The following is a 56900-nucleotide window of genomic DNA, read 5'->3' as shown; positions in this document are numbered from 1 at the left end:
CCACCAGGTTTCCCCCGGCTTGGGCGCGGCGGCGAGCCCGACCAGCTGCGAGGCGAGGTCCTGGATCTCGAACTCGCCGGCTTGGAATTCCTTGGTGCGGTAAAGATCGGTCAGGCCGGTGTAGCGCAACGCGTCAGGCGACTGGGAGGCGGGGATGCAATGGCTGAGCTTTTTGGTCAGTGCGATGCCGGTGCCGGCCTTGGCGCGGATCCAGAGCGCGGGTTCGCGCTGGAGTTGCTGTAACCAGGCGGTTTCAGTCGGGTAGGGGCGCTTGCCCTCAAGCGCCCTGATCGGGCCGTTGGGGGCAACGGCCCCTACCGATTCAGGCCAGGCCATTTCATCCTTCAACCAGTCCGGCACGGCGCGGTCGGCGAGCGCCTCGGGCTTGAAGCCGGCGGGGTTGGCGTCGAAGCGCTTTTGCAGCTCCAGGGCGGCGGCGAGCTGCTTTTGCGGCGAGTCCTTGGGCTCCAGCCAGCGCCACCAGCGGAAATAGGCGAATACCGCGCGGCTGATGCCGCGCCGCTCGGCCGGGGCGGTGAAGTGCCGGTCCTGCGTCAGTGATTCACGCAGCGCCTGGTCGGCAGGTGTGCCGGCCGCCACGAGCTTCAGCACCCGGGCGGCGTTGTTGATGATCTTGGATTCGGCCATGTTAGAGACGTGTCATCCTGAACAAAGTGAAGGATCCAGAATGATGTGCGCTGGCGTTCATACTGCTGGATTCTTCGCTGCGCTCAGAATGACAAACCAAGGCATCAGAATTTCTTCCCCCAGCGCTTCACTTCCTTCAATTCGGGCCGGCGGGCCTCGGCGAGAATGCCGGCGACGGCCGGATGCACGCGCAGTTCCTGAAACGCGGCCGGCGCCACGCGCCAGTTGAGGCTGGCCGGGGCCTCCGCGACCGGGGCCACGCGGTTCTCGAACACGAAGGCCAGCTCGACGCGCGTGTCGCCGCCGGAGCCGTTGATGGCCGTGCGGAGTTTTTTGAGGAAATCGGGCAGCTCGGGGTGCTCGGGCGACAGCAGCCAGGTGACCTTGCGGATGTTGTTCCCGAGGTAGCCATCGAGCGGGTAGAGCTCCTTCACGTTGAGCCGGGCGCCGTCGTTGCCTTTCATCACGGTGCCGAGCACGACGACGGGCTGGTTCTCGGCGAGGGTCTTGCCGTAGGCCTCGTAGGCGTCGGCATACATGTTCACCGAGAGGGTGGCCTGTTTGCTCGCGAGGTTGAAGAAGGCCCAGGGACGGTTGTCCTTTTTCGAGAGCTTCTTGGTGATGCCGCTCATGATGCCGCAGAGCCGGAACTCCATGCGGTCGCCCTCCTGCAGCACCGACTCCTCGGTGTGCGTGCAGAGCGCCTCGGCCAGGCCGCTGTAGGCGTTGAGCGGGTGGCCGGAGACGTAGAAGCCGAGCAGCTCCTTCTCGAACTGGAGGCGCTCGGCCGCGGTGAAATCCGTCGCGGACGTGGTGTGCGCGACATGGCCGTTGGTCGCGCGGGCGGGGACGCCCTTGACGATGGTCGGCGGCTCGTTGAGCACGTCGAGGAAGGAGTGCTGGCCGGCGGCCTTGTCGCGGGCATGCGCCGCCGCGCCGGCGATGGCGCCGTCGATGGATTCGAAGAGCGGCTTGCGCTGGGCGCCGCTGAAGTCGAAGGCGCCCGTTTTCACCAGATGCTCGAGCACGCGCTTGTTGAGCGCCCGGGCGTCGACGCGGGCCGTGAAATCGGCGAAGTCCTTGAACGGCCCGTTCGCCTCGCGCTCCTCGATGATCTTCTGCGCGGCCTGCTCGCCCACGCCCTTGATGCCGGCGAGGCCGAAGCGGATGGCGTTGAAGGTGCGCGGCGGGGTCGCCGCGCCTCCAGCACCTGGAGCCGCAGCGACCTCGCTGCGGATTGCCACCGGGGTAAAGTTCACGCGCGATTCGTTCACGTCGGGACCCAGCACCTTGAGGCCCATGGCCTCGCACTCGGCGACGAAATGGGCGACCTTTTCCGAGTTGCCCAGCTCGGAGGTGAGCATGGCCGCCATGAACTGCACCGGGTAGTTGGCCTTGAGGTAGCCGGTCTGGTAGCTGAGGACGGCGTAGGCGGCGGAGTGGGACTTGTTGAAGCCGTAGCCGGCAAACTTGTTGAGGATGTCGAAGATCGAGTTGGCCGTCTTGGCGTCGATCTTGTTCACCTTGGCCGCGCCCTCGACGAACTTGGCGCGCTCCTTGGCCATGGCCTCGGCGTCCTTCTTGCCCATGGCGCGGCGCAGCATGTCGGCGCCGCCGAGCGTGTAGCCGGCGATGATCTTGGCGGCCTCCATGACCTGCTCCTGGTAGACCATGACGCCGTAGGTCTCGCGACAGACCTCCTCGAGGAGCTTGTGCGGAAACGAGACGGTGCTCGGGTCTTTTTTGCCGCGCACATAGTCGGGAATCCACTCCATCGGGCCCGGGCGGTAGAGCGCGATGAGCGCGACGATCTCGTCGATCGACGACAGGCCGATCTGGCGGCAGAGCGCCTGCATGCCGCCGGATTCCAGCTGGAACACGCCGGTGGTGCGGCCGGAGTTGAGCAGGGCGTAGGTCTTGGGGTCCTCAAAGCCGACCACCTCGATGTCGAACTTCGGGTCGGCGGTGCGATGGACGTTGTCGATGGCGTCGGCGATGACGGTGAGCGTCTTGAGGCCGAGGAAGTCCATCTTCAGCAGGCCGAGCTTGCCCACGGCGTTCATGTCATACTGCACCGTGATGTCGCCCTCCTGCAGCGTGAGCGGAACGAACTCCTCCAGCGGCCGGTCGGTGATGATGATGCCGGCGGCGTGCTTGCCGGTGTTGCGCACCATGCCCTCGAGGACAAGGCCCTGCTCCATGATCTTCCGCGCGACCGGGTTCTTCTCGTATTCGTGGCGCAGCTCGGCGGACTTGTCGATGGCGGCCTGGAGCTCGATGTTGAGCTCGTCGGGGATCATCTTGGCCAGGCGGTCGGCCTCGGCATAGGGCAGGTCGTGCACGCGGGAGACGTCGCGGATGACCGCCTTGGCGCCGAGCGTGCCGTAGGTGATGATGTTGGCCACGCACTCGTTGCCGTATTTCTGGCGGACATAGTTGATGACCTCGCCGCGGCGGCGCATGCAGAAGTCGATGTCGAAGTCGGGCGGCGACACGCGCTCGGGATTGAGGAAGCGCTCGAAGAGCAGCTTGAAGCGCAGCGGGTCGAGGTTGGTGATGCCGAGCAGGTAGGCGACGATGCAGCCGGCGCCCGAGCCGCGGCCGGGACCCACCGGGATGCTTTGCTTTTTCGCCCAGTCGATGAAATCCCAGACGACAAGGAAGTAGTCGACGAAGCCCGTCTTCGCGATGATCGAGATCTCGTAGTCGAGGCGCTCGACGAGGATTTTGGCCAGCTCCTGGTCCTTCGCCTTTTCGGGCTTCGCGTAATCGACGCCGTAGCGCGCCTTCAGGCCGGTGAGGCAGAGTTCCTTGAGGTAGCCGGTGCGGTCGGTCTTCACCTCGGGCGGCAGCGGATATTTCGGGTAGCGCTCGGAGCCCTTGGGGAAGGGGATCGAGAGATCGCACATCTCGGCGACGAGCGCGGTGTTGGTGACGGACTCGGGCACCTCGGCGAAGGTGCGCGCCATCTCCTCGCGCGACTTGAGGAAGAACTGCGTGCCGGAGAACTTCATCCGGTTCTCCTCGGCGATCTTCGCGCCGGTCTGGATGCAGAGCAGGGTGTCGTGCGGGCCGGCGTCGGCGGCGTTGACGTAATGGACGTCGTTCGAGCAGATGACCTTCAGGCCGAACTCCTCGCCGAGCTTGAGCAAACCGGGGATGACCTTGCGCTGCTCGGGGATGCCGTGGTCCTGGATCTCGACGAAATAGTTTTCCCGGCCGAAGATCTCGACGAAGCGGCCGCAGGCCTTGCGCGCCTCGGGGTAGTTGTCGTTGAGGAGGTGCTGCGGCACCAGCGAAGCGAGGCAGCCGGTGAAGCCGATGAGGCCTTTCGAATACTGGGCGAGCGTCTCGAGGTCGGTGCGGGGCTTGTAATAGAAACCCTTGAGGTGGGCGTCAGAGACGAGCTTGAGGAGGTTCTGGTAGCCGGTGAGGTCGCGGGCGAGCAGGCCGAGGTGGAAGATGCTCTTGCCCTCGTCGGACCGGCCCTGACGATCGAGGCGCGAGCCGGCGGCGAGGTAGAGTTCGCAGCCGACCAGCGGCTTGATGCCCTTTGCCTTGGCCTGGTTGTAGAATTCGATCGCGCCGTAGAGATTGCCGTGGTCGGTGAGGGCGAGGGCCGACATGCCGAGGGTGGTGGCGCGGTCCATCAGGCGGTCGATGCGGCAGGCGCCGTCAAGGAGGCTGTAGTCGCTATGGACGTGCAGATGGACGAAATTCTGGTCGGCGGAACCCACGGGAGGTGATGGGATGCCGGTGCCAAGGCCCTCGCAAGCCGGAAAGCGTAAGGTTATTCACCTGCGGGGTTTAGGTTTGCAGGGCGGGGTCACCGCACCCCGCCTCTGGCCGAGCGCGATATCACGTTCGAGGCGGGGTGCGGTGACTCCGCCCTACAGGGTAATTTGCTGTTGACGGTGGCCGGAGCGGGTGGCTTCTTGCTCGTTTTCCACAACGCCAACCACTCCCTTTCCCATGTCTATTGAGATCAAGATGCGCAAGAATGAGCCGATCGACCGTGCGCTGCGCCGCATGAAGAAGAAGCTCGAGCGCGAGAACATCATCAAGGATGTCCGCATGAAGCGTTACGCCGAGAAGCCGTCGGAGCGCAAGCGCCGCAAGAACAAGGTCATGGCCTTCACCGCCATGCTGCGCCGCCGTTACGCCGAGTAAGCCCACGGCCTTTTCTTTTATTACCGGCCGGACGTCCTCGGATGTCCGGCCGGTTGCTTTGTGACCCGCGTTCCACGTTGTAGCGGCGGTCTATGACCGCCGACGTTCGGAAACGGCGCTCATAGAGCGCCGCTACAGGATCCGCTCCACCTTGCCCCGGCTTGATTTACCAAGCGCCTCCTGTCCTAGTGATGGCCCCCATATGAAGCCGATTGTCGCCCTTTCCACCTGCTGGTGCTCGCACCGCCACCAAGACGGCTATGCGATGCTGCAGGAAATGGCGGGGATGGGCTTCGAATACGTCGAGCTGAGCCATGGCATCCGGATCACGCTGGTGCCGGGCATCCTGAAGGCGGTGGAGGAGGGTGTCGTCAAGGTGGCCTCCTGCCACAACTTCTGCCCGCTGCCCACCGGCGTCATGCACGCCGCGCCCAACCTCTACACCTGTTCCTCGGCCGACGCCCGCGAGCGCGACCAGTGGATGCGCCACAGCAAGCGCACCATCGACTTCGCGCACCAGGTGAAGGCCCGCAAGGTCGTCCTGCACCTCGGCGCCGTCGAGTTCTTCTGGCTCAACCCGGCGGGCAAGGTGGACGCTTACGTCGACGCGCACCCCGACACCGACCTGTCCGCCGACGCCGACTACCAGAAGCTGCTCGCCAAGTCCCTCGTCAAGCTGAAGGACCGCCTGCCGCGCTACTGGGAGAACACCAAGCAGGGCCTGACCGAGTTGCTGCCCTATGCGGAGCAAAAGGGCATTTTGCTGGGCTTCGAGAACCGCGAGGCCTTCGACGAACTGCCGCTCGACGCCGATCATCCCGACCTGATCACCATCATGGCCAAGCCCGCCGCCTGCGGTTATTGGCACGACACAGGCCACGCCCAGATCAAGCAGACGATGTGCCTGCTCAATCACCGCGAGCACCTGGAGAAGAACGCGCCCAACGCCATCGGCTTCCACCTGCACGATGTCAGCGCCGAGGGCCGCGACCACCAGGCCATCGGTTCCGGCAAGATCGATTTCGAGATGGTCAGCCGCTTCTGGCGGCCCGGGCACACGCTCGTCATCGAGCTCAGCCCGCGGTTGACGCCCGAGGAAGTGCTCTCGTCCAAGCAGCGCGTCGAGCAGCTCGTCGCCGCGCGGTTCGGGTAAAGCCGGCCGCGGCTCCTGCCCCCGGTTTATCCCCATGAGCGGCAACCTCGCGCATCCCTCCGCGTTCCTCGACGACGAAACCGTCGCCGTCCTGCGCACGCACGCCGCCGCGGCGGAAGCCGCCAAAAAACTGCACGATCGGCAGCTGGAGATCATCCGCGAACGCAAATGGTTCAAGCTGTTCGTGCCCGCGCCGTGGGGCGGGCTGGGCCTGACGCTGCCGCAGGCCTTGGAACTTGAGGAGGCGCTGGCGTGGGCGGACGGCAGCACGGCCTGGGTTGTCACGCTTTGCGGTGGGGCTGGCTGGTTTGCCGGCTTTGTGGACCCCGCGATCCGCGACGGGCTGTTTGCGGCCCCGGAAAGCTGCCTGGCCGGCAGCGGAGCCGTGGCCGGCACCGCGGAAGCCATCGGCGATGGCTATCTCGTCAACGGGGTCTGGCCGTATGCCTCCGGCGCGGAGCACGCCACGGCCTTCACCGCCAACTGTCTTTTGACGCGTGGCGGCAAGCCGCTGATCGACGACACCGGGGCGCGGCAGGTCGCCGCCTTCGTCTTTGCGCGCGAGGAAGTGATCCTGCGGCGCACCTGGAACAGCATGGGTCTGGCGGCCACCGGCAGCCATGCATTTGCGGTGCGACAGCTCGCGGTGCCGGCCCGGCACCGCTTCTACCTCGAGGCCCGCCACGCCACGCTGCCGGACATCGTCTACCAATATCCTTTCCTGCAACTCGCCGAGGCCACCCTCGCGGTGAATCTGTCGGGCCTGGCCCTGCGCTTCCTGGAGCTGGCGGCGGACTTCATGCCGGAACAGGCCGGCGCTGCGTTGGTCGCGGCACAAGGACGGCTGGATGCGACCCGACGGGCGCTGTTCGCCGCCGTCAACGAATCCTGGCGAGCCCTGCAGGACGAGGGAACCATTCCCGCGCAAGGTCTGGTGCAGGTCAGCGATGCCAGCCGGCAACTTGCCGTGGTCGCCCGGAAGTCGGTCGACGCCATCTACCCGCTTTGCGGCCTGCGCGCCGCCGACTTGGGCAGTGAGATCAACCGCGTCTGGCGCAATCTCCACACCGCCGGGCAGCACGCGCTGCTGCGGGCGACCACGGGGTGATCGGCTGGGTCGCAATGCGAAAGCGCTAGCCCCGTCCGTCGAGCAGATCGCCGATCCACCGTTTGTGCGGGCCGGAGAGGGTGACTTGGTCGAGCTGCTTCAGCGGCACCCACTCGAGCGCGGCGTCCCGGGCGATTCGTTTCAGGAGTGCGGCGGTCGGTTTCACCACGTAGATGGATTCGGTGATCGCGAAACGGGTGATCGTCCGGCGTTTCACGGCAAGAAGAGACTTCGCGCCGGGCTTAATTCCAAGGTCGGAGGTCTCGGGCAGTTCGTGCAGGCCGGCGAGGCGCTTCGCCTTGGCGTGACCAAGGCGGAGCAGGAGCCGGCCGTGGTGCTCGCACCAGACGCGGGCGACGGCCTTTTGTTCAATGACCTTTGGCTTCAGCCGTGGAAATTTATCCGGCGTGCCGGCGGCACGGGCGGCGCAGAATCCGGCCACGGGACAGACGAGGCACATCGGGTTGGCCCGCAGGCAAACCGTCGCACCGAGCTCCATCATGGCCTGGTTGTGCTCGCCCGGATTGCTGCCGATCACGAGCGCATCGGCCAGCGGGGTGAAATGTTTTACCGCCTCGGTGCCGTCGCGGAAGAGCCGGCCTTCGCCGACCAATCGCGCGAGGATGCGGACGACATTGCCGTCGACGACCGCAGCGGGTTCGCCGAAGGAGATGCTGGTGATGGCTGCGGCGGTGTAGGGGCCGATGCCGGGCAATTCGCGCCACTCGGCCGGCGTGCGCGGCTTGGCCGGGGCTGCGATGTAAGCCTGCGCCAGCTTGTGGAGATTGCGGGCGCGGGAATAGTAGCCGAGGCCTTCCCAGAGTTTCATGACCTTGGTCTCGGGCGCGGCGGCGAGCGCGACGAAGTCCGGCAATTCGCGCAGCCAGCGGTTGAAGTAGGGGAGCACGGTCGCCACCTGTGTCTGCTGCAGCATGAACTCTGACACGACAGTCTTGTAGAGCGACGGGGTGTCGCGCCACGGCAGCTTCCGGTGGTGGGCGCGATACCAGGCGTGCAGGGCGGTCTGGAAGCCGGCGCGGCGGGCGATTAGGTTTTCGGAATTGGCCACGAGATCGGCAGGTTTAGCCACAAAAAGGCGCGAAGAGACACAAAAATGAGCAGCAGGTTGGAAAACAACTAATGGGATTCATCAAGAGATGAATCCTACGCAGTGGGTGGTGACTGATCGTCACCACAATTGACTTGGGGTCGGCTAATCGCCGGCTTTTTTAGGGCGTGTTTGCAAAATACCTTAACCGCCCAATCTGGCGCTCAATCCGTCACTTTCGCCACCGGTCATCCTGAGCCGCGCGAAGGATCCAGCAGGATTCGCGCGTGCCTCTGGATCCTTCGCCCGGCTCAGGATGACAATCAGAGGATTTTGCAAACACGCCCTAGTCTGCGATCAGCAGACCCCGGTAATTACGGCGAAGGCGATAAGCCGAAGCGGTGACTTAAGGTTTCACCCTTGGTGGAACCCATTAGTGGTTTCAAAAGCCTTGGTTCAGAAGTCGGAAACACTTTTTTGTGTGTTTTTGCGCCTTTTTGTGGCCATCTACTCCCATGCCCAAACGGTTCGACGACGCCGACGAGAAGCCCAAGGCGATCACCTCCTACACCATCAAGCTCGACGACGCGCAGATGGAGAAACTGCGTTCGGCCGTCGCCGCCAAGAATTGGGAGGAGGCCGAGGTGCCGTATGCACGTTTCGCCTTCAAGGGCCCGAAAGTCAACGTGACCGCCTACACCAGCGGCAAGGTCGTCGTGGCCGGTAAGGACACCGAGGATTTCGTGCAGAACGTCATCGAGGCCGAGGTCACCGGCGCCCCCAAGCTGGGCTACGACGAGGTGCTTCATCCCGACTGGTATGAGCCCCACGCCGGCCTCGACGAAAGCGGCAAGGGCGACCTCTTCGGCCCGGTCGTCGCCGCGACGGTCATCGCCGACAAGGATGCGGTGCTGGCCTGGCAGGCGGCCGGCGTGCGCGACAGCAAGACCGTCGTCGACACCCAGATCCTCAAGCTCGACGAGCTCATCCGCACCACGCCGGGTGTCGTGGTCGAGACCCGCTACATGACGATGGCGGAATACAACCGCGTCATGGCCCGGCCCTACGCCAGCCTCAACCGGCTGCTCGCGCAGCACCACGCCGACGCGCTCGACGCCGCGCTGAAGCGCAAATGGGTGCCGCGCGGCCTGCTCGACCAGTTTTCCAAGGAACCGCTCGTCCAGCGCGAGCTCAAGAAGCTCGGCCTCGAGCGCTTCAACCTCGCGATGCGCACCAAGGCCGAGGAGGATCCGGTCGTCGCCGCGGCCTCGATCGTGGCGCGCGCCGAGTTTGTCCGCCTCATGCGCGACCTGTCCCGCGAGTTCGGCGACAAGCTCCAGAAGGGTGCCGGCGCGGAGGCCAAGGCCCAGGCGAGGGTGCTGATCGACCGGTTCGGCGCCAAGGCGCTCGGCCGCTTCGCCAAGCTGCACTTCCGCACCTGCTACGAGGTCGTCTCGGAGGCCGGCAAGCTCAACGAGCTGCCGCTGCCCGTGCCGAAGGAAAAGACCGAGTGGAAGCGGTGAGGTCGCGTGACCTTCAACACACCCCGCCCTGTCGGGCACCCCTCTTCATAGAGGGGATCTCCGGTAACCGGGCGTTTGGGTCCCCTCTATCAAGAGGGGTGGTGCGCAGCACCGGGGTGTGTCGGTGCTTTCACAACGCCTTCTGTTCCTCATTGACGAGCCTGGTGATGTAGTCCGTGAACTCCTCGTCCTCGCCTTCGAGATGGATCTTGAGGGCGTCGCGGAAATCCGGGCGCCGCACCCATTCGCGCATGTAGTCCTCCCACGATCGCCACATGCGGCGCGTCTGCTTGTCCATCTTCGGCTCGTAAACCAGCAGGTAGGCGCGCTCGAACAGCGAGACGAGGATGCCGAAGATGGCATGCCGGCGCTCCTTCTGCTCCTCGGTGAAGTCATGGGCGGTGCTGACCTGGCGGAGCAGGTGCAGGTCGGCGTTGTCGAGGACAAGCTTGAGAAACTCGCGGTATTCGTCCGAGAGGCGCTGGTAGATTTCCTCCTCCTCGTTCTGGCGTTCCTTGCGTTGCTCCAGCACGAAGGCGACGACGGCGGCGGGCAGAGCCACGACCGTGACAACGTAACTGAGCAGTTCCCAGGTCTGGAGGAGGTCCATGCCACCAATGAAACCAGCCGGGTGCAAAAGACCAGCCGCGGGCGGCGGGGTTTGGGCCCGGCGGCTGCGCTTGCCTGCCGGCGGTCCGCCCCTACAAACATCGCATGGCTAAACGCCGACAACTCCGCGGGTTCGACCTGAAGCAGATCTACGGCTTCGGCGGGCTGATCGGCGTGGACGAGGCCGGACGCGGGGCGCTCGCCGGACCGGTCGTGGCCGCTGCTGTGCTCGTGTCGCCGGAATTCCTCGAGGGCCGCTGGGCCGTCGGCAAGTCCGGTCGCGTCAACGATTCCAAGCAGCTGACCGCCGCCGAGCGCAGCGAGCTGTATGCGGAGTTCGAGGAACTGGTCGCGCAGGGCCAGATCCACGCCAACTTTGGCGCCGCCACGGTGGTCGAAATCGAGACGGTCAACATCCTTGGCGCCACCAAGCTCGCGATGCGCCGCGCCCTCGAGGGCATCTATCCGCCCGACGCCTTCGCGCGGAAGACCGAGCCGGACCTCTTCGCCAGCGAGGCGGAGAAGGCCGCGTTCCGGCCGACCGTGTCGTGCTCGATCCTGATCGACGGCCTGCCGCTGCGCAGCTTCCCGTATCCGCACCAAGGGATCGTCAGCGGCGACGCCCGTTCGCTGTGCATTGCGATGGCGTCGATCATCGCCAAGGTCACGCGCGACCGGCTGATGGACGAGCTCGACAAGCTGCACCCCGGCTACGGCTTCGCGCAGCACAAGGGCTACGGCACGGAGGAGCACCGCGAGGCCATCCTCCGGCTCGGCCGCAGCGCCGTGCACCGCGACAGCTTCCTGCGCAAGCTCTTCGCCCAGCCGCGCGACCTCGAGGGCCAGATGATCCTGTTTGACTGAACGAGGCAGGCCGCCTTGGTGGCCGCCAGTCTGGCTCGATGAAGGTGAAGATTCCCGGGGCAAGTTTACCCGCCTGCGGCGGTGCCGAAGGCGACCAGGGCCCCGGGGCATTGGCCCAATCCCACGCGGGCGAGGTCGCCCGCGCTCCAGCTCTTCACGTGCTGGAGCCACGGCGACCTCGCCGTGGTCTTTGCTTATTCAACTCGAAGCAAGCTTGCTTCGGTGTATCGGGCCCACAGGGGATGAACATGAGGGGAACATTACCGGCGGCCGGGAGCATCTTTTCATAAAATTGGGTTTAGTAACCCGGCAGAAGCAGTATCGTCACCTGGTTCGCTCCTCCGCACGGCATCACGCTGAGTGATGCTTTTACCGAAACCTATCCCGCCGATCTCCCATGAAAAACCCTACCTCGCGACCCGTCCGTCTGTTCACCTTTGGTCTTCTCTCCTGCCTCGTTGCCGCGCTCGGCCGTGCCGAGGGCTCCTATCATCTGTTGAACGAAATCCCGGTCGGCGGCGACGGCGGCTGGGACTACCTCTCGGTGGATTCCGCCAGCCACCGGCTTTATGTGTCCCACGCAACCAAGGTCGTCGTGATCGACACGGCCACGGACAAGGTTGTCGGCGAGGTGGCCGATACGCCGGGCATCCACGGTATGGTCGTCGCTCCCGAACTAGGGCGCGGCTTTACCAGCAACGGCCGCGAGAACAAGGCCAGCATCGTGGACCTGAAGACCCTGCAGACGCTGAGCAAGGTCGACACCGGGCAGAACCCCGACGCCATCCTCTATGAGCCCGGTCGGAGCGAAGTGTATACCTTCGACGGGCGCGGCAAGACGGCCACCGTGTTCGAGGCGGCCACCGGCAAGGTCGTCGCCACGATCCCGGTCGGCGGCAAGCCCGAGTTCGCGCAGGCCGACCCCGCCGCGGCCCGGGTCTATTGCAACATCGAGGATCTGAACGAGGTCATCGCCATCGACACCAAGACGCACACGATCGTGAACCACTGGCCCATCGCCCCCGGGGAGGAAGCCAGCGGCATGGCCATCGACCTGGACCACCATCGGCTCGTCATCGGTTGCAGCAACGCCAAGATGGTCATCATGGACAGCGCCACCGGCAAGGTGGTCGCGAGCCTCGACGCCGGCAAGGGGATCGACGCCACGTCGTTTGATCCCGGCACGCAGCTGGCGTTCGCCTCCGCCGGCGACGGCACGGTCACCATCGCCCACGAGGACACCTCGGACAAGTTCACCCCGGTGCAGAAACTGGCCACCGAGCGCGGCGCGCGCACCATGACGCTGGATACTGTGACGCACAAAATTTACCTCGCCTCGGCCCAATACGAGGCACCGGCCCCGGCACCCGCCGGGGGCGGCCGCCCGCCGCGGCCGAAGATGATCGCCGGGAGCTTCAAGATCCTGGTCTACGGCCTGGACAAATAGCCCGGGGCCTCGAGGGCCAGATGATCCTGTTCGATTGGGCGGCCCTGTTGTAGGGCGGGATCACCGCATCCCGCCTTCGTTTGAGAACGATATCACGTTCGAGGCGGGATACGGTGATCCCGCCCTACAGAATGAATTGCAGCGGGAGAAATCCTCTGGTCAATTGGGGGCGGACCCATGGCCGGCAAGAAACCCAGTTCGCTCGACAAGGTGCTCGACCGGCTCGACCGGCTCGACGACGCCGGCTTGCGGACGCTCGTGCAGCGGCTCGCCCGCGAGCGCGCGCTGCTCGAGACCGTCTTCAACACCCTGCAGGAGGGCGTGCTCGTCATCACCGCCGACGGGGAGATCGACTACGCCAATGTAGCCGCGCGCGGGCTCATCGGTTTCAAGGACGAAACCGGCGCCGGCACGACGCTGTGGCGGCTGGTCCCCGGCCTGCGCGCCTCGCTCGAGGGCGCCACGGCCGGCGGGCCGAAGGCCGGGCAGCCCGTCGTCACCCGCGAGTTCGAGCTGACTTACCCGGCCCCGCGCGTCGTGCGGCTTTACATGGTGCCGTTCAGCGAGGGCGAAGGCGGGGTGCCGCGCTTCGCCATCATCCTTACGGATATCACCAGCGCGAAGAAATCCACCGAGGAACTGATCGAGAACGAGAAGGTCTCGTCCATCCTGCTGCTCGCCGCCGGCGTGGCCCACGAGCTGGGCAACCCGCTCAACTCCCTCACCATCCACCTCCAGCTCATTGAGCGGAAGCTGAAAAAGCTCAAGGGCTCGAAGGAGGCCGACTCGCTGGGCGACTCGATCCGGATCTGCCAGGACGAGGTGACGCGGCTCGACGGCATCATCCGGAACTTTCTCGAGGCGATCCGCCCGCGTCCGCCCGACCTGGCCGAGGTCAACGTCGTCGAGGTCATCGAGGACGTGCTGCGCTTCCAAGGCAAGGAACTGGCCGATCGCGGCCTCGCGGTGGAGGCCGAGCTGCCCGCCAGCACCCCCGTTATCATGGCGGACCGCAACCAGCTCAAGCAGGTGTTTTTCAACCTCGTGAAGAACGCCATGGAGGCGATGCCGGCCGGCGGCAAGCTGGGGCTGCGCGTCGGGGCGGACGACGACTCGGTATTCGTCCGCCTGGCCGACACCGGTGCGGGCATCAAGACCGAGGACCTCGCCAAGCTTTTCTCGCCCTATCACACGACCAAGACCGGCGGCCACGGGCTCGGACTGATGATCGTGCAGCGCATCATGCGCGACCACGGCGGGCACGTCGGCATCGAGAGCAAGGAGGGCGTCGGCACGGTCGTGACGCTCCAGTTCCCGCAGAAGCACCGCCGCGTGCGGATGTTGCCGGGGACGTGAGGATGGAAGGTGGAACCCGACCTCCGGGCGGGTTTGGCGAGCGGGCAAAAACGGGTAGTGGGTCAGTTTGATGTAGGTTGGGCTTTATGCCCGACATTCCGCGCGATCTGTCGGGGATAAACTCCGACCTACAACAGCGGAGAAACCAAACTGATCCACTACCCAAAAACGCGTCCGGAGGCCGCGTTCCACCTCAATGCCCCGCCATCATCTCCCGGTAGAGCTGCTCGACCTTGGCGCGGGCCCAGGGCGTGCGCCGCAGGAATTTCAGCGACGACGTGATGCTCGGGTCGAACATGAAGCAGCGGATCTCGATCCGGGCCGCGAGCCCGTTCCAGCCGTGGTGCGCGACAAGCGCCTCGAGGATTTTCTCCAGCGTAACGCCGTGCAGGGGATCCTTGGAAACGTGGCCGGTCATGGGGTGGTTTTTCGGAACTGTAGGAGCGGGTTTATCCCGCGATCATCTGGGCATAAAGCCCCTCCTACAGTTAGGCGGTCAGCAATTCATGTATTTCCAGTTCCGCTGCTTGCCCTCGGCGGTCCACTCGATGGTGGTGAGCAGGCGCGCCTCGCGGGTCTCGGGGCGTTTGGCCTCGGTGATCCACTCGGTGTATTCGCGGCGGGCGCTGGGGCTGAAGTCCGCCCAGGCGGCCGCGGCCTTCTTGCTGCGTTTGAGCGCGGCGGCGAGGTCGGCCGGCACGGGCAGGGCGGGCTTGGCCTTCGGTTTCGGGCGGACGGACAGGCCGGCGTCATGAAGTTTCCGGGCTGTGCGGATGTAGCCGAGCAGCACTTTGTCGGAGGGGAGGTCGGCCCGGCTCGTGATACGGCCCAGCAGGCCGAGGCCGTCCTTGGCATGGCCGTCGGCAGCGATGATCTTCTTCATGGCCGGACCCCAGAAGCCGAAGGCCAGGTGCGCCTTGAACGCAGCCATATAGCACAGGATTTTGCCGCGATACATGAAGAAGGGGCTGCTCCACTTCAGGGCCTCCTCGGCTTCAGGGCAGGCTTGATGGACGAGTTTGCGCAAGTGTTGCAGGACCGGCCGGGCAAAGGGCTCGGCCTCCGCGATGTAGCGGTCGACGCGGGGATCCTTCTTGGCGGGCATGACCGGACGCTGACGGCCAGCCTTTGGAACGGCAAGATGGTTTAACCACGGATTGCACGGATTCACACGGATGGATTCCCCAAACCTGTCATGCTGAACGCAGCGAAGAATCCAGCGCGATGTGCACGGGTAGCCACGCCTCTGGATCCTTGTATGTCTTGGGCGATGAAAGTTGAAAAGGGTTTGGCCCGAGCCGGGCTCCGAGAATGGGCCCGATGGCTCGTCGGAGGAGGCCGGCTTGGGCTGGGTTGCCAAGTCAGTCCGGGTGGATTGACTGGAGGCCGCCCACCAGGGCGTTCGCCGTGCAGGCCGCACGGTGGACGGCAAGACCGACAGATCGCTGGATCCTTGGGCCCTCGAGCCCGTAGTGAAGCCGGGTCGCGGTCTTGTGCCTGGTCAAACCTCGAACCGCTGAAAGAGTCATGAACTCGTATTACAAGGTAGAGTCGACCGAACCTGTGCGGTACGTCAGCTTGGATATCTCCAAGGCGCGCCTGGACTACACCATTGCCGGCCAGAAGTGCCGGCAGGTCCCGAACACGGCAGCGGGCATTGCCACGCTGATCACCCTCGTCCAGCCGCTGCCGGGAGTGCGCGTGGTATGCGAAGCGACGGGCGGGTATGAACGCCGGTTGCTGGAGCAGCTGCACCAAGCGAGCGTACCGGTCTGCCGCTTGCAGCCCGGGCGGGTGCGTAACTTCGCCCGGGCGGAGGGCACGCTGGCCAAAACCGACAAGATTGATGTGGGGCTGATCTATCGCTACGCTTGCGCCATGCATCCCCGCGTGGAGAAGCCGCCGCTGCCCGAGGTAACCGCGTTGCGCGAGCTGCTGGATTATCGCCGGCAGCTGGTAGATCAAGGCACGCAAACGGCCAACCGGCTGGAAACAGCAGGCCCGACCTTGCAGGCCTTGCTGCAGGCGCAACGCGAGCAACAAGCCGCCGCCCTGGCCAAGGCCGACGAGTTGGTGGCGCAGCAGGTGCGGGCGCATCCCGCCCTGCGGGCCAAGGCAGAGCGGATGCAGCAGTTGCAAGGGGTCGGTCCGGTGCTGGCGACGACGCTGTTGGCGTACCTGCCGGAACTGGGCGAAGAGGACGACAAGCGCATCGCCGCCTTGGTCGGAGTGGCCCCGCATGCCCACGACAGCGGCGAAACCTCCCGGCCGCGCCATGCCCGCGGTGGCCGCGTGGAGGTCCGCAACGTCCTGTACATGGCCGCAGTCAGTGCCTCCCAGCACAACCCGGTCCTGTCGCTGTTCTATCAGCGACTCCAGGCCGCCGGCAAACCCGCCAACGTCTGCCTGCTCGCCGTCATGCGCAAAATGATTGTCGTGCTCAACCGCATGCTCAAAGACCCACACTTTACCCTTGTCGGCTGACACCGCTGCTTCACTCCGTTCAGGATGACTTGAGACCCGCATCCGTGTTATCCGTGAAATCCGTGGTGGATGCGGAGGAATTGAAGCTTGTTATTTCTGCGCCTCTTGCGCCTTTTTGCGGCCAACTCTCATGCACGAGATCAAGTCCACCACCGGCCTGACCAAGCCCGAGGCCTACCGCGCCCTCCACGCCCAGCTCGCCGCCGTTCTCGCCGGCGAGCGCGATGGTCTCGCCAACACGGCGAACATGGCGGCGCTGCTCTTCCAGGCGCTGCCCGGGCTCAACTGGGCCGGGTTTTACTTTATGCGCGATGGCGGACTCGTGCTCGGGCCGTTCCAAGGCAAGGTTGCCTGCATCCGGATCGCGCTCGGCAAGGGTGTCTGCGGCACGGCCGCGCGGAAACGCGAGACCATCGTGGTGCCCGATGTGGAGAAATTCCCCGGACACATCGCCTGCGACCACGCCTCGCGCTCGGAGATCGTGTTGCCGCTCCTCCACAACGGCCGCCTGCTCGGCGTGCTGGATCTCGACAGCCCGAGCCTCGCCCGCTTCGACGCCGAGGACGCCGCCGGCCTGCAAGCCGCGGTGAAACTGCTCCTCGACGGCTCCGACCTCAGCCGTCTCGCGGACTGAGCGTCCGGGTCATCCTGACACGACTCAGGCTACAGTAGCTACAGTAAGGGTCCTGTAAGGCAGTTCGGGAGATGAGTGACCGAAAATGTTGGGCCGGTCGCGCCGGTTTGTCCCAGTGTTCGCAGTGAGCCGCGTTCGTCGGGAGCGTCGGCAGGTGGCGACGAGTGCGCCAAAGCCGGCTTTTATGCGGTGCCGGCGCCGACAAACTTCAGCGCTTCGCGCGCCAAGGACAACCAATCTTCGTCTGCGGCGGGTTTGACCACCACCCACTCCTTCATCACGCGACCGCGGGCGGGCTCGAAACGGGTCCCGGTGCCGGCGGCGACAAGCGCATCGACCCGCTCCCTTGGAAGCTTCACCACGAATCCGCTTTGGGAGGAGATCATCGCGAAAATTCTCCCGCCCACACACAGGGCCGACGAGCCGAAGCCTTTCTTCGAGGCGCCGACCGTCACCTGCGGACTCCGCTTCAGCGCGGCAACGATCCGGGCAAACCTCTCTTCCGGGCTCATGCTGGTGGCTGTGGAATCTGGTTCGGCTTCTTCAATTTGGCAGACGCTTTTCATCTTCGAAAAATGCTTTGAGGTCATCTGGCGTCCTGAGGGTGGGATCTACACTAAGCCGCTGCATCAAATAAAACACATCGTCCCATGATCTCGGATCCTTCTTCCGATCCTCCAGCATGAACTCCTTCGTCGCCCTGAAATAGCCGGTGAACTCGTAGCCCCACGTGTCGTCGACAAGCTCTTTGTCGAGTCGGCCTGTTCGCACCAAAAACCCGATGGTGTCGAAGAAATTCATCACATTCGAATACTGCTCGGACAATCTTCCCTCGGAGTATGCCTGCGCACACACTCGACGCTCCTGCTTCAATTCATAGTCGAACTCTTTGCGCAGCGAATTCCACAACTGGAGCTCCGATTCGCGACTCTGCCGAAAAAATCCAATGCCAGTGAAAACAAGGCTTGCCAGCGACACAATGAGGGCGGTGAGAGGAAGCCACATCATCCAGGCTGGCGACTTTACTTCCGTAGGCTTCATTTTCTATGGCTAACGATACAGATGTGCCTTGTGTGGGCGAGCGGAGAGTGCGCCCTTCCTGATTGCTGGCGGTGTCGAGCGGAGGAGGCCCATGCAAATCACGACCTATTCCTTGATGATTCGCTCATATTCATCATGCGAGCCGATCCAGAACCAGACCATCGTTTCGCCGTCGCGCACGCCGAGGGCGCGAACGCTCCGGGTGACACGAACCGACCAGAGGCAGCCGACCGGCTTGAAATGCAGCGAAGGGTGGGTGGGATCACGCAGCCAGAGCCGGTATTGTTTCAATGCCTGCGCCTGAACTGGCGGAGGCAGCGCACGGTAGCGCGACCAGAACCTACCGGTGGCGTGGCTTTTCATCCGGCGGGAACGGTTTGGTTCCTCCGGCGCGGTAGTCGGCAATCGCCTCCCCGGCCAGATGGTCCAAGCGGCCCGCTTTGGCATCTGCTTTCATCTGCTGATCCCATTCATCGTCGAAACGGCGCTGCAGCCGGGCATGGAGCTTGAGGAACTCCTCGCGCGGCAGGCGCTTGATAGCGGCTTCGATTTCCTGAACGGTGCTCACGAGGGAAGATTTAGTCGCCTGTTTTTTTGCCGCAAGTGGGGAATGCTCATTGTAGGAGGGGCTTTACGCCCCGAGGCATCGCGGGATAAACCCGCTCCTACAGCTCAGTCGGTCCACGGAGTAAGGTGGAAGTAAAGCTGTGCCACCTCGTCTCATTTCCCGTTGACCGGGGCGGCGGGCGGGGGCTTCATACGCACATGGTGCCCAGTCTCCTGATCGTCGACGACGAGAAGCACACCCGCGAGGGGCTCCAGCAGGCGTTGCAGGAGCACTACGACGTGTCGGTCGCTGCCAGCGCCGACGAGGCCTTCAACCTGATGGATGCGCAGGAGTTCGAGGTGATCATCACCGACCTCCGCATGCCGGGCAAAAGCGGCCTCAAGATCATCGACAAGGCCCTGGCGCTGCCGAACAAGCCCGCTGTCATCATGATGACCGCCTACGGCAGCATCGACTCGGCCGTCGAGGCCATGAAACGCGGCGCCGTGGATTTCCTGACCAAGCCGGTGCAGATCGAGCGCCTCGAGATCCTCATCCAGCGCGCGCTCAAGACCAAGACCCTCGAGGTCGAGGTGAAGCAATTGCACGAGCGGCTCGACGAGAAGTTCAACGTCGAGGGCATCGTCGGCCATTCGCCGAAGCTGGCGGAGGTCATCGAGCGCGTGAAGCTCGTGGCGCCGTCGAAGGCCACCATCCTCATCGAGGGTGAGACCGGCACGGGCAAGGAGCTGATCGCGCAGGCCATCCACCAGGCCAGCCCGAGGGCGCGGGCGCCGTTCGTGCCGGTGCATTGCGCCGCGCTGCCGGCGACGCTGCTGGAGAGCGAGCTGTTCGGCCACGAGCGCGGGTCGTTCACCGGCGCGACGGAGAAGCGCGAGGGACGCTTCGAGGCGGCGGACGGAGGCACGGTGTTTCTCGATGAGATCGGCGAGATCGGCCCGGAGATCCAGGTGAAGCTGCTGCGCTTCATCGAGACCAAGAGCTTCGAGCGCATCGGCAGCAGCAAGACGATCACGGTGGACGTGCGCCTCGTGGCCGCCACCAACCGCAACCTCGAGCAGATGGTAAAGGAGGGGAAGTTCCGCGAGGACCTGTTCTTCCGGCTGAACGTCGTGCGCATCACCACGCCGCCGTTGCGCGAGCGGACCGACGACATCCCGGTGCTGCTGGAGCATTTCATCAAGGTCTACTCGAAGGAGAACGGCTATGAGCCGGTGACGATCGAGCCCGGCGCGATGCGTTACCTGCAAGCCTATCCGTGGCCCGGCAACATCCGCGAGCTGCGCAATTTTGCCGAGAACGCCGTCGTGCTCCGCCGCGGGGGCAAGATCAGCGAGTTCGACCTCGAGCCGAAGTTCCGCGGCGAGGTGGCGCCGCCGCCCCAGATGGTCACGGCGACGCCCGCCAACCCGTATTCCGTCGAGGACAACGAAAAGCGCCTGCTGAAGGAGGCCTTGATGAAGGCGCGCGGCAACCGCACCAAGGCCGCGCAGCTGCTCGGCATCAGCCGGCGCACGCTGCACCGCAAGATCGCGGAGTGGCCCGAGCTCGACGTGGTGGACCGGGGGTAAATGGCCGGGCCATGTGGGAGGGGTTTTATACCCCGACCGATCCATGAAAAGCGCGCGAGTCGGGGCATGAAGCCCCTCCCACACCACTGTCGCGACGCGCGCCGATTGCCGCCATAAAACAGGCGGTCATTCATGGCGCAATGCAGTCGGGGCGCCCGCAGAATCACGCCCAGCATGAAACGCATCGCACGCGCCTTGATTTTGTCCGCACTGGCTGTCGTCGCCACCGCCGCGGAAATCCGGGTCGTCGGATCAGATCTGCTTGGCGACGATTTTGTCCGCGCCGTGGACGGCTTCGCCCGGCAGGACGACACCGCCGTGAAGCTCGACCTGCGCGGCACGCGGCCGGGCAGCGAGGACCTGGCGGCCGGCCGCGCCGACGTGGGGATATTTCTGCTGCCCGCCTCCGAGCCGCCGCCGGTCGGGGCCGTCGTGAGCCGGGTCATGGGTTATCAGGTCGTCGTGGTGGTCGTGCCCGCGACCTCGCCGCTGAGCCAGGTCACGACCGGGCAGCTGCGTGGTATTTTTGGCGAAGCGGCCGCTGGCTTCACTCGCTGGGGCGATCTCAACCTGCCGGGCGAGTGGGCGGCACGGCCCATCGCGCTGAAGGCGGTGGCGCCGGCAGACGACCTGGCCTGGCCGCTCTTCCAGCGCGTCATCCTGCAGGACGCCGTGGCGAAGGCCGGCGTAGAATTTTCGGCCGACGGCGCGATGCTGGCCCAACGGTTGCGGACGGCGGAAAACAGCATCGGCGTGGCCGGTGCGGGGGTGGCCGGGAGCCCGGGCTTGCGCGTGCTGGCGCTGGCAGCCGGTCCGGCCGAGCCGGCCTACGGCCCCACCGCCGAGAATGTCCACCGCGGCAGCTATCCCTTGCGCCTGGTGCTTTATGTGGCCTTCCGGCGGACGGCCGCGCCGGACCTGCAGCGTTTCCTGAAGTTCCTGCTGGCCGACGAAACCGCGGCGACGCTGGCGCCGGCCGGCTTCCTGCCGCTGCCCGTGGGTGTGCGCAACCAGCTGGTGTTTGAGTTGGAAGAGCTGAAGTAGGGTCAGTTTAACCACGAAGACGCGAAGGACACGAAGCAAGACAGGGATTTTACAGGAGAGAACCGAGGGAACAGAGATGAGGAATGGGCCCGGGATCAGGTCTCAGTTTCCTCCGTTACCTCCTGTGAAATTAGTTGGCAGGGCGGGGTGGGGGCCTTTCACTGCCCGGCTACCTACCTGCCATGGCCGCGATCACCAAGAGCTACGAACCGCACGACGTTGAGAAGAAGTGGTATGCTGCGTGGCTGGCCGCGGGCGCGTTTGCCGGCAAGGCGCAGCCGGGCAAGCAGCCCTACACCATCATGATCCCGCCGCCCAACGTCACGGGCGTGCTGACGATGGGCCACGTGCTGAACAACACGCTGCAGGACATTTTGATCCGCCGCGCCCGGCTGGAGGGCCGCGAGGCGCTCTGGCTGCCCGGCACCGACCATGCCGGCATCGCCACGCAATCCGTGGTGGAGCGCGAGCTGCGCAAGGAGAAGAAGACCCGCCACCACCTCGGGCGGGAGAAATTCCTGGAAAAGGTCTGGTCCTGGCGCGAGGAGAAGGGCGGCATCATCCTGCAGCAGCTGCAGGCCCTCGGCGCGTCGGCAGACTGGAGCCGCACGCAGTTCACGATGGACCCGGCCTACTCGTCGGCCGTGCTCAAGGTGTTCGTCGATCTTTACGGCAAGGGCCACATCTACCGCGGCAAGCGCATGGTCAACTGGTGCCCGGCGAGCCTCACGGCGCTCTCCGACGAGGAAGTGATCATGAAGCCCGTGAAGGGCACGATCTACTCGGTGCGCTACGAGCGGACCGACGCGCCCGGCCAGTTCATCGAGGTCAAGACGACGCGCCCCGAGACGATCCCCGGCGACGTCGCCATAGCGGTGCATCCGGCCGACCCGCGCTACAGGGCGTGGATCGGCAAGAAGGTGCGCCGGCCGATCGGGCCCAAGGCGGATATCCCGATCATCGCCGACGAGGCGGTGGACAAGGAGTTTGGTTCTGGCGCGCTCAAGATCACCCCGGCGCACGACAAGGTGGATTTCGAGGTCGGCCAGCGACACCAGCTCGCACCGATCGACGTGCTCACGCCCGACGCCAAGCTCAACGAGCTCGCCGGCCCGGAGTTGGCGGGGCTGGACCGTTTTGCCGGCCGCAAGAAGGCCGCCGAACTACTGAAGGAGCGCGGCAACCTAGTGAAGGAGGAGCCCTACGAGAACAACGTCGGCTACTCCGAGCGCGCCGACGTGCCGATCGAGCCGCGCCTGACCTGGCAGTGGTGGCTCAAGTATCCCCGCGTCGAAGAGGCCAAGACGGCGGTGCGCGACGGCCACATCAAGTTCTACCCGGAGCGCTGGTCGAAGGTTTACCTGCACTGGCTCGAGAACATCCAGGACTGGTGCATCAGCCGCCAGCTCTGGTGGGGCCACCGCATCCCCGTGTGGTATGCCAAGGGCCTCGACAAGGAGACGCTCACGGAGGCGGACATTCGCGATCCGAAAAAGGTGCACGTGTCGCTCGCGGGCCCGACCGACCCGGCCAACTGGGTGCAGGAGGACGACGTGCTCGATACCTGGGCGTCGTCGTGGCTCTGGCCGTTCGCCACGCTCGGCTGGCCGGACCAGGCCGCGATGGCGAAGGCCGGCTACGATTATTTCTACCCGACCACGACGCTCGTGACGGGCCCGGACATCATCTTCTTCTGGGTGGCACGCATGATCATGGCCGGCCTGGAGTTCACCCATCCCGGCGCGCCGCTGGAGAAGCGGATTCCGTTCAAGAACGTCTACTTCACCGGCATCATCCGCGACCAGCAGGGTCGCAAGATGTCGAAGTCCCTCGGCAACTCGCCCGACCCGCTCGACCTCATCGCCAAATACGGCGCCGACGGCCTGCGCTTCGGCATCGTGTCGATCGCACCGCAGGGGCAGGACATCCGCTTCCAGGAGGACCGCATCGAGGGCGGCAAGAACTTCTGCAACAAGCTCTGGAACGCCTGCCGCTTCCGGCAGATGAGCGGCGACATGGCCGACAACTCCGCGGTCAGCGCCATCCTCGCCCGCATCGAGCCGCCGAAGTTTGACGCCGACGACCATGCCATCCTCGACCGCCTGTGCAGCACGACCCGCGAGGTGGACCGCTGCTTCACGGAATTCGAGTTCAGCGCGGCGGTGCAGGCGCTCTACGGGTTTTTCTGGAATGATTTCTGCGACTGGTATGTGGAGGTCTCGAAATCGAAGCTGCAAGACCCGGCCACCAAGGCGAACTGCCTGGCCATCCAGGACCTCGTGTTGCGCCAGACACTGCTGCTGCTGCATCCGTTCACGCCGTTCATCACCGAGGAACTGTGGCATCTGCTCGGCTATGGCGCCGAGGGCAAGTTCCTCATGCGCGACACGCACCTCGACAACCCGTCGCAGCTCGCCGGCCGCGGGCTGAAGCTCGACACGGCGGCGGCGGCACAGGTGGCGCAGCTCAAGGCGGTCGTCTCGCAGGTCCGCGCCTTCAAGGCCGAACACGGCGAGGCCGCCAGCAAGACCTCTGAGTTCGTGGTCGAGGCGAACGACGCCCACTGGGCCGTGCTCGACGCCAACCTCGCCAAGCTGAAGCGCATGATGGGCGCCGGTTCGGTCGTGCGCGGGGCGATGTCGCCCAACGCCCCGGCCATCGTGACGGCGTTCGGCTCGTGGAATCTCATCAAGCAGATCAAGGGTGACCCCGCCGAGGAGAAGGCGCGGCTCAAGAAGGAGATCGAGACGATCACCAAGCACATCGCCGGCACGCAGGCGCGGCTCACGAACGAGGCGTTCGTCAGCAAGGCGCCGCCCGCGGTGCTCGAGGGCGCGCGCAAGCAGCTCGCCGACCAGCAGGCCAAGCAAGCCGAGCTGGAGCGTCTGTTGGCGGCATTGGGTTGATTTAGATGGAACCCGGCCTCCGGACGGGTTTTCAGGGTATGCGCCCAAACCAACCCGTCCGGAGGCCGGGTTCCACCTTGCCGAAGTTCCCGCGACGTAGGACGGGAATGGCGCGGGCAGCTCAAGTCGCGGCAACGCGTTTAAGCGTATTGCGTCCGCAGCGCGGTCGGCTAGTCGTCGGAGATGAAGCGCATCCCCCTGTTGCTCCTGTTGGCCGCCTCGGTCGCATTCGCGGCGGATTATCCCGCGCCCACCGAGGGCGATTTCATCCTGAAGGACTTCCAGTTTCGCTCCGGCGAGTCGCTGCCGGAACTGCGGATCCACTACCGCACGCTCGGGACGCCGCGGCGCGACGCCGCCGGGCGCGTGACCAACGCCGTGCTCATCACCCACGGCACCACGGGCAGCGGGGCGCAGTTCATCCGGCCGGAGTTCGCCGGCGAGCTCTTCGGTGTCGGTCAGCCGCTGGACGCGACGAAATATTTCCTCGTGCTGCCCGACGGCATTGGCCACGGCAAATCCAGCAAGCCCAGCGACGGCCTGCACGCGAAGTTCCCGCACTACCGTTATCTCGACATGGTCGAGGCCCAATACCGGCTGCTGACCGACGGCCTCGGGGTAGACCACGCCCGGCTGATCATGGGCACCTCGATGGGCGGCATGCACACCTGGCTGTGGGGAGAGCTGCACCCGGATTTCATGGACGCGCTGATGCCGCTGGCCTCGCTGCCGACCCAGATCGCCGGCCGCAACCGCGCCTGGCGGCGGCTGGCCATCGACGCCATCCGCCATGATCCCGAATGGCAGGGCGGGGACTACAAGACTCAGCCGCAGTCGCTGCGCACGGACGTGGAGATGCTTTACCTGATGAGCAGCAACCCGGTGTTGCGCCAGGCCGAGACGCCGACACTGGCGCAGACCGACGCCGCGCTCGACGCCTTTGTCGCGAGCTACTTCAAGACCATCGATGCGAACGACTGCCTTTATGCGCTCGAGGCCTCGGCCGACTACGATCCCAACCCGGCCCTGGAGAAGATCACGGCGCCGCTGCTCGCCATCAATTCCGCCGACGACCTGATCAACCCGCCCGAACTCGGCATCCTGGAGCGCGAGATCAGGCGCGTGGCGCACGGCCGGGCGATCGTGATTCCGCTCAGCGACAAGACCCGCGGCCACGGCAGCCACACGATCGCGGCGCTGTGGAAGGACGAACTGGTCAAACTGCTGGCGGCCAGCGGAAAATGAAAGATGCCTCGGCGCTTGCCTGAGGGGATTTATTCGCTCTATCTAGCTGGCTCCCACATGAAAAAAGCCCTGATTACCGGCATCACCGGCCAGGACGGTTCCTATCTCGCCGAGCTGCTTCTCGCCAAGGGTTACGAGGTGCATGGCGTCATCCGCCGCGCCTCGACCTTCAACACGAGCCGCATCGACCACCTTTACCGCGACCCGCACGTCAACGGCGTGAAGCTTTTCCTGCACTATGGCGACCTCGCCGACTCCGTGCAGATGGTGAAGCTCCTCTACGAGCTCCAGCCCGACGAAATCTACAACCTCGGCGCCCAGTCGCACGTGCGCGTGTCGTTCGACATCCCTGAATACACCGGCGACGTGGTCGGGCTCGGCTCCGTCCGCATCCTCGAGGCCATCCGGGAGGCCGGCCTCGTCAAGAAGTGCCGGTTCTACCAAGCGTCGTCGTCCGAGATGTTCGGCAAGGTGCAGCAGGTGCCGCAGACCGAGACCACGCCCTTCTGGCCGCGCTCACCCTATGGCTGCGCCAAGATGTATGCGCACTGGCTGACGGTGAACTACCGCGAGAGCTACAACCTCCACGCGTCGAGCGGCATCCTTTTCAACCACGAGAGCCCGCGCCGCGGCGAGACCTTCGTCACCCGCAAGATCACCCGCGCCGCCACGCGCATCAAGCTGGGCCTGCAGGAGTCGCTCTACATGGGCAACCTCGACGCGCAGCGCGACTGGGGCTACGCCAAGGAATACGTCGAGATGATGTGGGTCATGCTCCAACAGGACAAACCCGACGACTACGTGGTCGCCACCAACGAGACGCACAGCGTCAAGGAATTCATCCAGGAGACCTTCGGCCTGCTCAACCTCGACTGGCAGAAATACGTGAAATACGACGCCCGTTACGAGCGCCCCGCCGAGGTCGAGCTGCTCATCGGCAACCCGGCCAAGGCCAAAAGGCAGCTCGGCTGGGAGCCCAAGGTCAAGTTCAAGGAGCTCGTCAAGATCATGACCGAGGCGGACCTCGCCCTCGCCAAGCGCGAGGCGCAGATCGCCTCGCTCGGCGAGCCCTCCAAGGCGCCGTTTGCCTGAACCAACCCTGATTTTTCCCACGAAACACACCAAAGGACACGAATTGAGGAATTCGCTTTCGTGCCTTTTGGTGTGTTTCGTGGGCACCCTCTGAAATGAAACTCTTCATCGCAGGACACAACGGCATGGTCGGCGGCGCCCTCGTGCGCCGCTTCCAGGCCGAACCGGGCGTGACGCTGCTGCTGCGCACGCGGAAGGAGCTCGACCTCACCAGCCAGGCGGCGGTCGCGGCGTTCTACGCCAGGGAGAAACCCGACACGGTCATCATGGCCGCGGCCAAGGTCGGCGGCATCCTCGCCAACAACACCTACCCGGCGGACTTCCTTTACGACAACCTGGCCATCGCCAACAACACGATCCACGGCGCCTACGCGGCCGGGGTGAAGCGCTTCCTCTTCCTCGGCAGCTCCTGCATCTATCCCAAGCTCGCGCCGCAGCCGATGCCCGAGAGCAGCCTGCTCACCGGTCCGCTCGAGCCGACCAACGAGGCCTACGCCATTGCCAAGATCGCGGGCCTGAAACTCTGCGAGTATTACCGCAAGCAGCACGGCGTGCTCTACCACTCGGCGATGCCGACCAACCTCTACGGCCCGGGCGACAACTACCACCTGCGGAACTCGCACGTGATGCCGGCGCTCATCCGCAAGTTCCACGAGGCGAAGCAGGCCGGCCAGGCCGAGGTCACGGCGTGGGGCACGGGCTCCCCGAAGCGCGAGTTCCTCCACGTGGACGAGCTGGCCGACGCCTGCGCGTTCCTGCTCCCGCAGGCGAACCCGCCCGACCTCCTCAACATCGGCACCGGCACGGACGTGACGATCCGGGAACTTACGGAAATCGTGGCCGCCGTCGTGGGGTTCAAGGGCAAGATCGTGTGGGACGCCACCAAGCCCGACGGCACGCCGCGCAAACTGATGGATGTCTCACGGCTCACCGCGCTCGGCTGGAAGGCCCGCATCGGCGTCCGCGAAGGCGTGGCGAAGACCTACGCGAGCTTCCTCGCCGAGTCGGCGGCCGGCACACTGCGGACCTGATGCAACCGCATGACCCGCCCGACTGAAACCACCTGACCCATGGCGGACGAAACCATCGACGTCGAACCGGCCCCGGCCGCGCACAAGTCGTTCCTCGGTCATCTGGAGGATCTCCGTCAGGTGCTCATTCGCTCCCTGATTGCGGTGGGGGTGGCCCTGCTGCTTTGCCTGACCTTTGTGGACCGGCTGGTGGCCATCGTGGAATACCCGCTGCGCAACATCGACCTCTTCGAGAAGCCGCAGCCCACGGTCAGCTTCGAGATCGGCTCCACCCGTCTCGGGCCCTACACCGTCACGCGCGAGCAGTTTGCCGGCCTGCCGGCCGGTGCGGCGCCGCACGTGGTCTTCCAGGTGGGGACGGCGAAGGTCGGCCCGCAGCAGGTTGCCGCCCTGCGGCTGCTGCCGGATGCGCCCGGGGCCGACGTGAGCCCGCTGCACGTGCGCCTGCACAATTTCGGCCCGGCGGAGGGGTTCTTCATCGCGTTCCATGTGGCGCTCTACGGCGCGCTGATCCTGTCCGCCCCGTTCTGGATGTATTTCATCGGCAGCTTCATCATGCCGGCCCTGAAGCAGACGGAACGCCAGGCGATCTTTCCCTGGGTGGGCTGGAGCCTGTTCCTGTTCCTCGCCGGCGTGCTGTCGACCTATTTCGTGCTGCTGCCGGTGGCCTTGCGCGCGTCCGTGGCCTATTCCGACCTGCTCGGCTTCGAGGGGCTCGACTGGCGCGCCGAAGACTACATCAGCTTCGTGACGCATTTCATCTTCGGCATGGGGCTGGGCTTCCAGTTTCCCATCGTCGTGCTGTTCCTGGTGAAGCTCGGCTACCTCACCCACGCCCAGCTGGCGAAATACCGGCGCCATGTCTGCGTGGCGTCCTTCATTCTCGGCGCCGTGCTCACGACCCCCGAGGTCATCACCCAGGTGGCCATGGCGATCCCCCTGTATCTCCTCTACGAGATTTGTATCTGGATCGCCTGGTATTGGGAGCGGAAGCAGCGCGGGGCGCTGGCGGCTCCGGCCTGAGGCCGGCCGCCCCGCGGCAGGGGTCGGCATAAGCAGGGCTGCGAGGCAAACACGGTGAGGGGACCGCCGGGGCCGTGCGTCAAAGCTGGTTGTCGAACTGCAGGTCGTCCTTCTTCTTCGTGGCCTTGCCGAAGCTGTAAATGAAACCGGCGTAGAAAATCCGGGCGCTGCGCCGGCGGATGCTGTCGTCATGCAACGTGGGCGTATCGATCAGGGTATGCTCGCGCAGGGAGTCAAGCAGGTCGGAGGCGGTCAGGATCAGCGCGGTCTTCTTGTCCGCGAAGTTGTGCCGGAGGCCGAGATTGAGCACGTAGGTCGGGTAGCGGTAGCCCTGCGGCGTGAGCCGCTTGGCCGAGTAGTTGGAGTTGAGCTGCACGAGGGTGCTTTTGGTCACGCTCCAGTTGGCATTGAGCTTGGCCTCCCACGCGAAGGCGGATTGGCGGTCGCTGAAGCCGAGGTTGCTCGCGTCGATCTCGTTGCAGTAGAGATTGGCGCTGAAATTGAGCGACACGGTCTTGGCGACGGTGCCGGTCGCGGCCAGTTCCAGTCCGGTGGAAATGTTCGAGCCGAGATTCTCCCGGGTGGTCAGCAGCGTGGTGGCGTCGATATAGCGGGTGACCGAGGTCATGCTGTCATACCGGTAGCGATAGTAGGCGGCGGCGAGGAAGGTCGTCTCCTTCCGCTTGAACTGGTAGCCGGCCTCCACCGAGTGGATCTCTTCGGGCCGCAGGTGTGGGTTGCCCTCGTGGAGGTTGAACGGGTCCTGGTATTCCGGATAGGGATTCAGGTCGTCGCCCTCGGGCCGGTGGACCCGGTGGCTGTAGTTGAGCTGCAGCTGCTGCTCGTCCGTCAGGTTGTAATTCAGGTGCAGGGTGGGGTAGACGCGGGCGTAGACGGTCTGGTCGACCGTGTGCGTGGTGCGCTGGTCGGTATTGAGGGTCGCGTGTTCGAACCGCAGGCCGCCCAGGACGCCGAACGCGCCGAAGGACCGGCCGTAGGTGGCGTAGACGGCATGAACGCCCAGATCGTAGAGAAAGCGGTTGGAACGGGCGACATCGGGGATCCAGAGGCCCGTGACCGGATCCAGCAAACTGCTGGCGAAATCCTGGTCGAGCTTGTTCAGGCGCCAGGAGTAGCCGGTCTCAAGCTTCGAGGAGTCGTCGATCACGTAGACGCCCTCGACGAGGGCCTCGGTATTCTCCTCGATGTTGCTGACGAACTTCCGGTCCTGCGTGGCGGCGGTCGCGGGCGTGCGGTAGGCGTTGAGGTAACTGTTTTGCTCCGCCTCGGTGGTGCGGCCGTGCTGCACCTCGAAGTTCAGCTCGTGGTCCGTCTTGGGCCAGGTGTGTTGGAGGGTGGCGCCGAACTCCACGTCCTTCTCGAACTCGGGATCGGTGCGCACGCGGTCATAGTCGCTGGTGACGGCCCCGGCGCTGTTGCGGGAAATGTCCGTCTCGGTCGCATGGCGCAGGAGGTCGCGGTAGTTGTAGTTGAAGGTAGCGCCGAGCTTCGTGTCATCCGAGAGCTTGTAGTCGACCCCCGTCTGGGCGAGGCGCGTCAGGGGCCGGGAGTTTTCGACGGTGTGCAGGGACGTGGACACCAGGCTGTTGGTGGCGGTGTCAAGGTGGGTGCGCTCATCGGTGTTGGTGCGGGGGCGGTCGTCCTGTCGGAGCCCGAAGGTGCCGAACACATTAAAACGGCCGGGGTTGAAGTTGGCGGTGACGCTGCCGTTGGCCCGGCGCGCGGTGCCGACGCTCGCGCGGACGCTGACGGAGTAGCCGGGGTCCTGCTGGTGTTTCATCGTGAGGTTGATGATACCGGCCGTGCCATCGGGCTTGTATTTGGCCGAGGGGTTGGTGATGACCTCGATCTTCTCGATGCCGTCGGCCGGCAACTGCTCGAGGACCGCGGCGCGATTGCGGCCCATGAGGGTGGAGGACTTGCCGTTGATGAGGATAAGGACGTCGGGGGAGCCGCGCAGGCTGACGTTGCCCTCGATGTCCACCGATACGGAGGGAACGTTCTGCAGCAGGTCGCTGGCCGAGCCCGTCGTGCTCTGGATGTCCCTGCCGACATTGTAGGTCTTGCGGTCGATGGTATTAGAGAAGGTCTCCTTGATGGCAGTCACCTGCATGCGCTCCAGCTTGAGCGTCGCATCGCCACCGAGGGCCAGCCGTCCGAGGTCGGCGGACCGGTGCGCGGCGTCCACGGTGAAGGCCGGCGTCTCCTGGCTGGATTCACCCACGCGGCCGTAGGCGAGCCGGTAGTCGCCGAACGGGACGTTGTCGCAGGTGAAGCGGCCGTGTGCGTCGGTGGCGGCGGTAGCCACCGCCGGTCCGCCGGTGCCGGGCTTCACGGCCACGGCGGCGTATTCGACCGGCTGGCTGGTGGCCGGGTCAATGACCAGGCCGGTCACGGTGCCGGTGGCGGCCTCGGGCGCCGGGAACGCGTTGGTCAGGCTGAGGGAAAGGGCGCTCAGGAGGGCAAGGGTTTTGAACGGGCGGGTGGGACTCGGCATAAGAAACGGGAGGACGGCAGTGTGGCAGAAGGCGCGTTACGGGAACATTACGGGAGTAACAAGCCCGCCGGGGTTGCACCGGCATAATCTTCCGGTAATGTGCGCTGGCCTAAGCTCCACCCTCCATGCGCATCCTGATCGTTGAAGACTCCCTCCGGCTGCAACGCAGCCTGGCCACGGCGTTGCGCAAGTCCGGTTACGCGGTTGATGTCGCGGGCGACGGCGAGGAGGGGTTGTGGCTGGCGGGGGAGAATGGCTATGATGCCATCGTGCTCGACGTCATGCTGCCGAAACGGGATGGCCTCTCGGTGCTCGCGGAGTTGCGGCGGCGCGGCCGGGAGGTGCATGTGCTGTTGCTCACCGCGCGCGACACGGTGCCGGACCGGGTGACCGGGCTCCAGGCGGGCGCCGACGACTACCTCGTGAAGCCGTTTGCCCTGGAGGAGCTGCTGGCGCGCGTCCAGGCGCTGTGCCGCCGGGCCTACGGCACCAAGCAGCCCAACCTGCAGGTGGCGGACCTGTGCATCGACCCGCAGGCCCGCACGGTGCGGCGCGACGGCCAGCCCGTCGACCTGACGGCGCGCGAATACCTGCTGTTGGAATACCTGGCCCGCCGTCAGGGCCAGGTGGTCTCACGGACGGAAATCGAGGAGCACATTTACGACGGCCAGGTGGACCCCATGAGCAACGTGGTGGACTCCGCGGTCTGCAACCTGCGCAAGAAACTCGGGACCGCCGGTCGCGCCCCGTTGATCCACACGCGGCGCGGCCTGGGTTACGTGCTGGGCGATGCGCCGGTGGCGGCGCCGGTCCCATGAATTCGATCCGCCGCCGGCTGACCCGCCGCCTGTTACGCGTCACGCTCAGCTTGCTCGGCCTCGGGCTCGGTGCCCTGCTGGTTGCGGCTTGCTACGCGGTCATCGATCAATTCGATGTCGCCCTGCGGGCCAAGGCGCTCGCCATCTCCACGACCACCCTCGCGACGCCGGAGGGCATTCGCTTTGTGTTCAGCGACCGGTTTCTGCGCGGATTCGACGACGACAGTGATCGTGACTATTTTCAAATCTGGCGCCTGGACACCGGGGCGACTATCGCCCGGTCCGAGTCACTGCGGAATGGCGAGTTGGTCCGTCCGTCCGTCCGTCCCAAGAAGATGACCCTGGCGCTCGCCAGCCTGCCCAGCGGCCGGGCCGGACGGGTGCTGACGACGAGTTTCAAGCCCAAGCCTCTGGCCGGACTGCCCAAGGACGCGCCGGTGCCCGAGCTGCTGCTCGTGGTGGCGAGCGATTGCGAGGATCTCGAGGAAACCCTGCTGCTGCTTACAGGCCTTGCGGTCGGTTGCGCCCTGCTGCTGGTCGGGGCGACCCTCTGGGTGGTGCCGCAGGTCCTGCGGAGCGAGTTGCAGCCGCTCGACCGGCTGGGCGAGCAGGTGATGCGGATTGACGCCGGCTCGCTGTCCACCCGTCTGCCGGCGGACGGACTGCCGGACGAACTGAGGCCGATCGCCGGCCGCCTCAACGAGCTGCTCGCCCGCCTCGAGCAATCCTTCGAACGCGAGCGGCGTTTCAGCGCCGACCTGGCCCATGAGCTGCGCACGCCACTGGCGGAGTTGCGCAGCATGACGGAGTGCGCCCTCAAATGGCCGGAGTCGCGCGATCCCGCCACGGACGCCGAGACGTTGGCCATCAGCCGGCAGATGGAACGGATGGTGGACTACATGCTGGCGCTGACGCGCGGCGAACAGGGCAACCTCGCGGTGAAACCCGAGGCCGTCGCCGTCGACCGGCTGGTGCGTGACGTGTGGGCGGAATTTGCCGGCCGGGCGACGGGCAACGGGCTGCAGGCGGTCCTGGCTGTCGCCCCGGTGACCGTATCCGCCGACGCGGTGCTGTTGCGCGCCATCCTCACCAATCTTTGCGACAACGCCGTGGACTACACCCCGCGAGGCGGGCAGGTGACGATCAGCGTGGAGCCGGCCCCCGCGGGGGCGGTGGTGCGCATCGCCAATCCCGCCAACGACCTTGAGCCGGAGGATGTGTCCAAGCTGTTTGACCGTTTCTGGCGCAAGGAGGCGGCGCGCACCGGCGGCGCGCATCTCGGGCTGGGACTCTCGCTCTCCCGCGCCTTCGCCGGGGCGATGGGCTGGACGCTCACCGCGGCGTTTGACGGCCAGCGCCAGCTGGTTTTCACGTTGAGTTGCGCCACGGGCGGGACCTGACCGGACCGAAGGTTGGCGTGGACAAGCCCGGGGCTGTACGGTAGCGTCCCGATAGATCCACCGCATCAATGAGCGACAACACACCGGCTGGGGCGGACAAGAAAATCGCGGCCGGCGTCCTCGGCATATTGCTGGGCGCGCTGGGCATCCATAAGTTCATTCTCGGTTACACCAAGGAGGGCATCATCATGCTGGTGGTGACCCTGGTCGTCGGCACGGTCACGCTGGGCCTGGGCGCCGGCGTCATGGGCATCATCGGGCTGATCGAAGGCATTGTCTACCTGACCAAAAGCGACGCGGAGTTCGTCGCCACCTATGTGACGGGAAAGAAGGGCTGGTTCTGAGTCGGCCCGGCGACTTTCCGCTTGCGGCGCGGGCCGGGCTGCCAAGGGTGGAGGCCGTCCATGATCGCACCCGAAACCTTTTCCCACTTAGAGAACATAAAGAAGCGCGCCGGCTACTTATGGAGGTTTCTTTGACGTCGAACAAAAGCAGCGGGAGATAGAGGCGATGGAGGCCGAGATGGGCGCCCCGGAGTTCTGGAACAACCCGGACAGGGCCCAGAAGCACATCGGCAAGCTCAACGGCCTGAAGAAGATCATCGGCGGCCTCGTGGCCTTCAACAAGCGGCTCGACGACGCCGCGGTCATGGTCGAGCTGATCGAGTCGGCCACCCCGGCCGAGCAGGAGGACTACGCCAAGGAGCTGACCGCCTCCGTCACCGCCATGGTGGACGAGCTCGACAAGCTCGAGATCGCCTCGTTCCTCACCGGCCAGTTCGACCGCAACAACGCCATCTTCAGCATCCAGGCCGGCGCCGGCGGCACCGAATCCAACGACTGGGCCGACATTCTCTTCCGCATGTATTCCCGCTGGTGCGAGCGCCGCGGCTTCGAGGTCGAGCTGATGGACGTGCAGCCGGGCGACACCGCCGGCATCTCCAAGGCCACCATCCTCATCAAGGGCGAGAACGCCTACGGTTACGCCAAGGCCGAGCGCGGCGTCCACCGCCTCGTCCGCATCAGCCCGTTTGACTCGAACAAGCGCCGTCACACCTCCTTCTGCGCGGTCGATGTCGTGGCGGAAATCACCGAGGACATCGACGTGGAGCTGAAGGAGGAGGACATCCGTGTGGACGTCTACCGTTCCTCCGGCAAGGGCGGCCAGGGCGTCAATACGACCGACTCGGCCGTGCGCCTAACGCACGCGCCCACCGGCATCGTGGTCGTGTGCCAAAACGAACGTTCCCAGATCAAGAACAAGGCCTCCGCCATGCAGGTGCTCAAGGCCCGCATCTACGAGAGGCGCCAGGATGAACAGCGCGCCGAGATGGACAAGTTTTACGGCGAAAAGGGTGAGATCGGCTTCGGGGCGCAGATCCGCAGCTACGTGTTGCAACCCTACCAGATGGTGAAGGATCTTCGCACGGGCGTCAGCACCAGTGATACTCAGGCCGTGCTCGACGGCGACCTCGACCGCTTTATCTACGGCTGGCTGCGCGCCGGCTCGCCGCGGCACCGCAACAAGGACATCCAGATGGATGACTAGCACGGAGGACAGATGACAGAGAACAGAGGACAGATTGTGTTCCGGACGTTTCGGGCTTCCGTCCTCCGTCCTCCGTCTTCCGTTTTCCGTCCTCCGTCCTCCGTCCTCTGATCCCATGCCCGATCTCTCCCAAGAAACCCTCCGCACGGCCTTCGCCACGCAGTCCCTGTTCGAGGACAAGACGTGGCAGCTCTCGCCGGCGGCCTGGCCGCTGACGCCGGCGCAGGTGGCGGAGCTGGAGCAGATCGGCGCGGCGTGCCTCGAGTTCCATGCGGCGCTGGAGACCCTCTACCTTCGCTCCGCCGCCGGCAAAAACCTGCTCCGCAACAAGCCGCTGCTGGCGCCGTGGGTGGCCGACTACCTGGACCGCGGCAAGCCGGCGGGGCTCGTCGCGCATGCGCGCGACCCGAAGAACCGCGGCATGTTTCCCACCGTGCTGCGGCCCGACCTGCTGCTGACGGACGAGGGCTTCGCGCTGACCGAGCTCGACTCGGTGCCCGGCGGCATCGGCCTCACCGGATTCCTCAACAAGCTTTACGGCGGCGACACCGATCCCGCGGTGCTCGGCCACGGCGGCGCAATGGTGGAGAATTTCTACCAGTCGCTCGCCGGCCTGCGCCCGGCTGTGCGCAACCCGCTCATCGCCATCCTGGTGAGCGACGAGGCGGCGACCTACCGCCCGGAGATGCTCTGGCTTGCGGAGCAGCTGCAGCGCGCCGGCCGCCGGGTGTTCTGCCTGCGGCCGGAGGACGTGTTCCCGCTCGGCAGCGAGCTGTTTTTCGACGTCGAAGGCACGCCGGATAAAATCGACATCCTCTACCGCTTCTTTGAGCTCTTCGACTGGGCCAACGTCAAGGTCGGCCGCGAAATCCTCGAAGCCTGGGCCAACGGGACGGTCGCCATTGCGCCGCCCATGCGGCCCTTTCAAGAGGAGAAGCTGGCGCTCGCGCTGTTCCACCACCACTTGCTGGCGGAATTCTGGGCCGAGACGCTCAGCGGCCGGAGCCTAAAGCTGCTGCGCTCGCTCATTCCGCAGTCGTGGGTCATGGACCCGGCGCCGCTGCCCCCCGGCGCCGTGCTCGACGGCCCGCGCATCGGCGGTCGCATGCTCAACGACTGGCGGGATCTGGCCGGGGCTTCGCAGAAAGAACGCGACCTGATCATCAAGATTTCCGGCTTCCATGAGACGGCCTGGGGCGCGCGGAGCGTCATTCTTGGCAGCGATTGCTCGCGTGAGGAGTGGCAACAGGGTGTCGAGCAGGCGCTCAAGCTGGCGCCGACCAACCTTCATTTGCTGCAGGAATACCGGAAGCCGAAGCGCGTGTCACACCCGCTGTATGAAAAGAGCGGGGCGGGCGGGCCCGCCGTGGCGAAGGACGGCCGGTTGCGGCTCTGCCCCTATTATTTCGTGGTGGAGGGCCAGGCCCGCCTGTCCGGCGCCCTGGCGACCTTCTGTCCGCCGGACAAAAAAATCATCCACGGGATGGTCGATGCAGCCTTGCTCCCGTGTAGGGTTTTCTCCTTAACGTAGCGCGTGCCTTATCCGGTCCCGCCAACCCGCTTCCAAGTATCTGCGCAGAAGGGAAGGGCTCTCGCCGCGGCCATGCTTTTGGCCGGTTTCGGCTGGCTCTCCGCCCCGGCGCAGACGGGCCCCGAGCTTGAAAAACTGCGGGCCCGCGCCGAGCAGGCCGATGTCGAGGCGCAGAACACGCTGGGCCGCGCCTACACGGAAGGCCGCGCCGGCCTGAAGCCGGATTACGCCGAGGCCTTGAAGTGGTTTCGGGCGGCGGCCGACAAGAGTTTCGCGCCCGCCCAGTACAATCTCGGTCTCGCTTACGAGCTGGGGCACGGCGTGCCGGCGGACGACCAGCAGGCTTTCAAGTATTACCTGATGTCTGCCGAGCAGGGATTCGCCGCCGCGCAGTTCAACGTCGGCAACATGTATGCCGCCGGCCGGGGCATCGGGCAGGACCTCTTCGAGGCCAACCTCTGGTTCAAGCAGGCGGCGGAGAAAGGCATCGTCGAGGCGCAGTTCAACCTCGGGCTCGCCTACGAGGCCGGCCGGGGTCTGAAGAAGGACGAGGCGCAGGCCGCGCGCTATTACAAGCAGGCGGCGGACCGGGGTTATCCCCGGGCGCAGCACAACCTGGGCCTGCTCTTGGAGGATGGCCGCGGCGTGGCGAAGAACGAGGCGGCGGCCGCGGCGTTTTACCGCGCAGCGGCGGAGCAGGGACTTCCCGGGGCGCAGAGCAGTTACGGTCGTATGCTGGCTGACGGGAAAGGCGGCTTGACCAAGGATCCGCTGCAGGCCTGGGTCTGGCTCAGCCTCGCGGTGGAAAACGGGGCCAATCCCACGCCGCGTGACTTGCTGGCCCGGGGATTTTCGGCCGAGCAGCTCGCGGCCGCGAAGCAATTGCTGGCGGACCGCAAGTCCGGCAAGGCGCCCGCGACGACGGTGGCGGCCGTCCCGGTCCGTCCGACGGTGCCGCCGGCCGAAGCCGCCGCCCCGGCGCGCGTCGAGGAGCTGACCACGGCGTTGGAGCAGGCCAAGGAGGCCAACGCGCAATTCGCCGAGGCCAACCAGCGGCTCGAACTGGAAAAGGCACGGCTGGAGCAGCAGATCGCCGGCGGCGGCGACAGCTCCGGTCTGATCGAGCAGCTGCGGGCGCAAAGCGCGCGCTTGGCGGCGCAGGTGCAGTCGCTCACCGCCGACAAGGAAACCGCGGAGCGCGAGGCCGCCCTGCTCAAGACGCAGGTGAAGGACGCCCAGCAGGATCTGAGCCGGGCGAAAAGCGCACCGGCTGTCGCGTCCGTGGCGGATGGCGCCGCCACTGAGAAACAAGTCAAGGATTTGACCGCCAGGCTGGAGCAAGCGACGGGTTCGCTCGCGCAGCTGCAGGCGGCCAACCAGCAATTGACGGAAGGCAACGCCCGGTTGCAACAGGAGAAGGCCGCCCTCGCGGCCAGCGCCCCCAAGGAAGGGGCACCTGTGGTAAGCGGGGACAACGCCAACATCCTTGCCAACCTGCAGCGCGACAACGCGCGCCTGAACGACGAGGTGAAACGCTCCACCCGCGAACTGCTCTCGGTCAACAGCCAGCTGCGGGCCCTCCGCAACCAAGCCGCCAAGCCGGCGGCGGATGACAAATCCGACGGGCAGATTGCCCAGCTGACGGCCAAACTGGAGCAGGCCACCCAGGAGGCCTTGCGCGCCCAGACGGAGACCAGCCGCCTGTCAGCCCATGTAGCCGAATTGGAAAAACAGCCCCAACCGGCGGCGAGCAGTCCCGTCACGGACCAACTGCAGCAGCAGGTCGCTGCCTTGCAGGCCGAGAAGGCCGACCTGGAGAAATGGAGCCGCTCGCTCGAGCAGACCGTCAACGAGAAGTCGGCGCTGGCCGATGGCGCCAACTCCGGCATGGCGGAGCTGAAGACGAAGCTCGCCCAGGTGCAGAAGCAGCTCGACGACTCCGTGGCGGAAAACCGCACGCTGGCCGCGCGGGCGGCCGCCGCCGAGCAGAAGCTCGCTGTCCGCACCCCGGCCAAGCCCGACACCGCGGCCCTGGATGATCTCGGGAAACAGCTGGCCGGCGCGCAGCAGCAGGCGGAAAAACTCACCACGGACAAGCAGGCGCTCGCCGACAAGGTGGCCGATGAGCACCGGAGTTTCATTCAGGCGCAGAGCCGCGTGGCCGCCTTGGAGCGCGACCTGCGCGAGGCCAGGAAACCCGCCGCCAACACCGCGGAGCTTGAGGATTTGAAGGGCCAGCTGATTGCTTCCAACCAGCTGCTGGAGAAGAACGGCGCGGCCCTGGCCACGTTGCGCGAGGAAAACAACCGGTTGATCAAGGCCGCCGGGCAGAAGCCCGCCGCCAGCCCCACGGAGATCGCCGACTTGAAGAAGCAGCTGGTCGAGGCCAACGAGGCGCTCGACAAGAGCAGCGCCACCGTCGCGGAATTGACCGGGGCCAACGACCGCCTGGAGAAGGATCTGGCCGCGGCCAGGCAGGGCTCGGCGGATACCGGGACTTTGCGCGATGAGTTGACCAAGCTGCGCGCGGACGCCGCCGCCGTGGTCGCGGTGCGGGCGGAAAACACCCGGCTGGCCAAGGCGGCGGGCGAACTGAACGACCTGCGGGCCAAGAACGACCAGCTGGCCAAGGACGCCGAGCAGGCCACGGCGTTCATGAACGGCAACCGGCGCGACCTCAACGCCGCCCAGGCCCGCGTGACCGAGCTCGAGAAGCAGCTGGCCGACGCCACGACCGTCCGCACCCGCGGCGGCGACGACACCCGGAAGCAGGCGGCCGAGCTGGCCGACGCCAATGCGACCGTCGAGAAGCTCAACGCCACGGTGGCGGAGCTCACGGGCGCGAACGACCGGCTCGAGAAGGATTTGGACAATGCCCGCAAGAGCACCGCGGCGGCCCTGGCCGCCCAGTCGCAGGCCGTCACCGCGGCGCAGCCCGACGCCTACAAGATGGAGATCGGCACGCTCCAGGCGCGGGTGAAGGAACTGGAGGGGCAGATCGAGGACGAGCGCAACAATTCCGCCAAGGAGGTTTCGACCCTGGCCACGCAGCTCTCGCGCACGCGCGAGACCAACAAGTCCCTCAGCGAGGCCAACCGCGCCCTGATGAGCGCCAAGCAGGCGGAGATGCCCACCGTCGACAAGGGCGAGTTTGACCACCTGCAGGAGCGGCTGCGCGATCTGGCCGCGATTGGCGAAGACCTGAAACGCCAGAACGAAAAACTCGCCAACGACAACCAGGGCCTGGTCGGGGAGCGCGCCACGCTGCAGCAGCAACTGGCGGACGCGCGCAAGGCCGTCACCGTTTTGCCCGGACTGTCCGACGAGAAGGCGGCGCTGCAGGAACGGCTCGAGGCCGTCGGGGCGCAATTGATCAAGGCCCAGCAGGATGTCGACACCCTGCAGAAGGAAAACGCCGACGCTACTTCCCAGGCCCTCGCCAGCAAGCAGGCGGCGGACAAGACCCAGGCCGATCTGGCGGCCTTGCAGGGCCGCGCGACCGAGGCCGAGAAGGCCTCGGAATCGCACAACGCGGCCGTCGCGGAATTGACCGAGGCCAACGGCAAGCTGGAGACCGAGCGCAACGACCTGCGCCGTCAACTGGCCGCCGCGAAAGCCGACAACAGCCGGCTCACGCAGACGACGGGCAGCCTCGAACAGCTCAAGGCCGACGCCGACCGCAGCGCCCAGCAGAACATCGCGGCCCTGACCGCCCAGCTGGGCCAGCTGCAGCGCGACCTGCAGAGTGCCCGCGGGGCCAACTCCCAACTGGTCGAGGGCAACGTAGCCCAGGAACGCGACCGCATGGCGGTCATCACCCAGCTGCGCAACGAGAACAACGCCCTCGTGGCGCGTTTGACGCAGGCGCAGGGCACGTTGGACCAGATCGCGTCCGCCGCCCGGCTCGGCACCCCGGCCGCGGCGATCGCCGGCGGTGGCACGCCGGTTCGTCCGGTGGTCACGACCGCCGCCACCGCGGAAGCGCGGATCCACATTGTGGTCGAGGGCGATTCACTTTCGCGCATCAGCATGCGCTACTACGGCACCCCGAACCGCTGGCAGGAGATCTACAATGCCAACCGCGACGTCCTGCAGGCCTCGAGCACGCTGCGGGTGGGGATGCAGCTGCGAATCCCGTGAGGTGGAACGCGCTGGCACCAGCGCGTTTTCAGTGGCGCTATAAAGGTGGAACCCGGCCTCCGGACGGGTTGTTTGGGAGCGCATCCTGAAAACCCGCCCGGAGGTCGGGTTCCACCAAAGAAAAGGGCCCGCGGTGAAGCGGGCCCTTGTTGCTTTCTATGGCTTAAACTCAGGCGACGGCGACCTGGCCGGTCAGGACCGGGGCGGGGGCGGTGGACTGCTTCGCCAGGTGGCTGAAGAAGTTGTCGCGACGTTCCCGGGCCAGCTTGACGTCCTTCGTGCCGAGGGAGCGGCGGATGCGCTCCTTGGTGAAGGGAGTCGGGTAGACCGTGTAATGCAGGAACCACGTTCCGTTGTTGTTCCAGAGGTGGTGGTTCGGGTTCGCCTCGCTGATGCGCAGCGAGGCGAGGGTGATGAGGTTGGTGGACATGATGCGTGAGCGGTTGATGGTTAGTTAATCGTTCGCGCATCAGGGTTTTTCCTGGAAAACGAAAAGCCGCCTGAGGGCATCAGGCGGCTTTTTCGCTTTTTTAGGAGGAGTTTTTTGTTAGAGGGTTTGACCCCTCTCACATCCGGGCGACTTGCGTCGCTCGAAACCACCGTGATCACTCCTAGACCCGGTTGGCAGAACCGGCTGTTTCCAGCCGATCCTTTCCTGATGCAATGCGCAGCGTGCAAACTCCGGCGCGGTAGGCCAGAAAAATTTTCGGTTGCGGACTAAAGTTGTCAGGTTGAGCCGGCCAAGCCGCTGGACTTGGCGCCTTTACGGAAGTGTCCGGATTAAAAAAATCTTTGCCCGGAGATTTTTGGCGTGTCGAAACGAATCAAGATAGATACAGCCGGGGCATGAAGGACGACAAACTGAAGCGCTTTGAGACGAAATCGACCGAGTATCTGCGCGAGGAAGGCGTCTACGGTGACGTGGAGGCCAACGCCATGAAACACGTGATTGCGGCGGCGCTGGCGCAGCGCATGGAACGGCTGGACCTGACGGTTTCCGAGCTGGCGAAGTCGCTCGGCACGAGCCGGGCCGCAGTGAACCGCGTGCTTGATCCGCTCAACACCTCGCTGACGCTTACGACGCTGGCGCGGACCGCGGCCAAGCTCGGCTGTCGGATCAAGCTGGAGATCGTCACGCCGCGCTAGTGAGTGTTTTCAAAGCTCGGAAGGGGGACCACTAAAAGGATTCCGCCAACGGCGGAATCTACTTTCACCGCTCCGGCTAATCGCCTCCGCCGCCAGGTTCAGGGGGCGGCTGATCGCCGCCCTCTCTGCCCGCGATTAGCGGGCCCCCGAAACCCACCGCGCAGGCGATCAGCCGGAGCGGTTTCCGTGGATTTCACCCTTGGTGAAATCTCATTAGTGGTTCTTTTCGGTGGTTTGAAGACACACCCTAACACTACTCCGTTAGGTATATGGTGCCCCGAGCGACACACCCCGCCCTGCCGGGCACCCCTCTCCAGAGGGGACCCAAATCAACGCCGGCGATAATCCCCTCTGGAGAGGGGTGGCGCGGAGCGACGGGGTGTGTCGGAACCTAACGGAGTAGTGCTAAGCCGGTTGGTCGGTGCGGATACCGGCATCGGTGCCGGAGTCTTTTCAGGTCCCGGTTTTGCGCCAGACGATGTCTTCGTTGTTCCGTCGGCTGATGAAGGCGTCGACCTTGCCGTCCGCGGTCCGGCGGAAAACGCAGCGGCCTTCCACCTTGGATCGGAAGAAAATGTCCCCGGCCTCGGGCAGCAACAAGGTGCGCTTGCCGTCGCGTTCCAGGTAGAGGTTTTCGCCCTCGGCCAAGACGCGCAGGGTTTTGCCCGGAACCAGTTCGTAGCTGCCGGCGAAGTCGGGGAATCGCGCCGGGTCGGCCCGGCCAGCGGGCGGGTCCTCGTAATAGCGCAACACCTGTCCCGCCAGAATCTGCCAAGTCCCGTTGCGGCGGCGCCAGGTGTCGGTGGCGTGATACCGGGCCGTGAGCTGCTGGCCGAACACGATTTCCGTTTCCGCCGTATCGTAGCTGAGGATGGCGGTGTCGCCGGCGATGCGGCTCTGCACCTTGGCGATCTTGATCGTGCCGCTATAGCCCGCCGGCAGCGGCGCGATGTCGGCGACCAGGGCGGCCTTGTCCATGTTGCGTCCCTTCTCGTCAAAATACAGGCAGTCGTCGGCGAAGTATTTTTTCCACGGACCTTGGTCGCCGGGCGCCACCGCATCAAAGAGTTCCTGGGTGCGTCGGACCAGTTCCGCCTCGGTGATGGTTTCCTGGGCGGGCAACCGGCCGGACAGGAGCAACGCGAAGACGGCGACAGTCAGCTTGGCTTTCATGGAGCGTGAATAAAACACACCGGTCCGGGCTCGCAACCACCCTGCGACAGCCGGCCCTCGGGTTACGACGAATGTGCTCCCAGTTGCGCCAGCTCAGGTCAGCGTCACGCCCTTGGCCTTCGCGGCGCGGAGGAGGGCATCGGCCATGTCGCTCGGGGTCGCGGCGACCTCGATGCCGCATTCCTTGAAGACGGCGATCTTGGCGGCGGCGGTGTCCTCGGCCCCGCCGACGATGGCGCCGGCGTGGCCCATGCGGCGGCCCGCGGGGGCGGTGGCGCCGGCAATGAAGCCCGCGACGGGCTTCTGGCAGTTGGCCTTGATCCAGCGGGCGGCCTCGACCTCGGCGTTGCCGCCGATCTCACCGATCAGGATGATGCCGTGCGTCTCGGGGTCGGCGTTGAAAAGCTTGATGACGTCGAGGTGGCTCGTGCCGTTGACGGGGTCGCCGCCGATGCCGACGCAGGTGGTCTGGCCGATGTTCTTCGATGTGAGCTGGAAGACCGCCTCGTAGGTGAGGGTGCCGGAGCGGGAAACGACGCCGACATGGCCCTTCTTGTGAATGTAACCCGGGGCGATGCCGATGCGGCAGCCGCCGTGCGAGTCCTTGCCGGTGCCGGGCGTGACGATGCCGGGGCAGTTGGGCCCGAGCAGGCGGGTCTTGCTGCCCAGCATGGCGCGCTTCACGCGGATCATGTCCTTGACCGGGATGCCCTCGGTGATGGCGACCGCGAGGTCGAGGCCGGCGTCGACGCACTCGAGGATGGCGTCGCCGGCGAACGGCGGTGGGACGAAGATGACGGAGACCGTGGCGCCGGTGGCCTTGGCGGCGTCGGCCACGGAGTTGAAGATCGGCACCTTGTGCGCGCCGTGCTCGAAGAACTGGCCGCCCTTGCCCGGGGTGACGCCGGCGACGACCTGCGTGCCGTAGTCGAGGGAGAGCTTCGCGTGACGGCCGCCGAAGTCGCCGGTGATGCCCTGGACGATGATCTTCGTGGTGGGGGTGATGAGAATGGACATGGGAGTCGGAGCGAAAGGTTAGGCGACGAGCTTGACGATCTTCTGTGCGGCGTCGGCCATGGTATCGCCAGAGACGAGTTTGAGGCCGGAGGCGTTGAGCGTGGCCTTGCCGGCGGCGACGTTGTTGCCCTCGAGGCGGACGACAAGCGGGAGCTTGAGGCCGACTTCCTTCACGGCCTCGACGATGCCGGTGGCGATGACGTTGCAGTCCATGATGCCGCCGAAGATGTTGACGAGGATGCCCTTCACGTTCTTGTCGCCGAGGATGATCTTGAAGGCGGCGATGACCTGGTCCTTGGAGGCGCCGCCGCCGACGTCGAGGAAGTTGGCCGGGGTGCCGCCGAAGTGCTGGATGATGTCCATCGTGCTCATGGCGAGGCCGGCGCCGTTGACGAGGCAGGCGATGTTGCCGTCGAGCGCGATGTAGCTGAGCGAGAACTTGGAGGCTTCGATCTCCTTCGGGTCCTCCTCGTTGAGGTCGCGGAGGGCGACGATCTCCGGGTGGCGGTAGAGCGCGTTGGAGTCGAAGGACACCTTGGCGTCGAGGGCGAGGACGTCGCCGGTCGGCGTGGTGATGAGGGGGTTGACCTCGATCATGGCCGCGTCGGTCTCCCAGAACGCGGTGTAGAGGTTGCGGATGAGCCTGGCGGCGTTCTTCGCCTCGGCGCCGGCGAAGCCGAGCTTGGTGATGAGTTCGCGCACCTGGAAGTCGGCGAGACCGTAGGCGGGATCGACGAGGACGCGGATGAGCTTCTCGGGCGTGTCGTGGGCGACCTTCTCGATTTCCACCCCGCCCTCGGTCGAGGCGACGATGACCGGCTTCGAGCTGTTCCGGTCGAGGAGGATGGCGAGATAGTATTCCTTTTTGATGTCGCTCGCGACGGTGAAGTAGATCGTCTGCACCTTGCGGCCGGCAGGGCCGGTCTGGACGGTGACGAGGGTGTTGCCGAGCATCCGGGCGGCGACTTCCTTGGCGTCGGCCTTGGTCTGGCAGAACTTGACGCCGCCCTTGTAGCCGTCGGTGAACGTGCCCTTGCCGCGGCCGCCGGCGTGAATCTGGGACTTCACCATCGTGGGCCCCTCGGGCAGCTGCGCCAGCGCGTTGATGAACTCTTCCGGCGTGGTGGCGACGGCGCCCTTGGGAACGGGCACGCCGAATTTTTCAAACAAAGCCTTGGCCTGGTATTCGTGGATGTTCATGCGGGGAAGAGGGGACCCGAGATTTGCCAGAAAGCCCGGCCGAAAGACATGAAAAAAGCGGCGGGGGCGCGACATATTCGCCGCTTTGCCCGCCGCTTATGCCGTCTCGGGGGTTGCCTTATGGCCGCCGGGCCGCAGCATCGCCGGCCGATATGCATTCGCACGAATTGCTCAAGGAGGTGCTGAAGAAGACCAGCGCCAAGCAGATCGCGGCCGACATGGGTCTGTCCCTTTCCCTCATCTACAAGTGGGCCGAGCCGCTCTCGGACGAGACCGGCAGCGGCGCCAACAACCCGCTCGACCGCATCGAGCAGCTGCTGCGCATCACCAACGACGAGCGCATTGCCCAGTGGGTGTGCGAGCGTTCCGGCGGCTTCTTCATCCGCAATCCCAAGGCCCGGCCGCATCCCTTCCAGCTCATCCCCTCGACCAACAGCATCGTGCAGGAGTTCGCCGACATGCTCGGCGTCATCGCCGTCGCGGCGGCCGACAACCAGATCACCAAGGAGGAGGCGAAAATGATCCGCCGCCGGTGGGAGGATCTGAAGTCGGTGACCGAGGGTTTCGTGCGCGAAGCGGAGGACGGTCACTTCGCTTCCCTCAAGGGCGAGGCGGGCAAGCCCGCCAAGCCCGGTGCGTGAGGTGAAGTTGAGGCAGGGCGAGTCCTTCCGCCGCGGCCAAAGCTATGGCGGACCGGCCGGGTGAGCCGCGGCTCGTCGGGGACGACTCGCCCTACCAAGCGATCACTTCTTCAACTGCACGGGGATGAAATCCTCGCGGACCGCCTTGGCGAGCAGCTGCGGGGGCAGCAGGCCCTGGCCGATGATGTAGTCGTTGAAGGCCTGGCGGTTGAATTTCGGCCCAAGGGCGACCTCGGTGGCGGTGCGGAGCTCCATCAACTTGAGGTAGCCGTAGAAGTAGGCGGTGGCCTGGCCGGGTGAGCGGAAGGTATAGCGGTCCAGCTCCGAGCGAGCGAAGGCCTCGGAAAGGCCCACCTCCTGGATGAGGATGTCGTGCGCCCGTTCCCTGCTGATGAGCCCGAGGTTGAGCATTGGATCCAGAAAAGCCCGGGCTGCGCGCTGGAGGCGGAGCTGCAGAGTGATGAGCTGGGCGTCGATCGGTTCGTAGGGCTGCATCTCGGCTTCGGAGTAGAGCGCCCAGCCCTCGACGTTGACGCTGTTGAACGCAAAGAGGCTGCGGGCCTGCGACACGCCACGCTCGACCATGGCGGAAAACTGCAACTCGTGGCCCGGCCGGCCCTCGTGGGCGGTGAGGGTCCACGCGGCGGCCTTGAAGGTGAAATCGTCATAGCCGTCGGTCTTGCCTCCGGCCATCGGCGGGTTGCCGGTGGTGAGCACGAACTGGCCGCGCTCGCCCTTGTTGTTGATGAGCGGGGGAGGCTGCATGTGCGGGGCGGGCTGGGCGGCGTTCTCGGCCTCGGAGGCGAGGCGCATGATCATGGCGCGCTCAGGCAAGGTGACAATATGCTCCCGGCGGATGAGGTCCTCGATCCGGCCGATGATCTCATGGTAGTAGGGCTCGACCTGGTCTTTGGGGAGCTGGTCCTTCTTCAGGCTTCGTAGGACGGCGCGGTAGTCGCTGTCTGCGAAGCCGTGTTCCTTGGCGACGAGCGGGGCGAGGGCCTGCATGGCGTTGCGGATCTCGCCGAAGGCCACGAAGGCCTTCTGCATCAGCTCCTGCGGCGGGATGTCGAGGCCGACGTTCTTCAGGTTGTCGGCGTAGAGCTCGGCGGGCAGGCGGAAGTCGGTGCGCGCGCGCGGCAACACGGTGGCCGTGGCCCATTCGTTGTAGTCCTTGAGCTGCTTCTCGAGGGCGTCGAGCGCGGCCGGGGCGCCCTCGAGCTTGTCGAGGCCGTATTTGGCGTAGAGGCCGCGGATGCCGGTGACATAGCGGGCGGTGTTGGAGATGGACTGCTGGATGCGATCCTTGAACGAGCCGAGGTGGGCCGGATCGGCGGCCGCCTCGTTGTAGCGATCCCTGGCGAGCTGCGTGATCGGCGTGCTGCCGGGCATGAGGCCGGTGTAGAGCTTGAGGCGGGCGAGCGCGGCCGGCCGGCGCGCGGCGTCGACCTGGTCCTGCAGCAGGCCGAACTCCCCGAAGAAGATCAGTTGGCCGACGTCGATGAAGCGGGCGAGGTGTTTTTTCTGAAGGCGGTTGGTCTCGAGCGTGTCGGCGCATGACTGGATGAGGATCTCGAGGTCCTGCCGCACGAGCGCGTCGGTCTCCGTCATCATGCGCTTCTTGAGCTCCTCGCGGGCGCTGATGATGGCGTCGTCGGTGCGCTCGTTGATGCCGGGCCCGAGGTCGGCGACCTTGTCGTCAAAGCCGGGGATGCCGGTCGACGAGGCCGCCTCGGGCGAGAAGTGGTTGGTCGCGTCGAGCACCACCTTGGCGTTGGCGTTGCTCTTCTCGATCCAGGCGGGGGTGTCGGCCGTGCCGGCCAAGGCCGGAGCGGTCAGGAACGCGGCGCCGAGCAGGAGCCCGGCGGAGCGGAGGATGGCGGGGATGTAGCGGTTCATAGGGGAGGGATGTTCGGGGGCAGACTTAAATGGAGCGGGGGGCCGGGCGGCAATGCTTTCGCGTCGAACCGGCTCTTCGGGAAGTTGAATGGTCAGTCCTCCCAGTTCAGCGGTAATTCCCTTATTTCCGACCGAGAGTAAGCCACTACGACTGCGCGATGGGTGGTGTGGCCGTTGATCGTGGCCACGTGATAGTTGATGGTGATGTAATCGTAGGTGGAGCCGTAGTCGCGTCGCGCGCGTTCCACGGCCTCCCGCGTCCAGCCGCCTTGCAACAGGGCGAGTATGCCCAAGGTAAACAGGGCGGTCGGCACGAGCAGATAGGCGGCGAAGGCTTTCGGCTGCAGCCACAGGCTCTGCGGCCGGCGGAAAGAACCGGGCCAGAGCGTGTGGATGGCTTCGCCCTCGAACGCCAGCCAGAGAAAGAAAATCACGGCCACCGCGCCATAGCCGGCATAAAACCAAAATAAGAACGGCTCGGCTCTTGGCAGGGTCGCGAGAAGCTTCCCCGGCAGACCAAGCCCGAGGCCAATGGCCGCCCCAACCAAGCAGCCGGCGCTAAGGGTGGAGAAATACGTCAGCAGGGGCCAGATGATACGCTTGTCCTTCCAGACAATCAGGGCGGTAGCCCAAAACCACAGAAAGCCGAAAGGAGCGAGCAGGTTGATTTGCCCGCCGGCCTTAAAGCTGAGAACGAGGCTGAACACGCCTTCGGCCAGTTGCAGGAAACCCAAAAACACCAGGCCCAGGGCGACCCGGTTTGCCGCTGCCGGCCGCACCGGCGCCTCGATCACTGGCGGCAGTTCCGTTGCAACGGTCATCGGCAAGGGACCTAGAGCAGGTGCTTCGCGAGGAAGGCCGCTTGCGCGGCGGCGAGTTCCACCAGGCCCTTTTGGGACAGGCCGAGGAGTTGCTGGAGCTGGGCGTGGGAGAAGGTGGATTCCTCGCCGCTGCTCTGCACCTCGACGAACTGGCCGCGGCCGGTCATGACGACGTTGGCGTCCACCTCGGCGTCCTTGTCCTCGACGTAGTTCAGGTCGAGCAGGGCCTCGCCCTGGAAGAGGCCGACGCTGACGGCGGCAACGGAATCGGTAAGCGGGTTCTCGGTGATTTTTTTCGCGTCGAGCAGCTTCTGGATGGCGAGCCGGGCGGCGAGGTAGGCGCCGGTGATGGAGGCGGTGCGCGTGCCGCCGTCGGCCTGCAGCACGTCGCAGTCGATCCACAGCGTGTGCTCGCCGAGCTTCTCGAGGTCGAGCACGGCGCGGAGCGAGCGGCCGATGAGGCGCTGGATCTCGACGGTGCGGCCGTCGATCTTGCCCTTGGTGATGTCGCGCGGCTTCCGGTCGAGCGTGCTGTAAGGGAGCATCGAGTATTCGGCGGTGAGCCAGCCGCCCTTGACCCCCTGTTGCTTCATCCACGAGGGCACCTTGGCCTCGATGGTGGCGGCGCAGATGACGCGGGTGGCGCCGAAGCCCAGCAGCACGGAGCCGGAGGCGTAGGGCGCGACGTTGGCCTCGATGATGAGGGGGCGGAGTTGGTCGGCAGATCTGTTGTCAGAGCGAGGCACAGGCAAGCTAGGTTAAATGGTTAGCGATCGGTCGCGACGACCGCCGGGAAAACCGTCGATACGGGCGGGCATGAAAATCAGGCGGTATCCTCGTCCACCTCGTCGTCCTTGGCCGTCACGTGGAAGGGCGGATGCGAAGCGACCTTGTGGCTGATGGCCTTGGGCGCCTTCTGCTCGGCCATGTGGGCGATCAGGCGGTCGTTGAAGGTCTTGGCCGGATCGTGGCCCATGTTCTTGAGCGCCTGCACCAGCGCGGCGACCTCGACGAGGCGCGCGATGTCGCGGCCGGGTCGGACGTAGAATTCGATGTGCGGCACCTTGACGCCGAGGATGTCGTAATAGTTTTCCTCGAGCCCGGTGCGCTCCTCGACGACTTCCGGCGACCAGTTGCGCAGCGAGACGACGAGATCGACGCGCTTCTCGAGCCGGATGCTCTTCACGCCGAACATGTCGGCGATGTTGATGATGCCGATGCCGCGGCACTCCATGTAGCCGCGGTTGAGGGGACGGGAGCTGGCGGAGAGTTCGCGCTCGTCGAGCAGCTTGATGACGGTGAGGTCGTCGGCCACCAGCGAGTGACCGCGCTCGATGAGGGCGAGGGCGCACTCGGATTTGCCGATGCCGCTGTCGCCGCGGATCATCACGCCGATGCCCTTGATGTCGAGGGTGGTGGCGTGCTCGGTGCTGGAGGGGGCGAACTCGTTGTCAATGCACAGCGTGGCGGCGTTCACGAAATTCATCGTGATCATCGGCGTGCGGAAGATGGGCAGGTTCATCTCCTGCGAGACGGCGAGCAGCGGGTGGGTGGCGACGTAGTTGCGCGTGAGCACGATGGCCGGGATGCCGCGCTTCACCATCTCGCCGAAGATCTCGATCTGCTGGCGCTGGGTCAGGGTCTTGAGGTAGGTCATTTCGGCGGCGCCGAAGACCTGGATGCGCTTGTTCGCGAAATACTTGAAGAAACCGGTCAGTGCGAGCGACGGGCGGTTGATCGAGCCCTCCTTGATGAGGCGGTGCAGGCCGGCCTCGCCGGTCACGAGCTCCAGTTCGAGCTTGTCCCGGTAGGTCTCGTAGAAGTGTGCGACGGTGATGCCGTGGATGGCTTTGGTGGGCATGGCGGGAGAAAGCGATAAGCTCTAAGCGGTAAGCTATAAGCGGAGACCCCGCTGGCGGAAGCTTAAAGCTTACCGCTTAGTGCCTACGGCTTTCCTCACATATTAAAATCCTGGCCGAGGTAGAGTTCGCGGGCCTGGGCGTTGTTGATCAGGAAGTCGCCGGAGCCCTCGGTCATGACCTTGCCCTTGTGGATGATGTAGCCGCGGTCGACGATGCGCAGGGTTTCGCGGACGTTGTGGTCGGTGATCAGCACGCCGATGCCACGCGTCTTCAGCTGGAGGATGATCTTTTGCACCTCGGCGACGGAGATGGGGTCGACGCCGGCGAAGGGTTCGTCCATCAGCAGGAACTTGGGGCGGGTGACGAGCGCGCGCGCGATCTCGAGACGGCGGCGCTCGCCGCCGGAGAGCGTGTAGGCCTTCTGCTTGGCCAGGTGGCCGAGGCTGAGTTCGTCCAGGTGGTGCTTGACGAGGGCGGGGCGCTCCGCCGACTTCAGCGGCAGGGTCTCGACGATGGCGAGGACGTTCTCCTCGACCGTGAGCTTGCGGAACACGGACGCCTCCTGGGGCAGGTAGCCGACGCCGAGCCGCGCGCGGCGGTGCATGCGCAAGTCGGTGGCGTCCTGGCCGTTGATGAAGACGCGGCCGGACGTGGCGGGCACGAGGCCGACGATCATGTAGAAGGTCGTGGTCTTGCCGGCGCCATTGGGGCCGAGGAGGCCGACGATCTCGCCGGCCTGCACGTGGACGTTGACTCCGTTCACGACGGAGCGTTGGCCGTAGACCTTGACCAGGCCCTCGGTGCGGATGGCGGCGGGTTGGCTCTCCATGCTCAGGGTTTTTTCGGCGCCTCGACCGGGGCGGGCGTCTTGTCGACGCCGAGATCCTTGAGGGGCGGGGCGGTGAGAACGGGCTTCTCGACCTCCACCTTGCGCTGGCCGCGGAGCATGGTGATCTTCTCGCCGGCGATGCGGGTGTTCTGGTCGCGATCGACGACCACCGGGGTTTCCGAGAGGACGACCTTTTCCTGCTCGGGCAGCACCTCGGCGCGGCCGCAGGCCGCCTCGCGGTCGCCCTGGATCATGTGGACGTTGCCGGTGGCGAGCATGGAGCGAAACTTGTCGAGCTTGCCGAGGGTGGCGGACTTGTCGCCGGTGCGGATGACCACGACCTCCAGGTAGTCGCAGGTCAGCTTCATGTTCGTGCCGGTGACCCGCACGTTGTCGCGAAAGGTGATCTTCGTCTCGGTGTCGGTGCTGACCATCTCGCCGGGGCCGGTGCTTTCGATGACGGTGGTTTGCAGGTCCGCGCTCTGGGCCCGGGCCGGCCCGGGCAGGAGGCCGGCGGCGGCGCAGGCGAGGGAGAGGCGGAGCAGTTTCATTTCAGGATATCCTTGAATTCGGCGTGGAAGGTTACGCGGACGTTTTTGGCGATGGAAACTTTTTTCTCCTTCTGGGCATAGCGCCAGTTGGTGCCGCTGGCCTCGAACTGGTCGTTGATGACGCGGATGCTGCTCGGACCGGTGGCGACGGCCTCGGTGGGATGCACCACGGCGACGGGGCTGAGGATCAGCGTCTCGACCTTCTCGTCGGCCCGGCCGGAGAAGACGGACAGGGTGAGTTCCTTGATGTCGATCTGGTTTTCGCTGGCATAACGCGCCTCCGAGCCGCGCACCAGCCACGCGCGATAGCCTTCGGCCGTGAAGGCGGGCAGGCGGAAGTTGATGACCGGCTTGTCGGTTGAAATCTGGGTGTCCGCAGCGAGCGCCGCCGCGGCGGGCAGCAGGCAGGCGAGAAACAGTTTGGCGAGGGTCGACACGGGGGGCCTACTGACCGCGGTGAGCGAGGATATGTTCACACACTTCGCGCACGGCCCCGCGGCCGGCCGGCCGGGCGGGGACGTAATCGGCCGCCTTGAGCGCGGCCGGCATGGAGCCGGCGGGCGCGACGCCGAGGCCGGCCCAGGCAATGGCCGGGGCGTCGATGTCGTCGTCCCCCATGTAGCAGACCTGAGCGGGCGAGAGCCGGAGCTGGCTGGCCAGTTCCTGCAGGGCCATGAGCTTGTCCGTGCGGCCTTGGATGACGTGCGGCACGCGCAGCTCGGCGGCGCGGACGGTGGTGGCGCCCGAGGCGCGGCCGGAGATCCAGGCGACGGCCACGCCGGCCTTGTGCAGCCGCACGATGCCCATGCCGTCGAGGATCGAGAAATGCTTGGTTTCCGTGCCGTCGCTGGCGATGGCCACGGTGCCGTCCGTCAGCACGCCGTCCACGTCCATGGCGAACAGCCGGAGGGCGGCCCAGCGGGCTTGGGGGATTTTGGTCAGACGACGGGGCATGGCGCGCAGTCGAGATTCCCCGCCGGACGCCGAATGACAAGAGTGAAGCTAGCCGAGCCAGGCCGCGATGGCGTCGACGATCTTGTCCTTGCTGGGGCGGTAAACGGCCTCGAGCTCGGGCGCGAAGGGCACGGGCAGGTCGAGCGCGGCGATGCGTAGCGGCGCGGCCTTGAGCGACCCGAAATGTTCCTCGGTCAGGCGGGCGACCAGCTCGGCGCCGAAACCATGGGTGCGGCGGCCCTCGTGGATGACCACGAGCCGGCCGGTGCGGGCCAGCGAGGCCTTGATGGCGTCGAGCTTCAACGGGGCGAGGGCGCGGAGATCGAAGAGGTCGAAGGTCTTCTCGTATTCGCCGGCGAGGTAGTCGCAGGCCTCGCCCGCCAGCAGGACCATCTCGCCGTAGGTGACGATGGTGGCGTGGTCGCCGGAGCGGAGCTTGGCCGGCACCCAGATCGAGCGATAATCCGGGTCCCACTTCACGGGATGCTTGCCGCGGCGGTAGAGCCCCTTGTGCTCAAAAAGAATGACCGGGTTGTCGTCCTCGTAGGCGGCGAGCAGGGCGTTGAAGGCGTCCTGCGGGTTGGACGGGTAGAGGGCCTTGAGGCCGGGGAAGGAGAGAAAGGCCGACTCGAGCTCCTGCGAGTGGAACGAGCCGAAGGTGAGGCCGCCGCCGCAGGGAAAGCGGAAGACCACGGGACATTTCTGCCCGGCGCGGAAGTGGTAGGTCGCGGCGTTGAGCACGATCTGCGTCGTGGCGTCGGTGGAGAAGTCGGCGAACTGGAACTCTTCGATCGGGCGGTGCGCGTTGGTGGCGAGGCCCAGCGCGTAGCCGGTGCTGGCGGATTCACAGAGCGGCGTGCTGAGGACCCGCGGCCGGCCGAAGTCCTCGACGAGGCCCTCGGTGACCTTGAACGCGCCGCCGTAGGCGCCGATGTCCTGACCCAACACGAGTGATTCGGGACACTCGGTAAGGATTTTGCGCAGGCCGAGGGTAAGGGCCTGCGCCAGCGTGACGTTTTGTGGCAACGCAGGCGTCGCCTGCCATGCGATCGGTGCGGCGGGCGGGGCGAAGACCTCTTCCAGCATGCCGTCCGGGCTGGCCGGGGGGAGGACCAGCGAGGCTTTGATGGTGGCCTCGGTGAAGGCGGCGACCTCGGCATCGATCGCATCGAGTTGGGTCCCGTGGCCGGCGGCGGCGAGTTTCGCGCGGAATTTCGGCAGCGGGTCCTGCGCCAGGATCGCCTCGGCCTCGCCGGGCTTCATGTAGTCGCAGGTGTCGTAGGCGGCGTGGCCGCGGAGCCGGAACGTGTGCGCTTCGATGAGGAGCGGGCGGCCGGTCGAGCGGGCGCGCTCGATGGCGGCGCCAAGCGTCTGCAGCACGTGCGCCGGGTCGCTGCAATCCATCGCAAAGCCTTCCATTCCGTAGCCTCTGGCGCGCTCGAAGAGGTTGGCCGAGACGAACTGTTCGCTGGTGGGGGTCGAGTAGGCGTATTGGTTGTTCTCGATGACGAAGACCACCGGCACGGAGAGCACGGCCGCGAGGTTCAGCGACTCGTGGATGTCACCGGTGCTGGACGAGCCGTCGCCGAAGAACGCGAAACCGACCGCCGGCCGGCCGAGGCGGCGCTGCGAGTCGGTGCCGCCGATGACGTTCGAGAGCATGATGCCGAGATGCGAGATCATCGGCAGGCTGCGGGCGGCGGGGTCACCGTGGTGGATGTTGCCCTCGCGGGCCTTGGTCGGGCTGCCGCTGTTGGCGAAATACTGGCAGAGGTGGTCGCCGAGGTGGCCGCTCCAGACGAGGTGGCCGCCCAGGCCGCGATGCGAGAAGGACACCACGTCGACGGCCTTGTCGGCCAGCAGCGCGAGCGGGACGATCAGCGCCTCGTTGCCCTGGCCGCCCGTGACGGTGCCCTTGATCAGGCCCTGCCGGAAGAGGTCGAGGATGCGGTTGTCGGCCATGCGGGCGAGTTGCATCCACGCGTAGGTGTGCAACAGGCTGTCGGGCTGGCCCAAGTCGGCAATCCGGATGTCCCGGCGGGTGAACCGACCCGGGGTGGAGGGGAAAGTCATTCCTCCGCAAGTTGCCGGCCGGCGGCGGCGGCTTCGAGGAAAAAAGTTCGGCCGCGGCCGGCCACCGCGGCGATTGATGCCTTTGGACTAGCGGGCTAACTGTATCGGGTGGAACGCGGCCTCCGGACGCGTTTCAGGATATGCGCATGGGAAAAACGCGTCCGGAGGCCGCGTTCCACCTTCAACGAATAAGGAAATCGCGCGCCCCGGAGAAATCCGCCGGCACCAACCCATGGCTGGCGGCGGGGGTCTGCAAGGTGACGTCGGCGCCGGCGCGGCGGAGCAGCTGGGCCAGGCGGCCCGGATGGTCGGCGGGCACGATGGGATCGACGGTGCCGGACGAGATGAACACGCGCTTGCCGCCCAGGCCGGGCAGCAGCTTTGGTTCGAGCACGACCATCGGCCGCAGGAGCACGGCGGCGCCGAGCGTTTCCGGGCGCAACAGCAGGAGCGTGGCGGCGATGTTCGCGCCGTTGGAGAAGCCGACGGCGGTGAGCGTGGTCAGGTCCAGGCGGTAGTGTTTCGCCGCCGCGGCGATGAAGTCGGCGAGCGCATGGGTGCGCCGCGTGATTTCGGCGGGGTCGAAGACGCCCTCAGCCAGCCGCGCGAAAAAGCGCCGGGCGCCGTGTTCGCTCACGTCGCCGCGCGGGCTCAACAGGGCCGAGCCCGGGGAGATTTTCTGTCCGAGCGGGATGAGGTCGTTTTCGTCGCCGCCCGTGCCGTGGAGCAGGAGCAGCGGCGGTGCGGACGGATCCGTGCCGGCTTCGAAACGGTGAAGATAGGAGAGGGAGGACATGTTAGTTGAGTTTGGGCAGCGCGGCCTCGATCTCGGCGCGATGCGGTTCAAGGTGCGGGGGCAGGCCAAGGGTCGTGCCGAGCTGGTCGAGCGGTTCGTCGATGGCGAAGCCCGGGCCGTCGGTGGCGATCTCGAAGAGCACGCCGGCCGGCTCACGATAGTAGATGGACTTGAAGTAGGCGCGATCGATGACCGGGCTGACATGCAGCCCGTCCTTGAGCAGGATGTCGCGCGCTGCGACCTCGGTGGCGGAATCCGGCACACGGAACGCGACGTGGTGAATCGTGCCGGCGCCGTTCAGACCGCGGGGCAGGGCGGGATCCGTTAGCAGGTCCACATAGGTGCCGGGGCCGCCGCGGCCGGCGGAGTAGCGGGCGCGATGTCCCGATTGGCCGGCGAGCTTGTAGCCCATGCTGCCGGTGAGCACTTGTTCGGTGGCGGCGGCGTCAGCGAGTGCCAGCGTCGAGCCGTGGAAACCGCGGATGGCGAACTCGGCGGGGACATCCTTCGCGGGAGTCGCGGGGCGCGCGTCCGCTTCGCTGGTGGCGACCAGTTCAAGGCGCAGGCCGTCGGGATCAGTGAGCGGCAGCACTTCGTCGGCGAAACGCTTTTCGACGGCTTGATATTTCACGCCGAGCTTCTCGAAGCGTTCCTGCCAGAAGGGCAGGGAGCCGGCCGGCACGGAGAAAGCCGTGGCGTAGGCCTGACCGGTGCCCGGACGACCGCGGCGCAGCCCGGCCCAAGGGAAGAAGGTCAGGATGGTGCCGGGCGAGGCGGCGTAGTCTCCGTAGTAGAGATGGTAGGTGCCCGGGTCGTCTTGGTTCACGGACTTCTTCACGAAGCGCAGCCCGAGGGCGCGGGTGTAGAAATCGAGATTCTGACGCGGGTCAGACGCGATGGCGGTGATGTGATGGAGTCCGGTAACTTGTGCGTTCATAAGCTTTGATGTTAAAATATAGATTAAGAAAAAGCAAATCAGCCGCGGAGACCGATCTTTTTGCAGAGTCGGCCGAGGTCGGAGAGTTCAGTGCCGGAAAGGGCGCTCATCTCGCGGGTCACGTTGGCGACGACCTTGGGGAAGAGCGCGGCGATGAAGGCCTCGCCCTTAGTCGTGAGCTTCACCACGACGAACCGGCGGTCGGCCGGATCGCGCTCGCGGCCGACATAGCCGGCCTTCTCCAGGTTATCCACCACCAGAGTGAGATTGCCGCCGCTCTTGAGTAGTTTCTCGGCGAGCTCGCTCTGGCAGAGCGGTCCGATGTGATGGAGCGCCTCGAGCACGCCGAACTGGGTGACGGTCAATCCTTCGGGCAGAACGGCGTGCACTCGGGCGGAAACGGACTCACCGGCACGCTGCAGTTTGATGAATGCATTGAGCGCATTGATCTCTTCGATTGTGCCGCGATGCCTCGTTCCCA

The 56900-nt window shown here is 65.6% G+C and carries 51 protein-coding genes and 1 riboswitch (2 of these 52 cut by a window edge); of the genes, 24 read left to right on the top strand and 27 right to left on the bottom strand.

Annotated features, from left to right (window positions below; all coding sequences use genetic code 11):
* Window positions 1-648, bottom strand: the 5' portion of a protein-coding gene (locus tag BLU29_RS02455; RefSeq protein WP_091054993.1) for an RsmB/NOP family class I SAM-dependent RNA methyltransferase. The gene continues 534 nt to the left of window position 1, outside the view; the window shows 648 of its 1182 coding nt (coding positions 1-648); it begins with the start codon at window positions 646-648; its stop codon lies beyond the left edge, outside the window.
* 104 nt (window positions 649-752) lie between these two features.
* Window positions 753-4385 (bottom strand): DNA polymerase III subunit alpha, encoded by a 3633-nt coding sequence (gene dnaE, locus BLU29_RS02450; protein ID WP_091054992.1) that lies wholly within the window; start codon window positions 4383-4385, stop codon window positions 753-755.
* Window positions 4386-4620: 235 nt separating this feature from the next.
* Here dnaE and rpsU point away from each other — a divergent pair, with 235 nt between their 5' ends.
* From rpsU to BLU29_RS02435, 3 genes are all read left to right on the top strand, one after another.
* A complete protein-coding gene (gene rpsU, locus BLU29_RS02445; RefSeq protein WP_091054991.1) occupies window positions 4621-4818 on the top strand; it encodes a 30S ribosomal protein S21 in 198 nt (65 codons plus the stop codon).
* A gap of 202 nt (window positions 4819-5020) precedes the next feature.
* A complete protein-coding gene (locus BLU29_RS02440; protein WP_231962295.1) occupies window positions 5021-5971 on the top strand; it encodes a TIM barrel protein in 951 nt (316 codons plus the stop codon).
* Between the two features lie 34 nt (window positions 5972-6005).
* Window positions 6006-7079 (top strand): hypothetical protein, encoded by a 1074-nt coding sequence (locus BLU29_RS02435; protein ID WP_091054990.1) that lies wholly within the window; start codon window positions 6006-6008, stop codon window positions 7077-7079.
* 25 nt (window positions 7080-7104) lie between these two features.
* Here the strand turns inward: BLU29_RS02435 and BLU29_RS02430 are convergent, their stop codons facing one another.
* The gene (locus BLU29_RS02430) at window positions 7105-8148 is read right to left on the bottom strand and encodes an A/G-specific adenine glycosylase (RefSeq protein ID WP_091054989.1); all 1044 of its coding nucleotides are present in this window, start codon (window positions 8146-8148) and stop codon (window positions 7105-7107) included.
* A 494-nt stretch (window positions 8149-8642) separates the two neighbouring features.
* On the opposite strand from BLU29_RS02430, the gene rnhC reads away from it, so the two are divergent.
* The gene (gene rnhC, locus BLU29_RS02425; protein ID WP_091054988.1) at window positions 8643-9650 is read left to right on the top strand and encodes a ribonuclease HIII; all 1008 of its coding nucleotides are present in this window, start codon (window positions 8643-8645) and stop codon (window positions 9648-9650) included.
* A gap of 130 nt (window positions 9651-9780) precedes the next feature.
* Here rnhC and BLU29_RS02420 read toward each other — a convergent pair whose 3' ends face one another.
* Window positions 9781-10260: a hypothetical protein gene (locus BLU29_RS02420; protein WP_091054987.1), complete on the bottom strand. Its 480-nt coding sequence runs from the start codon at window positions 10258-10260 to the stop codon at window positions 9781-9783.
* A 104-nt stretch (window positions 10261-10364) separates the two neighbouring features.
* Between BLU29_RS02420 and BLU29_RS02415 the strand changes: the two genes are divergently transcribed.
* The 3 genes from BLU29_RS02415 to BLU29_RS02405 all read left to right on the top strand — a co-directional run bounded on the left by BLU29_RS02415 (window position 10365) and on the right by BLU29_RS02405 (window position 13926).
* On the top strand, window positions 10365-11123 hold the full coding sequence (locus tag BLU29_RS02415) for a ribonuclease HII (RefSeq protein ID WP_091054986.1): 759 nt from the start codon (window positions 10365-10367) through the stop codon (window positions 11121-11123).
* Window positions 11124-11520: 397 nt separating this feature from the next.
* The gene (locus tag BLU29_RS02410; protein WP_091054985.1) at window positions 11521-12570 is read left to right on the top strand and encodes a YncE family protein; all 1050 of its coding nucleotides are present in this window, start codon (window positions 11521-11523) and stop codon (window positions 12568-12570) included.
* Window positions 12571-12747: 177 nt separating this feature from the next.
* Window positions 12748-13926 (top strand): ATP-binding protein, encoded by a 1179-nt coding sequence (locus tag BLU29_RS02405; RefSeq protein WP_091054984.1) that lies wholly within the window; start codon window positions 12748-12750, stop codon window positions 13924-13926.
* A 193-nt stretch (window positions 13927-14119) separates the two neighbouring features.
* On the opposite strand, the gene BLU29_RS02400 is transcribed toward BLU29_RS02405, so the two are convergent.
* Together BLU29_RS02400 and BLU29_RS02395 are read right to left on the bottom strand one after the other, a co-directional pair.
* Window positions 14120-14344, bottom strand: a complete 225-nt coding sequence (locus BLU29_RS02400; protein WP_091054983.1) for a VF530 family protein — start codon at window positions 14342-14344, stop codon at window positions 14120-14122.
* A 78-nt stretch (window positions 14345-14422) separates the two neighbouring features.
* Complete coding sequence (locus BLU29_RS02395) at window positions 14423-15031, bottom strand: YdeI/OmpD-associated family protein (protein ID WP_091054982.1); 609 nt, start codon at window positions 15029-15031, stop codon at window positions 14423-14425.
* 422 nt (window positions 15032-15453) lie between these two features.
* On the opposite strand from BLU29_RS02395, the gene BLU29_RS02390 reads away from it, so the two are divergent.
* Window positions 15454-16410, top strand: coding sequence for an IS110 family transposase (locus BLU29_RS02390; RefSeq protein WP_091054872.1), 957 nt, complete (start codon window positions 15454-15456; stop codon window positions 16408-16410).
* A gap of 130 nt (window positions 16411-16540) precedes the next feature.
* Window positions 16541-17044 carry a GAF domain-containing protein gene (locus BLU29_RS02385; RefSeq protein ID WP_091054981.1) on the top strand — a complete coding sequence of 168 codons (504 nt, stop codon included), beginning with the start codon at window positions 16541-16543 and terminating at the stop codon, window positions 17042-17044.
* 182 nt (window positions 17045-17226) lie between these two features.
* Here the strand turns inward: BLU29_RS02385 and BLU29_RS02380 are convergent, their stop codons facing one another.
* From BLU29_RS02380 to BLU29_RS02365, 4 genes are all read right to left on the bottom strand, one after another.
* Window positions 17227-17610: an MmcQ/YjbR family DNA-binding protein gene (locus BLU29_RS02380; protein ID WP_197677751.1), complete on the bottom strand. Its 384-nt coding sequence runs from the start codon at window positions 17608-17610 to the stop codon at window positions 17227-17229.
* Window positions 17588-18085, bottom strand: coding sequence for a hypothetical protein (locus BLU29_RS02375; protein ID WP_157693564.1), 498 nt, complete (start codon window positions 18083-18085; stop codon window positions 17588-17590). Before BLU29_RS02375 ends, BLU29_RS02380 begins: the two co-directional genes overlap by 23 nt.
* 105 nt (window positions 18086-18190) lie before the next feature.
* On the bottom strand, window positions 18191-18448 hold the full coding sequence (locus BLU29_RS02370; RefSeq protein WP_091054978.1) for a hypothetical protein: 258 nt from the start codon (window positions 18446-18448) through the stop codon (window positions 18191-18193).
* Window positions 18426-18653 carry a hypothetical protein gene (locus BLU29_RS02365; RefSeq protein WP_091054977.1) on the bottom strand — a complete coding sequence of 76 codons (228 nt, stop codon included), beginning with the start codon at window positions 18651-18653 and terminating at the stop codon, window positions 18426-18428. The genes BLU29_RS02370 and BLU29_RS02365 overlap by 23 nt, the downstream gene beginning before the upstream one ends.
* A gap of 197 nt (window positions 18654-18850) precedes the next feature.
* On the opposite strand from BLU29_RS02365, the gene BLU29_RS02360 reads away from it, so the two are divergent.
* The 7 genes from BLU29_RS02360 (at window position 18851) to tatC (ending at window position 28565) form a co-directional block, all read left to right on the top strand.
* On the top strand, window positions 18851-20224 hold the full coding sequence (locus tag BLU29_RS02360; protein WP_091054976.1) for a sigma-54 dependent transcriptional regulator: 1374 nt from the start codon (window positions 18851-18853) through the stop codon (window positions 20222-20224).
* A gap of 174 nt (window positions 20225-20398) precedes the next feature.
* Window positions 20399-21268, top strand: a complete 870-nt coding sequence (locus tag BLU29_RS02355; protein WP_091054975.1) for a substrate-binding domain-containing protein — start codon at window positions 20399-20401, stop codon at window positions 21266-21268.
* Between the two features lie 182 nt (window positions 21269-21450).
* The gene (locus BLU29_RS02350) at window positions 21451-24174 is read left to right on the top strand and encodes a valine--tRNA ligase (RefSeq protein WP_091054974.1); all 2724 of its coding nucleotides are present in this window, start codon (window positions 21451-21453) and stop codon (window positions 24172-24174) included.
* 183 nt (window positions 24175-24357) lie between these two features.
* Window positions 24358-25419, top strand: coding sequence for an alpha/beta fold hydrolase (locus BLU29_RS02345; RefSeq protein WP_091054973.1), 1062 nt, complete (start codon window positions 24358-24360; stop codon window positions 25417-25419).
* A gap of 57 nt (window positions 25420-25476) precedes the next feature.
* Entirely contained in the window at window positions 25477-26511 is a 1035-nt protein-coding gene (gmd, locus tag BLU29_RS02340) for a GDP-mannose 4,6-dehydratase (protein ID WP_091054972.1), read from the top strand.
* Between the two features lie 95 nt (window positions 26512-26606).
* Complete coding sequence (locus BLU29_RS02335) at window positions 26607-27542, top strand: GDP-L-fucose synthase (RefSeq protein WP_091054971.1); 936 nt, start codon at window positions 26607-26609, stop codon at window positions 27540-27542.
* A 39-nt stretch (window positions 27543-27581) separates the two neighbouring features.
* Window positions 27582-28565, top strand: a complete 984-nt coding sequence (gene tatC, locus BLU29_RS02330; protein WP_091054970.1) for a twin-arginine translocase subunit TatC — start codon at window positions 27582-27584, stop codon at window positions 28563-28565.
* 79 nt (window positions 28566-28644) lie between these two features.
* On the opposite strand, the gene BLU29_RS02325 is transcribed toward tatC, so the two are convergent.
* Complete coding sequence (locus BLU29_RS02325) at window positions 28645-31083, bottom strand: TonB-dependent receptor (RefSeq protein ID WP_091054969.1); 2439 nt, start codon at window positions 31081-31083, stop codon at window positions 28645-28647.
* 125 nt (window positions 31084-31208) lie between these two features.
* Between BLU29_RS02325 and BLU29_RS02320 the strand changes: the two genes are divergently transcribed.
* The 6 genes from BLU29_RS02320 to BLU29_RS02295 all read left to right on the top strand — a co-directional run bounded on the left by BLU29_RS02320 (window position 31209) and on the right by BLU29_RS02295 (window position 40520).
* A complete protein-coding gene (locus tag BLU29_RS02320; RefSeq protein ID WP_091054968.1) occupies window positions 31209-31901 on the top strand; it encodes a response regulator transcription factor in 693 nt (230 codons plus the stop codon).
* Window positions 31898-33301 carry an ATP-binding protein gene (locus tag BLU29_RS02315; RefSeq protein ID WP_091054967.1) on the top strand — a complete coding sequence of 468 codons (1404 nt, stop codon included), beginning with the start codon at window positions 31898-31900 and terminating at the stop codon, window positions 33299-33301. Before BLU29_RS02320 ends, BLU29_RS02315 begins: the two co-directional genes overlap by 4 nt.
* A 68-nt stretch (window positions 33302-33369) precedes the next feature.
* Window positions 33370-33645 carry a TM2 domain-containing protein gene (locus tag BLU29_RS02310; RefSeq protein WP_091054966.1) on the top strand — a complete coding sequence of 92 codons (276 nt, stop codon included), beginning with the start codon at window positions 33370-33372 and terminating at the stop codon, window positions 33643-33645.
* Between the two features lie 60 nt (window positions 33646-33705).
* Window positions 33706-34849, top strand: a protein-coding gene (gene prfB / locus BLU29_RS02305; RefSeq protein ID WP_172830190.1) for a peptide chain release factor 2 whose coding sequence is annotated in 2 segments (ribosomal slippage) — window positions 33706-33777 and window positions 33779-34849 — 1143 coding nt in all. Because the reading frame shifts where the segments join, the coding sequence is not laid out codon by codon here.
* 115 nt (window positions 34850-34964) lie between these two features.
* Entirely contained in the window at window positions 34965-36380 is a 1416-nt protein-coding gene (locus BLU29_RS02300) for a hypothetical protein (RefSeq protein WP_091054964.1), read from the top strand.
* A gap of 72 nt (window positions 36381-36452) precedes the next feature.
* Window positions 36453-40520, top strand: a complete 4068-nt coding sequence (locus BLU29_RS02295) for a LysM peptidoglycan-binding domain-containing protein (protein WP_091054963.1) — start codon at window positions 36453-36455, stop codon at window positions 40518-40520.
* A gap of 169 nt (window positions 40521-40689) precedes the next feature.
* On the opposite strand, the gene BLU29_RS02290 is transcribed toward BLU29_RS02295, so the two are convergent.
* Window positions 40690-40950 carry a hypothetical protein gene (locus tag BLU29_RS02290; RefSeq protein ID WP_091054962.1) on the bottom strand — a complete coding sequence of 87 codons (261 nt, stop codon included), beginning with the start codon at window positions 40948-40950 and terminating at the stop codon, window positions 40690-40692.
* Window positions 40951-41053: 103 nt separating this feature from the next.
* Window positions 41054-41187, bottom strand: a riboswitch (SAM-I-IV-variant riboswitch).
* 179 nt (window positions 41188-41366) lie between these two features.
* Between BLU29_RS02290 and BLU29_RS02285 the strand changes: the two genes are divergently transcribed.
* A complete protein-coding gene (locus tag BLU29_RS02285) occupies window positions 41367-41666 on the top strand; it encodes an XRE family transcriptional regulator (RefSeq protein WP_091054961.1) in 300 nt (99 codons plus the stop codon).
* A 453-nt stretch (window positions 41667-42119) separates the two neighbouring features.
* Here BLU29_RS02285 and BLU29_RS02280 read toward each other — a convergent pair whose 3' ends face one another.
* From BLU29_RS02280 to sucC, 3 genes are all read right to left on the bottom strand, one after another.
* Window positions 42120-42839 carry a DUF4440 domain-containing protein gene (locus BLU29_RS02280; protein WP_091054960.1) on the bottom strand — a complete coding sequence of 240 codons (720 nt, stop codon included), beginning with the start codon at window positions 42837-42839 and terminating at the stop codon, window positions 42120-42122.
* 93 nt (window positions 42840-42932) lie between these two features.
* A complete protein-coding gene (gene sucD, locus BLU29_RS02275; RefSeq protein WP_091054959.1) occupies window positions 42933-43856 on the bottom strand; it encodes a succinate--CoA ligase subunit alpha in 924 nt (307 codons plus the stop codon).
* 18 nt (window positions 43857-43874) lie between these two features.
* On the bottom strand, window positions 43875-45056 hold the full coding sequence (gene sucC, locus BLU29_RS02270; protein ID WP_091054958.1) for an ADP-forming succinate--CoA ligase subunit beta: 1182 nt from the start codon (window positions 45054-45056) through the stop codon (window positions 43875-43877).
* A gap of 152 nt (window positions 45057-45208) precedes the next feature.
* Between sucC and BLU29_RS02265 the strand changes: the two genes are divergently transcribed.
* Window positions 45209-45697: a phage regulatory CII family protein gene (locus tag BLU29_RS02265; RefSeq protein WP_091054957.1), complete on the top strand. Its 489-nt coding sequence runs from the start codon at window positions 45209-45211 to the stop codon at window positions 45695-45697.
* 102 nt (window positions 45698-45799) lie between these two features.
* Here BLU29_RS02265 and BLU29_RS02260 read toward each other — a convergent pair whose 3' ends face one another.
* The 12 genes from BLU29_RS02260 to BLU29_RS02205 all read right to left on the bottom strand — a co-directional run.
* On the bottom strand, window positions 45800-47596 hold the full coding sequence (locus BLU29_RS02260) for a DUF885 domain-containing protein (protein ID WP_091054956.1): 1797 nt from the start codon (window positions 47594-47596) through the stop codon (window positions 45800-45802).
* 92 nt (window positions 47597-47688) lie between these two features.
* A complete protein-coding gene (locus BLU29_RS02255) occupies window positions 47689-48423 on the bottom strand; it encodes a hypothetical protein (RefSeq protein ID WP_157693562.1) in 735 nt (244 codons plus the stop codon).
* A gap of 5 nt (window positions 48424-48428) precedes the next feature.
* The gene (gene rph / locus BLU29_RS02250) at window positions 48429-49163 is read right to left on the bottom strand and encodes a ribonuclease PH (RefSeq protein WP_091054954.1); all 735 of its coding nucleotides are present in this window, start codon (window positions 49161-49163) and stop codon (window positions 48429-48431) included.
* Window positions 49164-49240: 77 nt separating this feature from the next.
* Entirely contained in the window at window positions 49241-50278 is a 1038-nt protein-coding gene (gene hprK / locus BLU29_RS02245) for an HPr(Ser) kinase/phosphatase (RefSeq protein ID WP_091054953.1), read from the bottom strand.
* Between the two features lie 95 nt (window positions 50279-50373).
* Complete coding sequence (gene lptB, locus BLU29_RS02240) at window positions 50374-51108, bottom strand: LPS export ABC transporter ATP-binding protein (protein ID WP_091054952.1); 735 nt, start codon at window positions 51106-51108, stop codon at window positions 50374-50376.
* A gap of 2 nt (window positions 51109-51110) precedes the next feature.
* Complete coding sequence (locus tag BLU29_RS02235; RefSeq protein WP_091054951.1) at window positions 51111-51659, bottom strand: LptA/OstA family protein; 549 nt, start codon at window positions 51657-51659, stop codon at window positions 51111-51113.
* Window positions 51656-52096, bottom strand: coding sequence for a hypothetical protein (locus BLU29_RS02230; protein WP_091054950.1), 441 nt, complete (start codon window positions 52094-52096; stop codon window positions 51656-51658). The genes BLU29_RS02235 and BLU29_RS02230 overlap by 4 nt, the downstream gene beginning before the upstream one ends.
* A gap of 7 nt (window positions 52097-52103) precedes the next feature.
* Window positions 52104-52613, bottom strand: coding sequence for an HAD-IIIA family hydrolase (locus BLU29_RS02225; RefSeq protein ID WP_091054949.1), 510 nt, complete (start codon window positions 52611-52613; stop codon window positions 52104-52106).
* Between the two features lie 48 nt (window positions 52614-52661).
* Window positions 52662-54686, bottom strand: coding sequence for an alpha-ketoacid dehydrogenase subunit alpha/beta (locus BLU29_RS02220; RefSeq protein ID WP_091054948.1), 2025 nt, complete (start codon window positions 54684-54686; stop codon window positions 52662-52664).
* A gap of 181 nt (window positions 54687-54867) precedes the next feature.
* Entirely contained in the window at window positions 54868-55482 is a 615-nt protein-coding gene (locus tag BLU29_RS02215) for an alpha/beta hydrolase (RefSeq protein ID WP_091054947.1), read from the bottom strand.
* A gap of 1 nt (window position 55483) precedes the next feature.
* A complete protein-coding gene (locus tag BLU29_RS02210; RefSeq protein WP_091054946.1) occupies window positions 55484-56419 on the bottom strand; it encodes a ring-cleaving dioxygenase in 936 nt (311 codons plus the stop codon).
* Window positions 56420-56457: 38 nt separating this feature from the next.
* Window positions 56458-56900 carry the 3' portion of a MarR family transcriptional regulator gene (locus BLU29_RS02205; RefSeq protein WP_091054945.1) on the bottom strand. 1 nt of this gene lie beyond the right edge of the window, so the window shows 443 of its 444 coding nt (coding positions 2-444); the start codon is cut by the window's right edge — 2 of its three bases fall inside, at window positions 56899-56900; it ends in the stop codon at window positions 56458-56460.

The organism is Opitutus sp. GAS368 (assembly GCF_900104925.1).
Lineage (GTDB): Bacteria > Verrucomicrobiota > Verrucomicrobiia > Opitutales > Opitutaceae > Lacunisphaera.
Note: the sequence above shows the minus strand (reverse complement) of the source record. Positions and strands in the feature narration are given on the sequence as shown.

Coding starts and splice junctions, on each gene's coding strand:
- rpsU (WP_091054991.1), top strand. CDS start 4,621: ATGTCTATTGAGATCAAGATGCGCAAGAATGAGCCGATCGACCGTGCG.
- BLU29_RS02440 (WP_231962295.1), top strand. CDS start 5,021: ATGAAGCCGATTGTCGCCCTTTCCACCTGCTGGTGCTCGCACCGCCAC.
- BLU29_RS02435 (WP_091054990.1), top strand. CDS start 6,006: ATGAGCGGCAACCTCGCGCATCCCTCCGCGTTCCTCGACGACGAAACC.
- rnhC (WP_091054988.1), top strand. CDS start 8,643: ATGCCCAAACGGTTCGACGACGCCGACGAGAAGCCCAAGGCGATCACC.
- BLU29_RS02420 (WP_091054987.1), bottom strand. CDS start 10,260: ATGGACCTCCTCCAGACCTGGGAACTGCTCAGTTACGTTGTCACGGTC.
- BLU29_RS02415 (WP_091054986.1), top strand. CDS start 10,365: ATGGCTAAACGCCGACAACTCCGCGGGTTCGACCTGAAGCAGATCTAC.
- BLU29_RS02410 (WP_091054985.1), top strand. CDS start 11,521: ATGAAAAACCCTACCTCGCGACCCGTCCGTCTGTTCACCTTTGGTCTT.
- BLU29_RS02405 (WP_091054984.1), top strand. CDS start 12,748: ATGGCCGGCAAGAAACCCAGTTCGCTCGACAAGGTGCTCGACCGGCTC.
- BLU29_RS02400 (WP_091054983.1), bottom strand. CDS start 14,344: ATGACCGGCCACGTTTCCAAGGATCCCCTGCACGGCGTTACGCTGGAG.
- BLU29_RS02395 (WP_091054982.1), bottom strand. CDS start 15,031: ATGCCCGCCAAGAAGGATCCCCGCGTCGACCGCTACATCGCGGAGGCC.
- BLU29_RS02390 (WP_091054872.1), top strand. CDS start 15,454: ATGAACTCGTATTACAAGGTAGAGTCGACCGAACCTGTGCGGTACGTC.
- BLU29_RS02385 (WP_091054981.1), top strand. CDS start 16,541: ATGCACGAGATCAAGTCCACCACCGGCCTGACCAAGCCCGAGGCCTAC.
- BLU29_RS02380 (WP_197677751.1), bottom strand. CDS start 17,610: ATGAAAAGCGTCTGCCAAATTGAAGAAGCCGAACCAGATTCCACAGCC.
- BLU29_RS02375 (WP_157693564.1), bottom strand. CDS start 18,085: ATGAAGCCTACGGAAGTAAAGTCGCCAGCCTGGATGATGTGGCTTCCT.
- BLU29_RS02370 (WP_091054978.1), bottom strand. CDS start 18,448: ATGAAAAGCCACGCCACCGGTAGGTTCTGGTCGCGCTACCGTGCGCTG.
- BLU29_RS02360 (WP_091054976.1), top strand. CDS start 18,851: ATGGTGCCCAGTCTCCTGATCGTCGACGACGAGAAGCACACCCGCGAG.
- BLU29_RS02355 (WP_091054975.1), top strand. CDS start 20,399: ATGAAACGCATCGCACGCGCCTTGATTTTGTCCGCACTGGCTGTCGTC.
- BLU29_RS02350 (WP_091054974.1), top strand. CDS start 21,451: ATGGCCGCGATCACCAAGAGCTACGAACCGCACGACGTTGAGAAGAAG.
- BLU29_RS02345 (WP_091054973.1), top strand. CDS start 24,358: ATGAAGCGCATCCCCCTGTTGCTCCTGTTGGCCGCCTCGGTCGCATTC.
- gmd (WP_091054972.1), top strand. CDS start 25,477: ATGAAAAAAGCCCTGATTACCGGCATCACCGGCCAGGACGGTTCCTAT.
- BLU29_RS02335 (WP_091054971.1), top strand. CDS start 26,607: ATGAAACTCTTCATCGCAGGACACAACGGCATGGTCGGCGGCGCCCTC.
- tatC (WP_091054970.1), top strand. CDS start 27,582: ATGGCGGACGAAACCATCGACGTCGAACCGGCCCCGGCCGCGCACAAG.
- BLU29_RS02325 (WP_091054969.1), bottom strand. CDS start 31,083: ATGCCGAGTCCCACCCGCCCGTTCAAAACCCTTGCCCTCCTGAGCGCC.
- BLU29_RS02320 (WP_091054968.1), top strand. CDS start 31,209: ATGCGCATCCTGATCGTTGAAGACTCCCTCCGGCTGCAACGCAGCCTG.
- BLU29_RS02315 (WP_091054967.1), top strand. CDS start 31,898: ATGAATTCGATCCGCCGCCGGCTGACCCGCCGCCTGTTACGCGTCACG.
- BLU29_RS02310 (WP_091054966.1), top strand. CDS start 33,370: ATGAGCGACAACACACCGGCTGGGGCGGACAAGAAAATCGCGGCCGGC.
- BLU29_RS02300 (WP_091054964.1), top strand. CDS start 34,965: ATGCCCGATCTCTCCCAAGAAACCCTCCGCACGGCCTTCGCCACGCAG.
- BLU29_RS02295 (WP_091054963.1), top strand. CDS start 36,453: ATGCTTTTGGCCGGTTTCGGCTGGCTCTCCGCCCCGGCGCAGACGGGC.
- BLU29_RS02290 (WP_091054962.1), bottom strand. CDS start 40,950: ATGTCCACCAACCTCATCACCCTCGCCTCGCTGCGCATCAGCGAGGCG.
- BLU29_RS02285 (WP_091054961.1), top strand. CDS start 41,367: ATGAAGGACGACAAACTGAAGCGCTTTGAGACGAAATCGACCGAGTAT.
- BLU29_RS02280 (WP_091054960.1), bottom strand. CDS start 42,839: ATGAAAGCCAAGCTGACTGTCGCCGTCTTCGCGTTGCTCCTGTCCGGC.
- sucD (WP_091054959.1), bottom strand. CDS start 43,856: ATGTCCATTCTCATCACCCCCACCACGAAGATCATCGTCCAGGGCATC.
- sucC (WP_091054958.1), bottom strand. CDS start 45,056: ATGAACATCCACGAATACCAGGCCAAGGCTTTGTTTGAAAAATTCGGC.
- BLU29_RS02265 (WP_091054957.1), top strand. CDS start 45,209: ATGCATTCGCACGAATTGCTCAAGGAGGTGCTGAAGAAGACCAGCGCC.
- BLU29_RS02260 (WP_091054956.1), bottom strand. CDS start 47,596: ATGAACCGCTACATCCCCGCCATCCTCCGCTCCGCCGGGCTCCTGCTC.
- hprK (WP_091054953.1), bottom strand. CDS start 50,278: ATGCCCACCAAAGCCATCCACGGCATCACCGTCGCACACTTCTACGAG.
- lptB (WP_091054952.1), bottom strand. CDS start 51,108: ATGGAGAGCCAACCCGCCGCCATCCGCACCGAGGGCCTGGTCAAGGTC.
- BLU29_RS02235 (WP_091054951.1), bottom strand. CDS start 51,659: ATGAAACTGCTCCGCCTCTCCCTCGCCTGCGCCGCCGCCGGCCTCCTG.
- BLU29_RS02225 (WP_091054949.1), bottom strand. CDS start 52,613: ATGCCCCGTCGTCTGACCAAAATCCCCCAAGCCCGCTGGGCCGCCCTC.
- BLU29_RS02220 (WP_091054948.1), bottom strand. CDS start 54,686: ATGACTTTCCCCTCCACCCCGGGTCGGTTCACCCGCCGGGACATCCGG.
- BLU29_RS02215 (WP_091054947.1), bottom strand. CDS start 55,482: ATGTCCTCCCTCTCCTATCTTCACCGTTTCGAAGCCGGCACGGATCCG.
- BLU29_RS02210 (WP_091054946.1), bottom strand. CDS start 56,419: ATGAACGCACAAGTTACCGGACTCCATCACATCACCGCCATCGCGTCT.